We start from the raw sequence: 57671 nt of genomic DNA, 5'->3' as shown, positions 1-57671 counted from the left end.
CCACGGGTTCTTTAGGCGAGAACTCGGACGAGACGTATCAGTACACCATGAAATATAGCGGACGCCTGCTTACTCCGGAGGAATTCGGCGATATCGTGATCCGCTCCACCGAGGATGGAGAGGTATTGAAGCTAAAAGAGATAGCAGACATTGAGTTAGGAAAGGAGAGTTATGCCTATATCGGACAAACAAACGGTAAGCCGGGTATCTCCTGTATGGTTTTCCAGACAGCCGGATCGAATGCCACGGAGGTGAATAATAAGATCGACGCTTTTCTTGAGGAAGCCTCGAAAGACTTCCCGAAAGGTATCGAGGTCGTAAAATTGATGAGTACGAATGATTTCTTGTACGCCTCGATCCATGAGGTTGTAAAAACCTTGATAGAGGCCATTATCCTCGTTATCCTTGTGGTATATGTCTTCTTGCAGGATATCCGTTCTACGCTGATTCCGTTGGTAGCGATCGTAGTTTCCTTGATCGGTACGTTCGCCTTTATGACGGTCGCCGGATTTAGCATCAACTTGATCACTTTATTCGCTTTGGTATTGGTGATCGGTACGGTGGTGGATGATGCGATCGTTGTTGTAGAGGCAGTCCAAGCTCGGTTCGACGTTGGATATAAGTCCTCTTATATGGCTAGTATGGACGCGATGAAAGGATTGACATCCGCCATCGTCTCTACTTCATTGGTATTTATGGGCGTGTTTATTCCGGTATCCTTCATGAGCGGTACATCCGGTACGTTCTATACGCAGTTCGGCTTGACGATGGCAGCGGCCGTAGGTATCTCTACCGTTAACGCATTAACGTTAAGTCCGGCACTTTGCGCTATCTTATTGAAGCCTTACATCAACGAGGACGGTACCCAAAAGAATAACTTCGCCGCACGTTTCCGTAAGGCGTTCAACGCCGCATTCGATTCGGTCATCAAGAAATATAAGCACGGGGTATTGTTCTTTATCAAGCGGAAATGGCTGGCTTGGTCTTTATTGGCATGCTCCATCGTATTACTTATCGTCTTGATGAACACGACAAAATCCAGCTTGGTGCCCGATGAGGATCAAGGTACGGTCTTTGTCAACGTAAGTACGGCCTCCGGAAGCTCCTTGGCTACGACTAACAAGATCATGACGAATATCGAGCAACGGATCAACCAGATTCCACAGCTTCAATCTTATTCCAAGGTTTCCGGTTATGGTTTGCTGGCCGGACAAGGTAGCTCTTTCGGTATGTTCATCTTGAAACTAAAACATTGGGATGAGCGCCCGGACAAGGAAGATAACGTACAAGCCGTGATCGGACAGGTATATGGCCGTACGGCAGATATCAAGGACGCTACGATTTTCGCCATCGCCCCGGCCATGATCCCCGGATATGGTATGGGTAACGCATTGGAAATGCATACGCAAGACAAGGCCGGTGGAGACTTAACGACCTTCTTTAACACGACCCAGCAATATCTCGCGGCCTTGCGTGAACGGCCCGAGATCGCTACGGCTTACTCTACCTTCGATATCAAGTACCCGCAATGGCGCGTGGATGTGGACGCGGCGAAATGCAAACGGGCCGGAATCACTCCGGATGCTGTTCTATCAACCCTTTCCGGTTATTACGGAGGGCAATATGTGTCGAATATCAACCGTTTCTCGAAGGTGTATAAGGTGATGATACAGTCTGATCCTAAATATCGTCTGGATGAGGCCTCCTTGAATAATACGTTCGTACGCATGTCGAACGGCGAGATGGCACCGCTTAGTCAGTTTATCACATTGACCAAAGTCTATGGGGCTGAGTCTTTAGCTCGTTTCAATATGTATAATTCGATCGCCGTCAATGCCGTACCGGCCAATGGATATAGCTCCGGGGATGCTATCAAGGCGGTAAAAGAGACAGCGGCCACCTCACTCCCGAAAGGATACGGGTATGACTTCGGTAGTATCACCCGTGAGGAGAACCAGCAGAGTAATACGACCATTATCATCTTCGGTATCTGTATCTTGATGATTTATTTGATCCTAAGTGCCTTGTACGAGAGTTTCCTTGTTCCTTTCGCCGTGATTCTTTCCGTACCGATGGGTTTGATGGGTAGTTTCTTGTTCGCCAAGTTCATGGGATTGGAGAATAACATTTATCTGCAAACCGGTCTGATCATGTTGATCGGGTTGTTGGCGAAGACCGCCATCTTATTGACGGAGTACGCTACCCAGCGCCGCTTGTCCGGCATGAGCCTGACCTCGGCCGCTCTTAGCGCGGCGAAGGTTCGTCTGCGCCCGATCTTGATGACCGCTCTTACGATGATATTCGGTTTGCTGCCATTGATCGTTTCCAACGGCGTAGGCGCTAATGGAAACCGCTCGTTGGGAACCGGTGCCGTTGGCGGTATGTTGATCGGTACATTGGCTTTGTTATTTATCGTGCCTTGCTTATTCATCACGTTCCAATACCTGCAAGAGAAACTACGCCCGATCCAATTCGAGCGTTCCCTTGATTGGCAGGTGCAAGAAGAGGTAAAAGAGGCCGCCGAAGAAAGAAAAGAATATTTAGATAGCAAGAAATAATCTATCCAGTTGTATATATATAATGTATATGAAGAATAACATCATACTCTTTGCCGTAGCGACGCTAGCGTTGAATAGCTGCGGCATTTACAAGAAATACGAGCCTGTCGCCACCCTCCCGGAGAATCTATATCGGGAGGAGATAGCCCCGGCAGATACCTTCTCCATCGGGAATATCAGTTGGCGGGACCTATTCACCGATCCGGCCTTGCAATCCTTGATCGAACGGGGATTAGCCAATAATACAGATCTGCGGATTGCCCATCTAAAGGTGCAAGAAGCCGAGGTGGCGTTAATGACCTCCCGCCTCTCCTACCTCCCGTCGCTCTCCCTAGATCCGCAGGGCACGACAAGTAGTTTCAATAAGGCAAAAGCGTCGTGGACATACAACGTCCCGGTATCGGCCAGTTGGGAGATCGATATCTTCGGCCGGCTGACAAACGCCAAACGACAAGCAAAAGCCGCCTTGTCGCAAAGCCAAGCGTATAGCCAAGCCGTACAAACACAACTGATCGCCAACATCGCCAATTTATATTATACCCTATTGATGCTGGATCGGCAATGCGAGATCACGACGGAAACCGCCGTGAGATGGCAAGAGAGCCTTCGTGCCACCCAAGCGTTAATGGCAGCCGGCATGACTACCGAGGCGGCCGTATCGCAAACCGAGGCTACTTGCTACTCCATCGAGACCTCTGTTAAGGATCTGGAACAGACCATCCGGGAGACCGAGAATACGCTTGCCGTCTTATTAGGAGAAACACCTCAAGATATCGAGCGAGGAAGATTGGAAGAGCAGTCCTTGACCCCGGATCTGGCGATCGGCATCCCGGTGCAGCTGCTATCGAACCGTCCGGATGTACGTAGCGCCGAGTACGCATTGGCGCAAGCGTTCTACGGGACAGCCTCCGCACGCTCCAATTTTTATCCCTCGCTACGTCTTAGCGGCAGCGCAGGGTGGACAAACAGCGCAGGCAGTTACATCGTAAATCCGGGTAAACTATTACTATCGGCGGTCGGCTCCCTCACGCAACCGCTATTTAACAAAGGAGCGAATATCGCCCAATTGAAAATAGCGAAAGCGCAGCAAGAGGAGGCCAAGCTCACTTTCCAACAAACCGTGCTCAACGCCGGAAAAGAGGTGAACGACGCACTTACCCAAGCCCAGACCGCAAAGGGAAAGATCGACTTGCGTACACACCAAATCGAATCGCTTGAAGATGCCGTGCGTAGCACCCAATTGCTGATGACGCATGGAAACACTACTTATTTGGAAGTGCTCACGGCACAGCAAACCCTGCTCAGCGCCCAGCTCTCCCAAGTAACGGATCGTTTTGACGAGCTTCAAGCCACCGTAAACCTCTACCAAGCCTTAGGAGGAGGCAGACATTAAAGAGAGTCCTTTCAGACTTGTATATAATTATGATTGTAACCTCCTTTTGTGCGTGACGCATAGAAGGAGGTAAAAAAATACCCGGTTTATGGTATATGCCGTAAACAATCCATCCACTATCTTTGTCATATAAATAAAAGAATCCAGAAACAACAAAATTCATTTGTATATGGCAAGAATAGCAAGACAACTGACCGACCTTGTCGGCAACACTCCCCTGTTGGAGTTCTCTAATTTCAACGCGAGCAAGGGCCTTAAAGCCCAAGTAATCGGCAAGCTGGAATATTTCAACCCGGCTGGTAGCGTAAAAGACCGCATCGCCTTGGCGATGATCGAGGACGCCGAGGCTAAAGGCTTGTTGAGACCCGGCGCTACCATTATCGAACCGACCAGCGGTAATACCGGAGTCGGACTCGCTTTTGTCTCCGCCTCGAAAGGCTACAAATTAATCCTGACCATGCCGGATACCATGAGTGCCGAGCGTCGTAACTTATTGAAAGCGTTAGGTGCCCGGCTCGTCCTCACCCCCGGGGCAGAAGGCATGAAAGGAGCCATCGCCAAAGCGGAGGAACTGCGTGATGCGACTCCCGGTTCCATCATCCTACAACAATTCGAGAATCCCGCCAACCCGGCCATGCATATCCGCACGACCGCCGAGGAGATCTGGCGTGATACGGATGGTAAAGTAGACCTGTTTGTAGCCGGCGTAGGAACCGGAGGCACGGTCAGCGGTGTCGGTGCCGGATTGAAAGCTCACAACCCGAACGTACAAATCGTAGCGGTAGAGCCTAGCGATTCACCGGTACTTTCCGGAGGCAAGCCCGGCCCGCACAAGATACAGGGCATCGGAGCCGGCTTTATCCCCAAGACCTACAACGGGGAGGTAGTTGACAATATCCTGCAAGTAACGAACGATGACGCTATCCGTACCAGCCGCGAACTGGCCGGGAAGGAAGGGTTGCTGGTAGGAATATCTTCCGGCGCCGCTGTATACGCCGCCGTGGAACTAGCTAAACTTCCGGAGAATGAGGGAAAAACGATCGTGGCGTTGCTTCCGGACACAGGAGAAAGGTATCTCTCCACGGTTCTATATGCTTTCGAGGAATATCCTCTATAGGCTTTTATCGGTTTATCTGATGTCATAGAATCTGAGTCGAAAACACTATAGTGTTTGTGGATAAACACAATAGTATTCAGACTAAAACACTACTGTATTCGTGCACAAATACAGTAGTGTTTTTTACAGATTACAAGAGCCCTTTCGTACTCGGTAGCTCAAACCGATAAATATCTCGTCGGATCGCCATCTTGATCGAGCGGGCCAAAGCCTTGAAGATACCTTCTATCTTATGATGCTCGTTCATACCCTCGGCACGGATATTCAAATTCATGCGGGCAGCGTCGCTCAAGCTCTTGAAGAAATGGAGGAACATCTCCGTAGGCATATCTCCCACTTTCTCACGGTGGAACTCAGCGTCCCAAACCAACCAAGGACGGCCACCGAAATCCAGCGCCACACTACACAAGCAATCGTCCATCGGAAGGCAATAGCCATAACGCTCGATCCCTCGCTTATCACCCAGCGCTTTCAGCATCGCCTCGCCAAGGGCAATCGCCGTATCCTCTATCGTATGATGCTCGTCGACCTCCAGGTCGCCTTTTACCCGTACCGTCAGATCCGTACCGGAATGCTTACCGATCTGATCCAACATATGATCGAAGAAACCAAGCCCGGTAGAGATCGATGTCTTTCCGGTTCCATCCAGATTCCAGTCCACATAGATGTCCGTCTCCTTCGTGGCACGCCGTACGACCGCACGACGCTCGCCGGCAAACAGATACTCGGTGATCTTATCCCAATCATCCGTGATATAGGCGGGAGACAATGAGGTAGCGTAAGCCGCCAACTCACTCTCCGCTCCCTCCTCCGGGCGCAACCAGATACCTTTAGCGCCCAGATTATGGGCCAACTCCATATCCGTAAGGCGGTCCCCGATCACGAAACTATTCTCCAGATCGTATTCACCGGTCATATATTTCGTGAGCATTCCCGTACGAGGCTTACGATTCGGGGAATTATCCTCGGGAAAGGAAGGATCGATCAAGATATCGTCGAATACGATCCCCTCTCCTTCCAGCGTCTTTAGCATCAAGTTATGGGCAGGCCAGAAAGTCTCCTCCGGGAAAGAGGGCGTTCCCAGCCCGTCTTGGTTGGAGACCATCACGAACTCGAAATCCAACCGCTCGCGAATGAAATAGAGGTTACGCATCACCTTCGGGACAAACTCTAGTTTCTCCAAGCTATCCAATTGATAATCTACGGGCGGCTCTTTTACAAGCGTGCCGTCCCGGTCGATAAACAACGCTCTTTTCCTCGTGCTCATAATTTCATGTTTTTCATCGCGTTCAATAAGCTATCATTCTCTTTCGGCGTACCGATCGTAATACGAAGGCAACCCCGGCATTTCTGCACGTTACTACGGTTACGCACTACGATCCCTTTCTTCACGAGCCCATTATACATGGCATCCGCCTTGGCGACATTCACCAACAAGAAATTAGCGTCCGAAGGATATACTTGATAGGAGAAAGGAGGCTCGGACAGGATCTTCTCCAGCCGGTTACGCTCCGTGAGGATCTCGTTCACTTGGTGCTTCATGGTCGCCTCGTCGTTCAAGAGCTCCAAAGCTTTCTCCTGTGTAAGCTGGTTGACGTTATACGGATATTTGATCTTATTCAAGACACCGATAATCTCCGGAGAGGCGAATGCCATACCCAAACGAATACCCGCCGCTCCCCACGCTTTCGACAAGGTTTGAAGAACGATCAGATTCGGGAACCCGGATAATTCCTTCAAGAAAGAGGGATAAGCGGAGAAGTCGATATAAGCCTCATCGATCACCACGATTCCTTCATAATTCTTCAAGATCTTATAGATCGAGCCACGATCCAGACTGTTGCCACTAGGGTTATTCGGAGAACATAGGAAGATCACTTTTGTCCACTCGTCCGCCGATTCCAATACGGCTTCCGCATCCAAATCAAAGTTTTCGTCCAAAGAAACCTTACGGCATTCCACGTTATTTACATTCGCTGCCACCTCATACATGCCATACGACGGCGAGATCGTCACTACACTATCCAACCCCGGCTCGCAAAAAGCACGGATCACCAGATCGATGGCCTCGTCACTGCCATTGCCCAAGAAGATCGAGCTACGGTCCACACCTTTCAACACGGCCAGACGATCCTTCAATTTCCACTGCAAGGGATCGGGATAACGGTTATACGGCATATTCCACGGATTCTCATTCGCATCCAGAAAAACGGAGGCATCCCCATGAAACTCATCACGTGCGGATGAATACGGTTTCAAATTCCAGACATTCGGTCTTACTAAATCTTTCAGGTCTTTCATATCGTGTTCAATCTAATTGTTACTGCGTTGCGGTGAGCATCCAGCTGCTCGTTGGCCGCCATGGTTTGGATCGTACTACCCAAGGCACGGATACCATCGGAAGTGATCTCTTGGAAAGTGATCTTCTTGATGAAACTATCCAAGTTCACGCCGCTATATGCCTTGGCATAGCCGTTGGTCGGCAAGGTATGATTCGTGCCGGAAGCATAATCGCCTGCGCTTTCCGGAGTATATGGACCCATAAAGACACTGCCGGCGTTCTCGATTCGCTCCGCGATAGCGGTGTAATCCGCCGTCTGGATAATCAAGTGTTCGGGAGCGTATTGGTTCGTGAAGTCTACGACTTCCTGCGAATCTTTCAATACGATGATACGGCTGTGCGCTAATGATTTCTCGGTAATTTCCTTTCGAGGCAAACGATTGAGTTGCTCTTGGATGGCACGGGCCACGGGTTCCACGATCGTTTCCGAAGCGGTTACGAGGATCGCTTGGCTATCCACTCCATGCTCGGCCTGCGAGAGGAAATCGGCGGCGATAAAATCGGGATTCGCCGTCTCGTCCGCGATCACCTCTACCTCGGATGGTCCGGCGGGCATATCAATGGCGACCTCTTTCAGGCTTACTAATTGCTTTGCCGCCGTCACGTATTGATTACCGGGGCCAAAGATCTTATACACCTTGGGGACCGATTCCGTCCCATAGGCCATCGCCGCTATCGCTTGGATTCCTCCAGCCTTGAATATCTTACTTACACCTGCGACCTCTGCGGCGAACAGGATAGCGGGATGTACTTTCCCTTCCCGGTTCGGTGGCGTACATAATACGATCTCCTTGCAGCCGGCGATACGTGCGGGCACTGCCAACATCAATACCGTGGAAAACAAAGGCGCCGTTCCGCCCGGAATATATAAACCGACTTTCTCAATCGCTACCGCTTTCTGCCAACAAGTGACTCCCGGGGTAGTCTCCACTTTCTTTCCCTCGAAACGCTGCGAGGCATGGAACTTCTCGATATTCGCCTTTGCCGTACGGATCGCCTGTTTCAAGTCCTCAGCGACCAAGGCATCCGCTTCCCGCATCTCCTCTTCCGAGACTTGAAGGGAAGAAAGGAGCACCTTATCAAACTTTTCCTCATACGCTTTTACGGCGATGTCACCCTGCTCACGTACCTCGTCCAATACCGTACGGACCGTATCGAACAAGGTGGTTACATCCAATGCGGGACGTTTGATTAGTGAGCTCCATTCCTCACGTCCGGGATATTTTATAATCTCCATATTATACAATCATTTTCTCGATCGGAAGCACTAAGATACCTTCAGCCCCCAATGATTTTAGTTTACCAATAATTTCCCAGAAATGCTTCTCGGCGATCACGGATTGAACAGAGACCCATTCATCGTTTGCCAAAGGCGTTATGGTCGGGCTCTTCATACCGGGAAGCACCTCGATAATCTCATCCAGCTTTTCTTTCGGAGCGTTCAGCAACACGTACTTCTTGCCCTCGGCGACTTGAATCGCTTCAAAGCGGAATAGAAGCTCATCCAAGATCTCCAGTTTCTCTTTGGACAGATTATTGTTGGCGATCAATAAAGCCTCACAAGGAAGGACTACCTCCACTTCTCTCAATTGATTGCTTACCAAAGTACTACCGGAGCTTACGATATCAAAGATAGCGTCCGCCAAACCAATGCCCGGGGCGATTTCCACAGAGCCGCTGATTACATGAATATCCGCCTTCACGCCTCTCTCCTCCAAGAAAGACCGTAGGATCGCAGGATAGGAAGTAGCGATCGTTTTTCCCTCAAACCACTCAGCCCCCTTATATTCCTCATCTTTGGGGATCGCTAAGGATAGACGGCACTTACTAAAGCCCAGACGCTTGATCAATTTCGCCTCTTGCCCTTTCTCTACGTACTCGTTCTCTCCGACAATACCAATATCCGCCACACCGTTAGCTACAGACTGAGGAATATCATCATCACGAAGGAATAATACCTCTACCGGAAAACCTTTTGCCGATAATAACAGGATGCGTTTGCCCCTGTTTAGTTTAATACCTGCTTCTTCAAGCAACATCATGGTCTCGTCGTACAGACGGCCTTTCGATTGTACCGCAATTCTCAACATAACTATATCTTATTTTTATATTATAAATATCAACAAAAAAAGGCTTACCGCAAAACGGCAAGCCTTTATCTTTTTATCATGAGTACATACATACCATTCAGCCCACCGAACTATTGCCCGCTGTAATGATGATGGTGATATAATGTAGTCGTTATTTTCATTTCTTTTGTTATTTACGTCGCAAAGTTACAATAATAATTGAAAGAACAAATATTTCTGACAAAATATTATCACAATATCGATATTACTTCAATCCGTTCTTACGAAGCAACTCTTCTATCTCTTTCAAGCTTATAGATTCACGTTCTGCTTTGTCGTAGATGTTAGAGCAAGTTGATCTCTGTCTCATCGATGCTTAACAATTCTTCGACCAAATCCATCTTTAGGCATTTTAGTTCCATTGCCGTCATACAAATGCTCCTTTCTTATTAATTCGTTCTCAAGGACAAATATAATGATTTACTTTAATACAAATGACTCGCTTGCTGCTTAATCTTATTGGAAAGCATCAAGGGGAAGTCCGGATGCGCGGTAAAAAACGCATCAACTTCTTCCCGAGCTTCCTTCGATGTATGGGCGGAAAGCAAGGAGCGAACCCAAGCGGTGGGGAAAAAGATATCGCCAGTCCGCTGTACTTCCGGCATCGCTTCCAAGGCCGGACGGATATAAGCGACCGACTCTTGTTCTCGCAGGCGATGGTTCAAATGAGCGAGAGCGGAAGAGGCCCATGGCTCCACCCTACGATTCCCGGCGATCAACAAGGAAGCGAAAACACTGTCACGTTCCTCTTTACGGGGCGATACGGATGGGGAGATAAATTGATACTCCTTCTTCCGGTCCGGATTCTGTATGCGGGATAATTGCGTAGCGATAATCTTATCCGCTTTTTCCGGCAAATGTATCGCCAATATATAGGACAAGCCAATATAATCACTCTCGCTCAATGCGCAATCTTTCGGAGCTTTCCGTTCCTGCCATAACGTATACAGACGTTGTACCGCCTCCTCCGAATCCGCTATCGAACGATACAAACGAAACGCCTGCAAGCGATGTTGGGATACGGGATTCGTTGTCACGATCCTCCACAAGGCCTCTTCCAACGGACGAGAATCCGACGGGAATATCCGCTGGCAATCTCCTAAATAGCTTAAAGCCATCGAGAACAATAAAGAATTAGACTCATTCGGTAAATACGCTAACATTTCATCACGGAACCCTTGTGGAGAAATCGTTTTCCAACGAAGATTCTCATAAAGGGTAATCAGCAAAGATCCCTTCAACACCTCATCTTCCGATAAGCGAAGCACAGACCATAGACCGGAAGACTCCCCCTCTGTTATTTTAAAGAAGCCATAGCCACGCCCATTTGTATTCGGAAGAATGACACAATTTCCATTCGGAAGAAAACTTAATTTCATTCGGAAGGAATCAGAGTTTCCTTCGAGAGAAACCGGGATTTCTTCCGAATCCGTTCCACAGATCACCCGATAGGTTAATTCTTGCGGCCATTTTAAACCCCGGCCCAACGGATCACGCTGCTCTACGACCAACTCGCCGTCCTTAACCGAAGCCGTAATCTCCGGCATACCCTTCTGATTCACCCACACCTCACTCCAAGCGGCCAGATCCTCTTCCGTATATTTATTCAAGATACGGATCAAGCCCTCCCACGTAGCGTTCCCATACGCATAAGTAGTCAAGTACTCACGGATTCCCTGCTGGAAAGCCTCTTCTCCCAGAACACGTACCAACATTTCCATAACCACGGGAGATTTATCATAGATGATATTACCATATACCAAACCGGCGTTCCGCAAATTATCCAAATCTTGCTTGATCGGATTCGCACCTGACGTACGGTCTTCCGAATAAGATGCGGGAATATAATCCCGAATAAAATTCAACCGGTGATTCACGTCCGGATATAAAGGTTCTACGATACGGGAAGCAAAATAATTAGCGAAAACCTCTTTTATCCATACATCATCAAACCATTTCATCGTTACATAATCGCCAAACCACATATGAGAGGTTTCATGCGCGATCAAGGAACTCCGACTCAATCGCTCATTTAAGGTAGGATGCTCATCCAGAAACATCCGACGATCCGTATATAAAGTAGCACCCGTATGTTCCATACCCCCATATTGGAAACCGGGTAAGATAATCACGTCATATTTAGCGAAAGGATAAGGAATACCAGTAAAGTCTTCCTGCCATTCCAACGCGTCGAACACCTCATCGGCGATGGCTGGGCATTGAGCGATCTTTTTCGGATCCGTCTCCCGATGATAAATAGAGATATCCCGCCCGTTCCGGAAATAAACCTCCCGAGTCAGTTTACCGGCCACGAATGAGAACAGGTAGGTACTAAGCGGTTCCGTCTCCTTGAAAGAAATACGATTCCGACCGGAGACGCTCGTACTATCCGTTTGTGTGATAGCGCCATTCGCCACGGCCTGCCAAGTGGAAGGAACTTCCAAGGTCAAGGTAAAAAACGACTTCATATCCGGCTGGTCAAAACAAGGGAATACCGTACGTGCCCGGTCCGGAACCAATAACGTATACAGGAACTCATCCCGTCGATTCAAGGATTGATCCGCCGGAGTAAAAGTGATCGCTACCCGGTTCTCTCCCACCGCTACCCAATCTGAGGCAATCACGATATGCTCATCTTTCACTTCATAGGGAATATCTCCTCCGTTCAAGGTTACGGAGGTCACTTGCTCCGGTTCTCCGCAGAAATCAATAATAAGCGGCTGTTTCTCGTCTAATCGCAAGGATAGCTCCACTTTTCCCCGGATCGCCTCGTCACGAGATTCCGGGATCGAGAAGAAAAGATTATAACGGACATTTGAGAAATGCTCCTTCCGGAATTGAGCTAGCTCAAGGCTCACACCGGGCCGGGACAAACCGGCCTCATCTTGTTTAACAGAGCTACAAGCAACCAGACCGGACAGTACGCAAGCTCCGATAAATACCTTTAGATTCATATCTCGTAATTATTCTCTTAAGTATTCTGCTATACCCATAAAATTTCGTTCCAACAAATACATCTGGCTAGCCATAAAAGTGAAAAAATCTCCCCAATGCGCTCTCCGATGCAAATCCAATCCTTCTTTTGCTACATAGATACGGGCCACTTGTCGGCCATTCTCACGGACAAAACAAATATCCCAGATCAAACCTTCGGGAAAATCCTGTTCCAACGTCTCTTTATACCAAGTCAGGCGCTCAAACATTTCCAGACGTAAATCCTCGCTACGGTGGTTTACCTCAAGAATAACGTAAGCCCCTTGGCGGTTCGCGTCGAATTTCAACTCAACGCCCTTTACCTTCGTATCATATAATGTCCAAATTTTCTTACGCCCCCGCAAATAGGGTTGCACCTCACAAAAAGCGGCGAAGCTTTCCCAAAACTCCAATTTGAGATTCTTCAGTTCCTCCTTACTATACATTACCTATAAATGTCTTTCTTTGTTACCTTAACGATCTGTCCGAATTTAGAGAGTTTCTCCATATCCATACTCTTTGAATTACCGACTATCGCATATATCATTAAATGATCTTGTATATTCTCCCTATAAAAACGAAGGATATCCTCCATAGTCATCCGATCGATAACCTCCAGATAATCCTTGTTCGGATCGCTCTCGTACCCTTCACGCCGGAAACCGGCGATCTTCAAGGAAAGGGAGCGACTAGTAGGATATTCATTATTCACCCAATTACGAATCGTCTGCTTCACCGACTCCACCCGTTCCGGACGTTCCGGCATATCATGCACCAAATTCTCCAACACTTCCATCGCATCGATCATCTTATCCGTCTGTGTAGCCAATTTCATCACGAAACTAGCGGGCTTCTCCGATCGATTCAAAGGAGGATGTTTCAAACGGGCATTTACTTGATAAGCGAACGAACGAAACTCACGGATCTCCTGAAACATCAAGGATGACATATCCCCTCCGAAATAAGCACTAAACAACCGGGAAATAGGACGATCTTCCTTAGCCTTCAACGGATCGATATACATATAGGCATAGATTATGCTTTGCGTGACATCCTCCATGTCCATGAAAAAGACAGTCGGCTTATCATACGTCATAAGATCACGGATATAGGGAGAGTTCGATGGAATACTTACCTCCTCCAAGGGTAAATGCTGCTTGATCTGCCGGGCAGCCTCCTCCATAGACAATGTACCACAATAATGCAGGTTACAAGCGACCGAACGTACCTTACTGAAAGTGTCCAGCAACATCTTTCCTTTTAGTTTCTTGATTTCAGCGAACGATAATTTAGTCAAATAACGGGATTGCTCCCCAAATTTGACTTTCTCTAACAGCATATCGGCTACGTTCTCGCTGGAATTGAACAACGATTTCTCCGTTACCTTCGCCTCGTCCACAATCTGCCGTAACTTCTTGTCATCTGGCTTGGCGTGCCGCAAGAAATCGCCGACCAAAGCCATTGTTTGGGTAAAATGCCCATCAAAACCATTCACCACCACCAGAAACTCAGAATCCGTGGAATCAAAAGTCAATGTACTACCAAGTTCCTGCAATTTACCCCGAAAGACCTCAAAAGACATCGACTCCGTCGCTACGAAAGGTAGATAAGCGGACAATTTATCAAGATCACGAAGCTCCAACTGCCCCACTCCATAAGATAGTGTCAGCGAGAATATATCATTTACGGAATTATGAGTCTTATACAACGTGACAAGCGGACGCAAAGATACGACCTCGGCGTCTTTCTCAAAATCGAGAAAATGCGGTTTCAATTCTTGTACGGGTATCTTTTCCAAACGTTCCACATAAGCGGAGGAAGCATCGGAGTTCTTCGGTATAATCGGTGAATAATCCGGCTTGGGCAAGATCGTTTTCGGATAGCGTCCGGTCTTCTTCGTGACGTACATATAATTCTCCGTAAAATATTTCTTGGCGATCTCAATCACGTCTTCTCTCGACAAGGCATCGATACGGGTGACCTCATCCAAATAATCCTGCCAGCTTTTCCCTTGAGAGAAAATACGCATCATCACCTCGGCCCTTGAGTTTATGTCTTCCAATTTGGAGGCATATTCGCGTTTCTGTTCCAATTTCAAGCTTTGAAACATCTCATCGCTAAAATCCCCCTCCTTAATGCGGTTGATTTGTTTCCATACTAATTTCTCGGCTGCCGCATAGGTCTGGAAAAAGAACTTCGGAAATACCAACAAGCCTAATATTCCTGCCTCATTCATACTTTGGTTAACCGCCATCGCACCCATCACCTTATGATCTACCGTCAGCTTATCCAAAAATCCCGTACCATTGGAGTTATTCAATAAAGATACGGCGATATTGAGCGCAACTTGATCCGGATGATTCGCGGGAACTCCCCGGAATCCCAATGCCATAATTTTCACGAAAGGCATAGGAATACGTACGCTCACCTTCTCCCGTCCCTTGAATGGCGGTAATGTAACAATATCCCGGTGAGGCGGCTTCCCTTTTCGTATCCGTGAAAAAGTAGATTCCAAGATTGGCAAGACCTCCTCCGTATCGAAATCCCCGCTTAAGATCAATCCCATATTGGAAGCGACATAGTATTTCTCGAAGAACCGGCGCATCTCCGAAAGACGGGGATTCTTCAAGTTCTCCGCACTTCCGATAATCGGATAAGCATACGGATGCGGATAGAAATAACGCTCTGTCAATTTCTCGATGGCGACACTAGCCATCGTATCTCCATACATGTTCTTTTCCTCATAGACCGTCTCCAGCTCACTCTGGAAAAGACGAAATACGGGATTTACCAAACGCTCACTATTGATCTCGGCCCATTGGGAGATATATTGCGGAGAGAATGTATTGAAATATAATGTATAGTCGTAAGAAGTCCCGGCATTCAACTTCGTACCACCGAAACGAGAGATCAACCGGTCGAACTCATTCGGTATTACATACTCAGCGGCACGTACGCTCAGGTCGTTAATGATTTGCTGCAAATGGGCACGCATCTTGGGATCCTCGGTATCCGCCAAAGCGTCATATTTCTCGGCGATAATGTCCAGCAAGACTTTCTCGGACTCATAGTCGATCGTCCCGATCTTATCCGTTCCTTTAAACATCATATGCTCGAAATAATGCGCGATACCTGTGTTAGGGGAATCTTTAGCTCCGGCTTTTACAACTACGGCTCCGAATATCTTAGGTTGGCTATGGTCCTCATTCAACCATACCGTCAAATCATTACTTAATTTATGCTCTCGTACCTGTAGAAAATCTGAGGTTGACAACAGAGATCTCATGGAATCCATTTAAGTTTATATTATTTCACAAAGATACATTTTTCAATTGGATTAATACGCTTACATTTACAAGCAATCTTAACAAAAGGGCAAATTTAACGTAGGATTGAACCTATTTTTAAGAGTAGTGTTATATCAAAAAACGATTATTATGATAAATTTAGGTAGTTGGATGAACAAAGTCCTCACCGGATGGGGTGTAGACGAGAAAATAGCGAACACATTTGACGAGGCGATCATCGCCATCTTACTAGTGGCGGTCGCTATCGGATTAGATTATTTATGCCAAGCTATTTTTGTCGGAGGGGTACGTAGTATCGTTAAGCATACGCATTATAAATGGGATACGTTATTAATTAAACGTAAGGTCGTACATTATCTCGTACATACGATTCCCGGCATTTTAGTATATGTTTTGCTCCCGATGGCTTTTATCCGAGGAAAGGAATTATTATTCATTTCCCAGAAGATTTGCGCGATCTATATCATATTTTCCCTGCTGTTAGCGCTCAACGGTCTTCTCTTAATGATGCTGGATTTGTTTAACCAACAGGAGAAAATGAAAAACAGGCCGATGAAAGGTTTTATACAAGTATTACAAGTGCTTGTTTTCTTCGTTGGCGGCATTGTCATTATAGCGATTCTCGTCAATAAATCCCCGGCTACCCTTTTCGCCGGATTAGGTGCATCGGCAGCTATTCTTATGTTGGTCTTTAAAGATAGCATATTAGGTTTCGTGGCAGGTATACAGCTTTCGGCGAATGATATGTTGCGCCCCGGCGACTGGATCACGATGCCTTCTGCCAATGCGAACGGTATTGTTCAAGAAATAACCCTAAACACCGTGAAAGTTCAGAACTTCGATAATACGATCTCGACAATCCCGCCTTATAATCTAGTGAATAGTTCTTTCCAAAACTGGCGCGGGATGGTTGAGTCTGGAGGACGCAGGGTTATGAAGTCCATTTATCTCGATTTGAATACGATCAAGTTCTGTACGCCGGAGATGCTAGATACCTTCCGCAAGGAAATTCCTTTATTAGCGGATTACCAACCGGATAAGGATGTAGTACCTACAAACTCCCAAGTATTCCGTGTATATGTAGAGCGTTATCTGACAAGTCTTCCTGTCGTAAATCAAGATTTGGATTTAATTATCAGCCAACTTCAATCCACGGAATATGGTGTTCCCGTCCAGATTTATTTCTTCTCCCGGAATAAAATATGGAAAGAATATGAACGGATCCAGTCGGATATATTCGACCATTTCTTCGCTATGATTCCTAAATTTGAATTGAAAGTATATCAATATTCAGACTAAAGTACGTGTTCGGATTATTTTTCCTATCTTCGTCTCCGGATTGTCTACTTAAAGTTTAAAATCGTATTTATGAGCAAGATACAAGAATGGGTATATAATTTATTAGTTCAAATGGGGTTGATAAGCGAAAATTCCAGTTACCTAGACAATATAGTGATCTTATTACTTATTATAGCCGTCACCGTTGGGATCGATTATAGTTGCCGGTATATTTTCCTAGGTATGTTCAAACGATTAGCGAGGAAGACGAAAAATCAACTGGATGATTTAATCGTGGATCGTAAGATCATCAATAAGATGATGCATATGATCCCGGCCATATTGATTTATATATTGTTACCATTCGCCTTCTCAGCCGAAGAGACACCGAAGATTTTAATAGTACTCCAAAAACTTTGTCAGATTTATATCATAGCGGTTTCTTTAAGGTTTATAAACGCTTCCTTAAATCTGATCCACGAGATCTATAATAAAAAAGATTCCTTTAAGAACAAGCCGTTAAAAGGCTTCATACAGATCTTGCAGGTTACGGTTTTCTTTATTGGGGTGATATTGATTATCAGTATTCTTATCAATAAATCCCCGGTTTCTTTACTGGCCGGATTGGGTGCGTCTGCCGCTATCTTGATGTTGGTCTTTAAGGATACGATCTTAGGTTTCGTTGCCGGCATCCAATTATCCGCCAATGATATGCTCCGGGCCGGAGACTGGATCACGATGAGTAAATATGGTGCGGACGGCACGGTTATCGAGGTGACATTGAACGCCGTGAAAGTAAGAAACTTTGACAATACCATTACGACCATCCCTCCTTACGCCTTAGTAAGCGACGCTTTCCAAAACTGGAGAGGTATGAGCGAATCCCCGGGCCGCCGTATCAAGCGCTCTATCAATATCGATATGAACAGCGTACATTTTTGTACCCCGGAAATGCTAGAGAAATTTCGTAAGATCTCTCTTATCACGGATTACATCGATGGAAAAGAACAGGAATTAGATGAATATAATGAAGAACATCATATCGATAGTTCCATTTGGGTGAACGGACGTAGACAAACAAATCTGGGTGTCTTCCGTGCTTATCTCGTACGTTACCTAAGAAGCCTCCCGGAAGTAAGTAAGGAATTAGTCTGCATGGTAAGGCATCTACAACCGACTGATACAGGTATTCCCATCGAACTTTATTGCTTCTCATCCAATAAGGTATGGGTCGAATATGAAGGAATTCAAGCGGATATATTCGACCATGTACTTGCAGTAATACCGGAGTTTGGGCTAAGCGTATTCCAAAATGTATCCGGGGCGGATTTGAAGAATATCATCATCAAACTTCCCGCCGGCTCACAACCCTCAGAGTGTTTCTAGAAACTCATGTACATGTTTTTCCGGAAATGATAGGAACACTCTAAGATGTCAAAAAAATATCTTAGGTGCATCGGCCGACGATCCTAAGATACTTCGCCAGTGAACCTAAGATACTTCAGTAATGAACCTAAGATACTTTGCCTATGAAATCAGTATCGGCGTAGCCTTACGGCACTAGTGGTGTAGGGTTGTGCCTATACTGGCGTGAGGCTATGCCGATATATGTATTTGTCCCCTTAGAATTGGAAATAAATAAACGGCTGCACTCCCGCACTCTTAAACTGAACAACAATGAAAATCGCTATCGCCAATATAGCGGCCTGTATCAATAAAGGGGAACGAGTCACGATTTCCCTCAAGACATCCTCAGAGCGTTTAGGCATAAAATGCAGCACATAACCGATCACCATCAACGCAAACACCCCTTTATATCCTGAGACGAATTGCATGAACACCTCCGGATGAAAATTCGTGAAGATCTGGCTCAGCATCTCTCCCACGGCTTTCATCGAGGTAGCTCGGAACAAGATCCATCCGAAACAAACCACATGGAAAGTAATCAGGACACCTAATACCCGTCGCCAAGGTTTCATCTCACATCCTAAGGCCTTAAAGCTACTGAAATGCCCCATAATGAACTTATGCGCAGCCAAAGCTATACCATGTAAGGCTCCCCATAAGATGAAACTAATGGAAGCCCCATGCCATAACCCGCCTAGCAACATCGTTATCATCAGATTCATATAGGTACGAATCTTCCCCTTCCGGTTCCCCCCTAAGGATATATACAGATAATCTTTTAACCAAGAGGAAAGGGAGATATGCCAACGACGCCAAAACTCGGTAATCGTAGCCGATTGATAGGGAGAGTCGAAGTTTATATTAAAGCGGAATCCCAACAACAGAGCGATACCGATCGCCATATCCGAATAACCCGAGAAGTCACAATAAATCTGTAGCGCATACCCATAGACACCCAATAAATTCTCCACACCCGTATAAAGCAACGGAGCGTCAAAAATACGATCCACGAAATTCATACTGATATAATCCGAGATAACCGTTTTCTTGAAAAGACCACATAAGATAAGGAACAATCCCTCACCAAACTCAGATCGCGTCACCGTAGGATTCTTATACATTTGAGGGATAAAATCCCGGGCACGAACGATTGGCCCGGCAACCAGTTGAGGAAAGAACGATACATAGAAAACATAATCGATCCAACGGCCGAGAGGTTGGATTCGTCCCCGATAAACATCTATCACATAGCTTATACTCTGGAAGGTAAAGAAAGAGATTCCTACCGGAAGGAAGATGTTCATCTTAAGCCATTCTCCCCCGGCGGCCATAGTAAACAGTTCGCCTAGGAAATTGAAATACTTGAAATACCCCAGCATACCTAGGTTTATGCAGAGACTAAGCGTAACGAATAATTTACGTTTTAATACCGATGTCGTATGCGAGATACATTGCGCTATCAAGAAATCGGAAGTAGCCGTAAATACCAGCAGCCCGAACCAAAGTCCACTACTTTTATAATAGAAATAAAGGGAAAACAATGTCACATAAATAATACGAGCCAACGTATGTTTCCTTAGCGACATATAAATCATCAGGAAACCGATAAACAAGAAGAAGAACAACCCGCTACTAAACAAGATCGGGGCATTATGATGATACGTCAGGATATCTCCCAGTTTCTCCCACGTGAATTGATGATTACTAAGCCAATCTCTAAGTATATTATATTCCATATAAAATTCTTATCGGTTATTATATGATTCCATGAACGCCCTAAACAAAAGCGTTCCTTGTTCTTGATACCCTTCTTTCGTAAAGTGAATCCGATCCCGTCCCATCAAACGAGAACTATGCCATTTGCGGCACGAGTTTTTCCCTCCTGTCGTAGTGAATAAATCCCAGCAAGCGACCTCTTCTTTCTTCGCTACATTCCGGATAGCACGGGCAGCCCGCTCGGTATTATCATTACGCACATACGTTCGCTGTTTACCCGACCGGACTCTCCTATAACATTCCGGAGGAGTTGTCAGTAAGATTGCCGTATTCGGTAACTCCTTCTTGACTAACGCCAAGAAAGCCTCCATCTGACCGGAAAACTCATCGGTATTAAAACGTCTGCCAAACGTCTCGTTGGTTCCCATAGAGATGATTAATAAGGACGGTTTTAATAAAGCCAACTGACGTACATAAGCCTCGTCAGTATAATTCACATACATCGCCCCATTCACTCCGATGGAATGGTATAAGATACCCCTGCCTCCATTCTTCAGTGTCAGGCCATAATATAAATTCGTAAAGGATGAGGCCGGACGCAATGTATTCGTGCCCTCTTTCCGTCTCGTACTCTGCAATTGTAGAGTATCGGTCAAGCAGGAGATCCGGAAAGTGTCGGCTAATACACCGGGAACACATACGGTATCCGCACGGAATGTTTGGACCGAGTCTTTCAAAGCCCCGGCAGGAAGCATGGGCATCGACTTCTCCCCTCTATATAAGATCGCCTCATTAAACTCGTATCCGGCACCATTATTCGGGGTTATCACGACATCCAGATTAATCGAGGGGGAAACAGACTTAATCCCGATCCCACCGATCCCTATCGGGGTTTTCCGGACATGCTGAATACAACGTCCGGCAATCCAATCCTTAGCGACGGATTTGATAAAATAATCATCCGGCTCGTTGGTCTTGCTCAACTTAAAAGGAGCGATCCAGCCTCGTCCGGCATTCCCGAACGCCTGTTGGAAAAGGCGCATGACACGACCGCTTAAATGTCCGGCTTGGATATGCGAATCCCCCAACTGGACGATCGTGATAGCCGTATCTTTCCCTGCACGCAACGAATCCAGTTCATTGAAAAAATTATTCCACGCCTTACTAGAATCCGGTAAGATCAACGTATCTTTTCCCACTTTCATAGAATAAGATAAAGGAGGCAACGCTACAGTATCCCGAACCGCCAAACTATCAAGAGATACATCCCCGTTTATTCCGGCTTTAGGTTTCGGAACAGAGAAGCCCATGATCACTCCTAAAACAACCAGACTAATTAACCACTTTCTCCGCTTCATCATAAAAATCTTTTTCTGATAATAACGCTTTCAGCAAGGCATCGGCAATCTCCCGTCCACCCCTGAAGCTTAAATGCGTATAATCCTTACTAGCCCAGTTTAATTCTACGAAACGGACCATACTATTCTCTCCTCCCATGGCACCGAATACATTCCAGAAAGGAACCCCTGCCTTTTTAGCAGCTTGCCTTTGCGCATGCAGCAAGGCTAACACGGCTGGCATCGTCTCGAATTCGCCATCGTCTTGACGGCTTCTGTCCGACACCCCCAACATCAATATATCAGCTTCCGGAAAACAAAGTTGTATATGGTTAATGACCTTTACCATCCGGCTACTATACCATCCATAATTCATCACGCTATCGCTCACGACATTCAACCCATACTGCAAGACAATCAAGTCATACGGACGGATCTTATTCAATGCTTGGCAACGGGAGACATCCAATCGCTCCAATATCATACCCGAGTTTCCCCGAAGAGAGAAATTATCGACCACGACACCTGAATGATCCTCCATAGCGACCCCTAATGCCCGGAACTCCGGAGTATTCTTAAAAGTGAAATCCGCTTCGGTGAACATCCCTTCCAACTCGTATTGGGTTACGATCGATGTGGCGGGAAGCATCTCTTGTAGGGTATCGGCGGAAGCGTTGCAAACCAAGCGCATCTCCGTATTCTTATTCTGCTCATAAATCAGTTTCAAAGAAGAGAACGTCTGGAGCTCCGGATAACGCTTAGTCGTCTTCACATGGATAGAGGCGTTCTCCTCGTTTGCCTCGAACATCATCCCGGATAAAGTATATCCATGCTCATGATCTGTCAGCATAGACCAAGTAGTCCATCCGGAGGCACGTTGCTCCACGGTTGGACGGAACTGTGCCGCTACGGATGTGACCGGTACAAAACCAACACCCCGCCCCCCAAATTCCTTTTGCATCCCGGAACGGAAATCGGCCACCATAATATCTCCTTCGATAAAAGAATCTCCAAGGAAGGCCACACGTACCGGACGATTCAATTCCCGCCTGTTTTTTAAGGCGGCGAAAAATCGTTGCAAACCGATATGTCCAAGAGAATAGTCCTCGATATGAGCCCCCAGCGAATCCGCCCCTTGAACAGCATAGACCGCTTTGTATAACGAATCACGAAGGGCCAAAGCCGCAGAATCTATTCCGGCGGAACGCATGATAGAATCCCTTAATGCTACCGAATCTACTTGAAGGGTGTCCGCTTGTTCCAATTGTTGTTTCAAAGAATCCAAGGAGAGCTTTTCCTCTTTCACCTTGAAATCCGATAAAAGATCTACCTTTTTGATCTTATACCCGAACAATGTATCCGGAAGGCTATATAAACCAAAGCTCATCAACAACGTCAGCGACAGTAACGCTAACACTCTACCCAAATTATTATCTTTGTTCATCTAACTTTTGCTTATAAGGGGACAAAGATAGACAAGTTTACCTACCCGGAAATAATCTTCGGACAAAAAATAACCTTAAATTATCCGTTCAGGGTGGATCATCCCTTAAACGTAAGTTGAGACAAAAAGAGATGCAATAACGAAGGCTCCAGCAGCATTGGGAAAATCAATCCATAAATAGCCCCGTAGAAATGGGCATTATGATTTATGTTATCTCCTGTTTGTTTCGCCATATACTGGCAATAGGCCAGATATAGCAAGCCGAATACGATTCCGGGGACAGGCAGCACGGCGAAAAACAAGATCTTTCCCCAAGGATCAAGGAATATAGAGGTAAATAGAACCGCCGATACCGCTCCAGACGCACCGATAGAGACATAATACGGATCATTACGTCGTTTTATCAAATCATAAAGCGAAGCCACGATCATTCCCCCGAAATAAAAAGCCAGATAAGCCCCACTGCCGAATCCCATATATCGAAACGTTCGTTCAATATAGAGACCAAATGACCAGAACGTGAACATATTCACTAGCAAATGTGTCATATCCGCATGGATAAATCCATGTGTCACGATACGATAATATTCATGATTCCGGATCGTACGATATGGGATAAACGCTAATTTCATAAATAACTCCCTATTACTAAAACAGATAAAAGAGAGAACCACTGTTATTCCAATAATCAAATAAGTAATCATATATTCTATTATTTTTCTGATGAGCCACAAAGCAAAGCATAAATTCCGGTTTATACAAATATCAGGTATATATTATCTAAGCCAAAGGAAAAACAAGAATCCCCAAAGAAAAACAGATAACAGTAAAACCAAAGGCTTCAAAACTTTATCGCAAAAATAGCTCCTTACTTTCTTTCGATAAGGAATATTTTCCACTGCGATAACACGATTCACCTTATTCGTCCTATCAAAATAGGAAGAATATAGAATCAATATATAAAAACCGAATATTTGCAAAAGAAATAGGATGGAGACTAATGGCTTTTCATATCTTTTCTGTTTCTCTTCTATTTTAAATTGCTTTAAGTCAATCTCTTTTATAACCCGAATCAATGTTTTCTTTTCTTCCAATATTAAAGAATCTAGATTCTCTGAAAAAGAAGAATCTAGACTTTTTAAATTCTCATAGTACCGGACCATACTATCAATTCTATTTCTTTCTGTATTCAAAGAACTCAATTTCATACTTTCAGCAGTCATATCTATATATGATATAGAAAAAGGGAAAAGTAAGAAAGCTAAAGACAACACATTACCACTAATAACAACAAATGTTTTATTCAAGCCTCTGTTTAGTTCCTTCCAAAAAATATTTGTCAAAAAGAACACACTAAGCTGTATAATACAAGCAATACATAAAGTACGTATGGTATACCCCACTAATTGCAGCCAATTCTCCATCGCTTCTACATCTACAGTAATACCAAAGAGGGTCACCGCATAAATCAATGTTATAACTATCATTAATCTATGTTCTTTCTTTAATCCAAGTACCAGATCAAACATTCTTTCCCACATACTATCCTTATATTTTTTCGCCAAAGATACAAAGATTGCTTTAAGCACATGGTATATAATAAAAAAGTGGATAAGCCTTTTCTCATATCCACTTTTTATTTGTTACTTGAATAAGAAGCTATTTCTTGCTATCGATTACCAATAACGGAGTATCGGTGTGGAATAACATCTTTCTCGCGATCGAAGGATTGAACATCCGGGCTAGGATATTACGGCGATATGTGCTTAGGGCTATAACATCAATTTGTTTATCACGAACAAATTTCTCGATGGCTAACAGCAAGTCACCATCGGCTAGAACCGTATGGGAAATATGGGCATGTGGATATTGTTTTTTGAAATATTCACGAACGCCCGTTAAACGAATCTCATTCCATTCATCATTACTGGTAGAGATATTGAATAGATGGATATTAAGATCAAAGCCTTTGATGATTTCCATAAACTCGTCAAACGCAACCAAATCTCTCTGGTTAAACGATGTAGCGAAAGCGATATTCTTAGCGTCTCTCAAATCCGTGAAAGGAACATTCTCCGGTATCGCCAATACAGGAACCCGGTTTACCTCGATTACCTCTCCGGTCACGCTACCGATCAGATCCATATCTTTTTGGCTCTTACCTCTCGTTCCCATCACGATCAATGTCGGATGATACTCCTTGCTATAGGCGATGATCTCCTCTTCCGGCAAGCCTTCACGTAATACATAATCGTATTTTACCTTTGGTAATTCACCAGAGGACATCTTCCGGTTGATATGCGTACAAATATTCTCCATATCGATACGGACACGTTGTAAGATATGCTGTACGGATTCCTCCTCGTTTACTTGGTAAGCCAAAGTATCTCCCATCGGGATAGCGGATGGAAAATAGGGGCTGAAATAGGCGTGCATGATCACCACCTCCGCACCTACCGCATGAGCGTAATTAATTCCCAACTCACAAGCCTTGGCGGAATAATCCGAGAAATCAATCGGGATCAGAACTTTCTTGACCGCATTAACCTTCGCCTCTTCCTCCTTTGGTTCCTCAAACCACTTATTGTCTTCAATAATGCGTAAAGCATGCGGTAAATCACTCTCCTTAATACGCACACGCACTCCTGCCGAAACGACCGGCTGAATCTGGTTTACATTATGTATATAGACCTCTATGCCTTCTGTTTCGAGGATTGTCTTGAGAATCTGGGCTTTCTCGAACGTGTGGATAGCCAATGTCACTAATTTATCTTCCATACTCAATACATTTTTATAGATGAAACAATCGGGATTTATGAATTGTTGAATATAAAAAAATCCCAAAGCGTTCTTTCATTTAGCTATGGGATTTTTTATACGAATGAATTTCTCTTACGCTTTTTGTGCTTCGGCATCCTGACTCTCGGCCAGTATCTGCAAAGCACGCTCGAAAATAGTCGTGTCATCTAAAACAACCAACCCTCCGTCCGGACCGGGCTCGATATGGAAACCACAACTCCGTCCATCTTGAAAATTATGTCCACCGAAATAGTTACGAACTGTCTCTACCTTTAATCCCAGCTCATCGGCGATGCGTTGTGTACTTCCGTCAGGTAACGAATCTTTAATTCTTCTCAGTTCGTTAAATGTAATCGTCTTTGTCATGGCTTTCTTATTTTGAAGGTTAATACTTTTGTTTAATATTATGGCACTAACTTAGTCATTTAATAGCATTGAAACAAATTATTATTGAGAAAATGAGCTGAAAACAAATATGCTTTACGACATACTTAACGAAAATCTCTTATATTAAGCACGATACCAATTGCTCATTAAATAGGGCTATTAAAAGGATGGTCAACCAAATCGCATAGGTGATCCAGCGTTTCCGGATATCCGAGTAAATGGCCTCCGGACATACCCAAGAATCTGCCGGAATCAATTTAGGCCTTATATAGTGGTATAACAGATATACAAGATACCCGAATAGCAGACCGGATAAAGCTCCCGGAATAATATCCGTGATAAAATGCACTCCTAAATAAATACGAGTATAGGAAGTCAAAATCGCCCAAAAGAAAATAGTCCATCCGAATAGTTTATTCCTGAAGATCAGCGCCATCAAGGTCGCAAAGCCGAAAGCATTCGCCGCATGGCTGGAGATAAATCCATACATACCGCCCCGATAACCGAACACCACCCTTACCTGATCCATAAAGTCAGGGTGATGAGTCGGACGGAAACGGGTGAAGATGGGTTTACAAACATGCGAAGCGAACTGGTCGCATAACGTGATCGTCAAGACAATGGCCAATAAGATCAACAACCACTCCTTCCAGTTCTTCTTATAGCACAATACCACCAATATAAAAAAGGCTAACGGTAGCCAAACCGCCTTGCCTGAATAGATCCACATAAAGCGATCTAAAAAAGCGGAGTCGCTACCGTTAAGCATAAAGAACGCATCACGTTCCCAAACCAATAATTGTTCTAGCATGTATCAGATTTTTTCTATGTCTTTACTAGGCATCCATCCTACGTTCCCGTCCTCAAGCTCGATCTCGCTCCATTCGCCGAGCGTGCTCTTCACGGTCACGTTCGTTCCCTCGTGTAATACGAAAAGATCCGTACCGCTAGCGTCAGGCGAGCTTTTCACCGTAACGGTCGGGGCGAATACGATAGCGTGTTTACGGTTTATCATCTCAGCCTTCTGGTCGCTGGCGAATATATTGGCAAAAACAACCATGATAATAAATAGGACACCCAAATAGAAACCGATCTTCTTCAAGCGTACCCAACGAGAGAAAAAGAACAAGATCAAGCAACCGATAAACAACAGGAAGCACACGATACCTGTCTTCGCCCAAGAGTCTGCGGAACCGAGGTTCTCCACGCTCTTAAACCATTTGACCAAGAAGAAATCACCAACCGGCTCAATCTTATCGATGGTCTTCTGACGGGCCATCTGTAAATTGAAGCGAGCATCGCTATCACCCGGATCCAGCAGAAGACAACGTTCGTAGTTCAATATAGCCGGAGCGATCTTACCCGCCTTATAATAGGTATTTCCCAAATTATAATAAACGGCGGCAGACTCGCCATTGCTCTTCAAGATTCCCTCATATAGCTCGATCGCCTTTGCGTAATCTTCTTTCGTGTAAGCGACCTCGGCCTCCTTCAAGGCGGTATCTTGCGCATAAGCAGATCCTATCAGACATAGAGTCAATAAGAAAAACAATACCTTTCTTAAATTTATAGTCATCTTCATCTTCTTACTTTTTAATTGTATTCTCCATTTTACCAATAGCGTCTACCGTCAGCTCATACAACTTATCCATAGCGTCCGACGCTTGGGACGGAGCGTAACGAGCGAACTCACAAGTATTCAAGATATCCATGAACTCATTCGTCAAGGATTCGTCTACACCGTATTTAGCCAATTCTATCTCTACGTTATCCTTGGTCAGATCGGATTGCGGGATACTCAGCTTATCGCTCAAATAGCCCCACAACGCACGCAGCACCTCGTCGTAGAATTCTTCCTTCTTATTCTCTTTCATCAGCTTGCCAGCGTTCTTCAGACGTCTAACCGCCATCTTGTTCGCCTTCTTGGTACGAACCAAGGCGATGTCGGCGTTTTCCTTCACCTGCTTACGATAAATAAAGAAGAATACGATAAACAAGATAGCTGGTACGATATAGCAAAGATAATACATAAAGGAACCGAAGAAAATACCATCACCTCCCTCGATAAAGGAGAAATCTTTCGTCTTCAAGTAACGGATATCCTTGCCTAAGTATTTCACGCTCTCTTTATTACTAAAGTTCGATACGACCGGGGAAGAACCGCTACCGCCCTTACCTTGCTCCACATGCAACTTATAAGGCTCGGACTTGATGGTCTTGTACGAACCGGACTTGATATCGAAATAGGAGAAAGCGATCGCCGGGATCTCGAAATCACCTGCGTAACGGGGTATCGCCATATATTCGATCGTCTTGCTTCCACTGACACCGGCGGTCGTGGTCTTGATGTCCATCTCTACTTTCGGATCGTAGACATCGAAATCGTTCGGGAAAACCACTTCCGGATTCTTCACCAACTTCACGTTTCCGTTACCCGTGATTTTCACCTTTATGGTTACAGCCTCGTCTGTCTTGACGTTGTTCGAGCTGATATCAGCCGTCATGGAGAACGTACCTACGGCACCGGAGAAAGAAGCGGGCTTACCGGAGGGCAAAGGCTTCACGTCGATAGTAACCGGAGAAGTGGTCAACACCTTGCTCACATCCCGATACGAGTCGAAAAAACTATCGAAGATGCTACCGCCGCCCGCTTGTTGCATACGGACACGCACCACGGCATCATACTTTCCACCTTCGATCGTGATCTTACCGGAACGTTGGGGATACAGGATCACTTGACGCATTACGGCCGACTGGTAGTTACGCCCGTTGTAGTTTTCCAAGGTCAGTTGTTTCTCTTGCGGCAACTCAACCTCTTGTACCAAGAAACCCTCGAACTCCGGATATTTCAATCCCGTAATCGAGAAATTTTCCAAGGAATAGACCTTGAAAGTCACCAAGAAACCTTCTTGCTCGAACACGCTTCGTTTGGATACGTCCATCTTCACGAACAGCCGATCGTTAGAGATCGCCCCGCTCGCCGTCGTTGTCTCCGCCTCTTGCTTACCCGCCTTATCAGCAGGAAGCACCTTGATGGCCAAGCCATTCGATGTATAATTAGAGCCGTTCACCTTGATCGTTGCCGGAGCGATATTAAACGTACCTTCCTTCTTCGGCATCAAGACATACGTATACGTAACGGTTGTCTCGCTGGTACTCTTCCCGTTCACCCAGCTACTGCTATAGGAGGTGGATTGGGAGGGACCCATTAATACGTCAAAGTCTGGCATCTCCTGTACTCTCAAATCCCTGCCTTCGGCATTGACGGTGAAAGTCAAGCGAAACTGCTCTCCCATTACCACCGCTTGGGGCGCCGAGGCCTTGAAGGTCACATCCGCGGCCTTTGTCGCCACCCCTACCGTTAACATCAGGATGAATAAGAAAATTAATTTCCTCATTGTGTATCTCATTTTTTCGTTAATTATCCAGTTTACCACTCCTTCTCGGTCTTCCGGCGTTGTTGCTGCTGCATCTGCGCCTTCTTCACCTTCTCTTGGGTGTCTTTCTCGTCTTGCAGGAAGGCGTCCAACATCTGCTGGGCATTGTCCTTGCTCATTTGCTCGTTGGATTGCTGTTGCTCTTGGGTCTTATCCTGCTTCTGGTCGTCTTGCGGCTGTTGTTGTTGCTGTTGCTGCTGATCGTCCTTCTGATCCTTGTTCTCCTGCTTGTCGTCGTTCTGTTGATCTTGGCTCTGATCCTGATTCTGCTGATCCGACAGCAGTTTCTGGGCCAAGGCCAAGTTATAACGGGTCTCGTCATCTTTCGGGTTCAAGCGAAGCGATTGCTTATACACCTCCACGGCCTTGCCGTAATCCTTGTTCTGCATGAAGATATTCCCCATATTATGATACACCTCCGACAAGCGTGCCTTCCCTTCCGGCGTAGCCACCATCTTCTCCCCTTGCCCGGCGATCAATTGATATTGCTCGGCGGCCTCGGGGAACTTGCCTTGCTTGTATAGGGAATTCCCCAGATTATAGGTTCCTTCCGTAGAGCGGGGATTCACCTCCAAGCTCTTGCGATAAGCGATCTCGGACTCGGTGTATTTCTCGCTCTCATAAAGCTTATTCCCCTCACGCACGTTCTTCCGTTCCGCTTTCTGGGCAGAGACCGCCCCAGCGCTGAGCGCCAAGACCGATACCCATATCATAGATTTATATATACGTCTCATCACTTCGTCGAATTAAGAGAATAATTTTACTTTCCTAAATATATGGTTCTTACGATCCAAGGTCATGAAATCGGCGATCAAGAGGAACAAAGCTATCCAAGCGAAAATCTGGAACTGCTCGTCATACTCGGAATAGACCTTGCTATCCAGCTCCGTCTTGTTCATTTTCTCGATTTCTTTCTGAAGGGCTTTCAAGGCGGAGTTCGTATTGTCCGCACGTACGTACATACCGTTTCCGGCGGCGGCGATCTCTTGACCCATCTGCTCGTTCAGCTTCGTGATCACCACGTTTCCGTCCTTATCCTTCATATAATTATTGCTTCCTTGGATGGGGATCGGAGAACCTTTCGGATCACCCATTCCCACGATGTTCACGTGGATGCCCTTCTCGGCGGCGGCTTTGGCGGCACCGATAGCGTCGTCCTCATGGTTCTCGCCGTCGGTGATCAAGATGATCGCCTTATCGGTCGTCTCGTCCGGGGTAAAGGAACGGGCGGCCAAGTTGATGGCGGCACCGATCGCCGTACCTTGCGTAGAGACCATCGACGGGTTGATAGAGGACAAGAACATCTTGGCGGAGATATAATCCGAGGTGATCGGCAACTGCGTGAAAGCGTCGCCGGCGAACACGATCAAGCCTACCTTATCATTCGTAAAGCCGTCCGTCAATCGGGATAGCATCTGTTTGGCCTTATCCAAACGGTTGGGCGACACGTCCTCGGCCAACATGGAGTTGGATACGTCCAGACACACCATGATCTCTACTCCCTGACGCTTCACCGTCTCCAGTTTCGAGCCGAATTGAGGCCCCGCTATAATAAAGATAACCATGGTAATGGCTCCGAACAACAGCCAAAACTTCAGATGCTGGCGCTTGGTCGATACCTCGGGCATCAACTCGGCCAACAACGTAGGGTTACCGTATTTCTTTATCGCTTTCTTCTTCACGATCATGGCGTACACGTAGAACGCCACCAACGCGGGAAGGAGAAAAAGCAAATATAAAAAGTCCGGATGCGCAAATCGAAACATAAGCCTTTTATCTTTATGGTATATTTCTCAACAATGTATTTCTCAATAAGATCTCCACCAGCAACAGGGCGAACACCAGCAAGGCCCAGTTCTTATACTCCTCCTGCTTCTTGCTGTACTCTTGTACGCTGATCTTGGTCTTCTCCATCTGGTCGATCTCGGAATAGATCTCCTTCAGGCTGGCGTTGTCCGTAGCACGGAAATATTGCCCTCCCGTGGTAGAGGCGATCTGCTTCAACGTAGCCTCGTCGATCTCCACCGGGATATTCTGGTACTGCACGCCGAATGCGGTCTGGAACGGATACGGCGCCATGCCTTTCGTTCCGACTCCGATCGTATAGACACGCACGCCGAACGTCTTGGCGATCTCGGCAGCGGTAACCGGAGCGATCTCGCCGGCGTTGTTCGAACCATCGGTCAGAAGGATAATCACCTTCGACTTAGCGTGGCTGTCCTTAATACGGCTCACGGCATTCGCCAAGCCCAACCCAATTGCCGTTCCGTCTTGGATCATACCGCTTTGGATATCCTTGAAGAGGTTCAGCAAGACCGTATGATCGGTTGTCAACGGGCATTGCGTAAAGCTCTCAGCAGAAAAGACCACGAGACCGATGTTATCGTTCGGACGGCCGTTGATGAACGACGCAGCCACATCCTTCGCCGCCTCCAAGCGGTTCGGTTTCAAGTCTTGCGCCAGCATACTCCCCGAGATATCCATCGCCAACATGATATCGATACCTTCCGTGGAAGAATTGGACCAACTATTCGTGGATTGCGGACGGGCCAAGATCACGATCAGCAGCGCTACCGCTACCATACGCAACACGAAAGGCACGTGACGCAAGTACACGATCCATGATACCGCTCCCGGCGCCTCGAACGCCTCCGACGAGGAGACCTGCAAGCTGGCCTGACTCTTGCTCAGCTTGTAGACATACCATCCGATCATCGGGATGAGCAACAACAATAAATATAAATAATTAGGATTCGCAAATACCATCTCTTAATCCTTTAAATTAGTTGTATCGTTCGTAGACTTGGGCTGATAGCGTGTCAAGTCGTCTTGACACGGGGCTACCGGCTCATTTGACAGAGGGCTGTCAACGGCTTTGACAGCAGGCTGTCGCTCCTCTTGACCCGAGGCTGTCAGCTCATCTGACAGGGGACTGTCAACCAGCTCCACCATCTCCTCCTCCTTCGTCTGGTTCACGAACAAATACGCGTTCATCATACTCAAATCATTCTCATCCGGCAGCGGGTTCATCTTGGCGAATTTCACGAAGTCGGCCAATTGCAGAATCTGCCTCAAGTTTTCGTACACGCTCTGCGCCTCGGAGTTCTTGCGGATCAGGTCCAAGATCTCACCGGAAGTCATCTCCATGGCATTGATACCGAAACGTTCCTCGATATACTTACGCAGCGTATCCGTGATCAAGGTGTAATACTCCTTGCTTCGTCCTTGCTGCCAGAGTTTCTGTTGCTTGATCTCGTCCAGTTCCTTGATGGCCTGCTCGTGAGGCGGGAGCTTCGGCTCCTCTTTCTTGAATGGTATCAACGACTTCTTCGCACGGATCCGTTTCACGATATAGGCGATCACGCAAATCAAGAACAGGGCCAGCAAGATCCCGTAAATGATCGGATAATAATCGGCCCATACGAAAGGCGGCTTCCATACGGTCTTGATGTCGTTGAACTCCTCCGGCTTGTCTGCGTTCACGGGAATCGTGGAGACCTTCAAGGCGACTTGGTTGGAATATACGGTATCCACCCCGTCTATCACCTTCAACGGAGGTAACAGATAGAGTGACGAATCAAACGAGGTAATCAATACATCCTGCTTGATAACGAGCCGGTCGTTCTCGATCTCCGTAGAGTCCGCCTTGGAGAGATTCAGTACCTCCACACCCGTCATCAAGGTATCGTTCGGGATCACGATCTGCACGGGGCGATCCTTATCCGCCGTTACCGTAAGGTGCAAGGTAGTCTGCTCTCCGATCAATATGGCGGCCGAGTCTATAGCGACATCGATCAACGGCCTTTGCGCATATGCCCTTCCCCCCGCAAGGGAAGCGGCGGCGACCAGAAACAGGATACTTTTCTTTATCAATTTCATCTGCTTGCTTTAATTACGTTTGTCAAAAAGAGCAATCAATGCTTTCACATAATCATCCTCGGTACGGACAGATACGGAGTCTACACGGCATTTCTTGAACGTATCGCTCATCTTCGCCTGCCGTTTCTCCCACCATTCCTTATAGGCCGCACGCACACGGGCGGAGGAACTGTCTATCCATTGCTCCTTCCCGGTCTCGGCGTCCTTGATCTTCATAAGGCCTACGGCGGGAAGCTCGGTCTCACGACGGTCGTACACCTGAATGGCTACCATGTCATGCTTGCGGTTGGCCACCGTCAGGGCGTCCTTGAAACCCTCCTTATCGATAAAATCGGAAATGAGGAAAGCCGTGCAACGCTTCTTGATGGCGTTGGTCAAGTATTTCAACACTTGGCTGATATCCGTTCTCGTCTCCTCGGGATGGAAATCGATCAGCTCCCGGATGATATATAAGATATGTTTCTTTCCTTTCTGGGGCGGGATAAACTTCTCGATCTTGTCCGAGAAGAACACCACGCCGATCTTATCGTTGTTCTGTATCGCCGAGAAAGCCAAGGTAGCGGCGATCTCGGTGATCACCTCCTTCTTCATGACGTTGACGGAGCCAAAGTCACGGCTACCGGACACGTCGATCAGCAGCATCACCGTCAGCTCACGCTCCTCCTCGAACACCTTGACATAAGGGCGGACGTAGCGGGCGGTCACGTTCCAGTCGATATCCCGGATATCATCGCCGTACTGATATTCCCTCACCTCGCTGAACGCCATACCACGGCCCTTGAAAGCCGAATGGTACTGGCCGGCGAAGATGTTACGGGAAAGACCACGGGTCTTTATCTCGATACGGCGTACCTTCTTTAATAATTCGCTTGTCTCCATTTAAGGAACTTCTACTTTATTCAAGATCTCGCTAATTACCTCCTCAGAAGTCAAGTTGTTCGCCTCGGCCTCATAACTCAAGCCGATACGATGGCGCATCACGTCGTGGCATACCGCACGGATATCCTCCGGGATCACATAGCCCCTGCGCTTGATGAAAGCGTACGCACGGGCGGCCAACGCCAAGTTGATAGACGCACGAGGGGAAGCGCCGAAAGAGATCATGCTCGCCAAGTTCGGCAAACCAGCCTCAGCCGGGAAACGGGTAGCGAAGACGATATCCACGATGTAACGCTCGATCTTCTCGTCCAAATAAACCTCACGAACCACGTTACGGGCGTCGAGGATCTCCTCTTTCGTTAAGATCGGCTTGATCTCCGGACGTTCTCCGGATATATTCTGGCGTATGATCAGTTTCTCCTCCTCCTTCTTCGGGTAATTGATGATCACCTTCAACATGAAACGGTCTACCTGCGCCTCAGGCAACGGGTACGTACCCTCCTGCTCGATCGGGTTCTGGGTAGCCATTACCAAGAAAGGCTTCGGCAACTTGTAGGTATGCTCGCTGATCGTGACCTGACGCTCCTGCATGGCCTCCAACAAGGCACTCTGTACTTTCGCCGGGGCACGGTTGATCTCGTCCGCTAACACAAAATTAGCGAAGATCGGGCCTTGCTTTACCTGGAACTCTTCGCTTTTCTGACTGTAAATCATCGTACCGATCACATCGGCCGGAAGTAAGTCCGGGGTGAACTGGATTCGGCTGTATTTAGCGTCGATCAACGACGACAATGTTTTAATGGCAAGTGTCTTAGCCAAACCCGGCACACCTTCCAACAGGATATGTCCGTCCGAAAGCAAACCGATCAACAAGGATTCAACCAAATGCTTTTGTCCGACGATTACTTTGTCCATACCCATCGTAATCATGTTCACAAACGAGCTTTTACTTTCAATTCGCTCATTCAACTCACGAATGTCTACTGTCTGACTCATAAGATTTATTCTATTATATTGTTATTATATTGTCCCAATTTTACGTTGATTTTTTAGGATGCACAAAATTAGAAATGTTAAATTCGTATCCTTCACTTTTGCAGTTAAATAATACTAACCAACACTTCCTCGTTTTGTTTTATTTTACTTAAAAAAGGGGGATTTCTCTTACTCCCCGGCAAGTATCTCTGTTTGTAGGGCGGCGGCTTTCTCCCGCGACTCACGGCTCTTGGCATCGATGCCATACGATTCCGGTGCGGGTATCTCGATCACGGTACCGATCGGGACGTTGTTCGGGTCTTTTATAACAGCCTTATTATGTTGGTAAATATACACCCAGAATAATTTATTGCCATAATATTCCAAGGCGATCACGGTGAGGCGGTCGCCATGCTTGATCTTCACCTGCCCCAATGGTTTTGGCGCCGGTTCCACATAAGGCTCCGGTTCCGTATGCGGGGTCTTCTCCGCTACCGAGTCCGGATGAAGCATCCAAGCTGATTCTTGAACCGTGTCCTTGGCCGTATTCTTGGCTTCCGTTATCACCTCTTCTTGGGCAGGCGCCGGTTTCCAATTATTTCTTCCCAGATAGAAGAATACAGAGATTACGATTATCAAAAAGGCGACGATCATTAATACCCCCTTTTCCTCCGGTTTCCTACGGGCTTGCTCTTCCGGTCTCTCTGGTATGGGAGATGGCTCCGCGGGCAGTTCCGGTTCCAATCCACGTTCCGGTTCAGATACCGATGACGGCTCCGGATCAAACGCTTGCTCTGGCTCAGGCAATGGTTCAGGTTCAGGTTCTAGTATCGGTTCGGGCTTCTCTTTGGGCTGAGTATTTGCCAAAGGGATTTCCTTATCCGGCATTACCTCCTCCACGGACTCGTCTTCCGTTTCCTTCTCCTCTACGGACTCATCCATGTCCGAGAAATCCACGTTCTCGTTGATCTCTGTCGTCTCAAAGATAGAGAAAGGCTTGTTTACCTGTTCCCGCAGGTCTTTATCCGGCAGGAAAGAGAATTTATAATGTTCGGGGATCAAGAAACGTTCACCGGTATTCACGTGGATACTCTCCCGCTTCTCCACAGAGATAATCTTGAAAGTACCCAAGCCCTTTACTTTTACGATCTTATCCGTATAGACCCCTTCGGATACCACCGAGATAAAATCTCTCAAGAAGCGCTCTACCTCTCCTCTGTCCTTGCCGGTACGCTCCGATAATAAACCGGCTAAATCTTGTATATTCAGCCGGTTATTCATGATCACCCAATTCCTTTAAACGATTCTTCACGGTCGTTCCGGGCTTGAACACGGGAACTAATTTAGGGGGAACCAGATATCGCTTCCCGTTCGCCGGATTCACGGAAATACGTTCCGCTTTCTTTTTCACCTCGAACTGGCCGAAGCCTTGCAGATAGATCGTATCGTTATCCACTAATTTCGAACTTACGACGGAACTGAGCGCAGAAAGCATGTCGGATACCTCCTTCGAGGTCCAATCCATGCGATTCGCCAATTCCGTTATAAGTTCCTTGTTTTTCATATCTAATTCCATAACAGTTCGTGCTGCTATATTAGTTATTTTTTCGTTAACCGACAAATATATTGACAGTTTTTACATCAATTCAACACTTTACCATACAGATCAAACGCTTGTGCGTCAATCACCTTTACTTGGTAAAAGCTACCCGGACTCAAGGGAGTATCCTTGGAAATCAATATTTCCGGATCTACCTCGGGCGAGTCGTATTGCGTACGTCCCACGTAGAAATCCTCCTCCTCCCGGTCTACGATCACCCGAAAGGTCTGCCCTACTTTCGAGGCGTTCACGTCGGCGGAGATGCCTTCTTGCACACGCATCAAGTAATCCAGCCGGTCTTGCTTCACCTCCTGTGGGATCTCGTCTTTATAATGCTGATAGGCGTAGGTACCCTCCTCGTGGCTATAGGCGAAAGCGCCCATGCGCTCGAAACGGATATCTTTCACGAAGCGGATCAACTCCTCGAAATCCTGTTCCGTCTCGCCGGGATGACCCACCATCAAGGTGGTGCGTAGATGAATGCCCGGCACTTCCCGGCGCATACGCTCCAACAGCTCATAGGTCTCGGCCTTCGTGATATTGCGGCGCATCATCTTCAACATCGGGTCGCTGATATGCTGGAGGGCGATGTCCATATACTTGCAAACGTTATCACGCTCACGCATCACCGGCAACAGGTCATAGGGGAAATGAGACGGATACCCGTAATGCAAACGAATCCACTCCACGCCCGGGATGTCGGATACCCGCTCCACCAGTTCCGGCAAGGCCATTCGCTTATAGCGATCGAGGCCATAAAACGTAAGATCTTGGGCGATCATTTGGAATTCTTTCACGCCTTGCGCCACCAAGCCACGAACCTCGTCTACAATCTCGTCCATCGGACGGGATTGATAAGCCCCGGTTATGATCGGGATCGAGCAGTAAGAACAAGTACGGTTGCATCCCTCCCCAATCTTCACGTAAGCGTAGTGCCTCGGGGTGGTGAGCACACGCTCGGTAGCCAGCTCTTGATGGTACGACTTGCCCAGATCGGAGATCAACTCCTTCCAATTGAATTTCCCGTAGAAACGATCTACCTCGGGAAGTTCCTTCTCCAGATCTTTCAAGAAACGCTCCGACAAGCACCCCATCACGAAGAGCTTCCCGATCCGTCCTTTCTGCTTTTGCTCGCCCAGCTCGAGGATCATATTGATCGATTCCTCTTGAGCGTCGCCGATGAAACCGCAGGTATTCACCACCACGATCTCGCCATTGATCTTATGGGGATCATGCTCTACCGTATAGCCATTGGCAACGAATTGGCGCATAAGTTGCTCCGAGTCCACTAGGTTTTTCGAACACCCCAGCGTAATAATATCTACTTTATTTTTTCTCATTCTCCAAATAACGAATTGACAAACTCACGTTTGCGGAATACTTGCAAATCCTCCATCCCCTCGCCGAGTCCGATATATTTCACGGGGATACGGAAATGGTCGGAGATACCGATCACGACACCCCCCTTGGCGGTACCGTCCAACTTGGTCACGGCCAAGGCGTTCACCTCGGTGGCGGCGGTAAATTGTTTCGCTTGCTCGAAAGCGTTCTGCCCGGTAGAGCCGTCCAATACCAACAAGATCTCGTGGGGGGCGTCCGGAATCACCTTTTTCATCACGTTCTTGATCTTGGTAAGCTCGTTCATCAAGTTGATCTTGTTATGCAGACGTCCGGCAGTATCGATAATCACCACGTCGGCATCGTTCGCCTTGGCGGAGCTCAGCGTATCGAAAGCCACGGAAGCGGGGTCCGAGCCCATGTTCTGCTTCACGATAGGTACGCCTACCCGCTCGCTCCAGATCACTAGTTGCTCCACGGCGGCGGCACGGAACGTATCGGCGGCGCCCAGATAGACCTTCTTGCCGGCTTTCTTGAACTGGTAAGCCAGCTTACCGATCGTGGTCGTCTTACCCACCCCGTTCACGCCTACAACCATGATCACGTAGGGTTTCTTGCCCTCCGGAAGCGCGAATCCCTCGGCATCCTCCGTATTGTTCTCTGTCAGCAAGCTAGCGATCTCGTCACGCAGCAGGGTGGTCAATTCTTGGGTGGTGACATACTTGTCACGGGCCACACGCTTCTCGATACGGTCGATGATTTTCAACGTGGTATCTACACCGACATCCGAGGTAATCAGTACTTCCTCCAAATTATCCAACACATCGTCGTCCACCTTACTCTTACCGGCGATCGCCTTGGTAATCTTGGAAAAAACACTCTCCTTCGTCTTCGACAGACCTTTATCCAAGGTTTCCTTCTTGTCCTTACTGAAAAAGCTAAAAATACCCATATTTATTTTGTTTCTGTTTTTATTTACTTCAAATCACACTTATCAAGTAGTTTCCGGATCTCCTTAACGGACATAGACTCAATCTCGCTCTTATCATACATCGTCACAAGATAAATTGTTCCTTCATCAACGCTGACAAGTACCGTAAAAGTTATCACCCGAGCTCCCCCTCTCTTGCCCTGTGATTTCGAACGGATGGACATCCGGACCTTACGGAGGCCACCTCCCAAATCCGTTCCCGACAAAGGGTTCTCCAGCAGTTCGTCCCTCAACCTTAGGATATCTTCTTTCAACGACTTATATCGTTTCGCCAAATATTTCACCTCCTTAGCGAAGGGCGGTAATGCCTCAATCTTATAACTCATTCAATATATCCTCCAATGGGCGAGAGGTTATTTTTCCCGCCTTCAAGTCTTTTACGCTCTGGAAAGCCTCTTCCAGCACCTCCCGCTCGCTTCGCTTGGCAGGCGAGAAGGTCTTCTCTTTTAAGTTCCGCAAGAGCGATAAAGCCTTACGCATAAGCTCCTCATTATCCAAGATACTCATGGCTTCCTCCATGTATGTATATTTCAACTCATTCGCTGTCATGGTCATATTCCTCCCTTTGCTTGTTTTTAATCCATCCTGTTCTTATAATCCTCATAGCCGAACGTACGGTACATCACCAGCTGGTCGTCCTTGCTCCAAAGGGCTAAGGAAGGATGCGGGATGCCGTTGAACATATTCGTTTTCACGATCGTGTAGTGGATCATATCCTCGAAAATCAGCTTGTCGCCGATCTCCAAAGGCTTGTCGAACGACCAATCCCCCATATAATCACCGCTTAAACAGCTATTCCCCCCGATCCGGTACGTAGGTTTCCCCTCCACGGCATCCGTGGCGAAACGGATAGCCGGCTTGTAGGGCATCTCCAGGCAATCCGGCATATGGCAGGTGAACGAGGCGTCGATAATCGCCGTCTTGATACCGTGGTTCTCCACGATGTCCACCACGGTTGTCAGCAAGAACCCGGTCTGCCAAGCGAAGGCGCTACCCGGCTCCATGATCAACTCCAAGTTCGGATATCTTTCCTTAAAGCCTTTCAGCAAAGCGATTAAATGCTCCACGTCGTAGCCCTTACGGGTCATCAGATGGCCGCCTCCCATATTCAGCCACTTGACGTGAGGCAGGAAACGGCCGAAACGCCTCTCCACCTCGGCCAGTGTCCGCTCCAGATCATAGGAGGTAGACTCACACAAGGTATGGAAATGCAGCCCCTCGATACCCTCCGGCAGCTTATCTCCCAGCAAGTCGCCGGTCACCCCCATCCGGGAACCCGGGGCGCAAGGATTATACAGGTCCGTCTCCACGTCCGAGTATTCCGGATTGATCCGCAATCCACAAGACACCCGGTTACCATCCGCCCGCACCATCGGATAAAAACGATGGAACTGAGAGAGCGAGTTGAACGTGACATGACTACTGTATCTCAAGATCAACGGGAAATCAGCCTCCGTATAAGCCGGGGAATAGGTATGCGCCGGACTTCCCATCTCCTCGAAGGCCAACTGGGCCTCGAATTTAGAGCTCGCTGTCGAAAAAGGAATGTACTCACGTACGATCGGGAACGCTTTCCATAAAGCGAAAGCCTTAAAAGCCAATATGATATTCACTCCCGCACGTTCTTTTACGCTCTTGATCAAGGACAGGTTGTTTCTCAGTAATTTCTCCTCCATCACATAGCAAGGCGAGGGTATCTTGTTGATGTCTATCATGCTGTATCTCAATATTTCATAATAAATATGCAAATATAGCGAAAACATTCGGAGAAAGCAAGGTTTCCGCTCCGAAAAAGCAATAAAAATACAACTATATTTTTCATTTAAAGACTATTGTGTTTAGCCACGAACACTATTGTGTTTGGCGGCGAACATTATTGTATTCAACCGTGAACACTATTGTGTGTTTTAAAGGGAAAAAACGGCGACGTGACGTCGCCTCTTCTTTTTTTCTTATCTTTCCTAATATACTTATATATAGTAGTGCGAAACGCAGTGCGAAAAAGCGATACCTTTTTCATTCAATCAACTAAAAACCAACACCTTGGTCATTCGAAACGTAGTGCGAAATGCGGTGCGAAATACGATGCGGCTCGTAGCATGCCCAGACATGCCATAAGCTAACCGTCAATCATTCAACATAGTAAGTTTAGCGAACTTCAAAAGTAACTGCTTTTGTCCGAAATGATCGAAGGCCACTGTAGCCTTCGCGTTACCACCCTCTCCTTCTATCGAGACAATCTCACCTTCCCCAAAACGATCATGGCGAACCTTGGAACCCACATGTAACCCCGATAGATCCGTGGCTGGAGCCGCCGAAAAGGACGATTCCATCGTGTTTTTTAGCTTCGTAAGATGCCCTTGACGCTGTGCCGCTTGCTTCACCGGCGACACGAAATCATCCTCAACCGCCCTTGGTTGCCGGAATGGAGAGGCAAAAGCCGGGCGCCCGTAGCGTTCACGGGCCGAGGCGAATGCATCTGAAGCGCCGGCATCCGAAGGCATATCCAGATACTTAGCGTCTATATCCTTCAAGAAACGGCTGGGCGTACACATATCCGTCTTCCCATTACGATAGCGGCTCTTCGCATAGCTCAATACGCAATTTTGCTCCGCACGGGTAATCGCCACGTAGAACAAACGACGCTCCTCCTCTACCGCTCTCGGGTTATCTTTCGACAGGGACGAGGGGAATAGGTCTTCCTCCAAGCCTACCACGAAAACATTCGTGAATTCCAATCCCTTGGCGGCATGTACGGTCATCATCGTGACCTTATCGGAGTTTTCCTCTTTATCGTTATCTTGATCGGTGAGCAAGGATACCTCCGCCAAGAAGTCGGACATGGCGACTTGCTCCATGCCCTCCTCACGCCGGATCTCGCAAAACTCAGCGATACCTTTCAGCAACTCCTGCAAGTTCTCTTGCTTGCTCACGCCCTCTACGGAACGGTCTTGAAACAGGTCGGAAACGATGCCGCTACGCTTCACCACCAAAGTAGCCAATTCCTCTGCGGAGAGTTTTTTATTCTCTTCAATGAAAACTTCAATCAAACTACGGAAATCGCTCAGTTTCTTAGCTGTACCGTTATTTATCGGTAGCGAATATTCCAAGGGGGCTTGAAGCACGGTCCACAGGCTTACCCCGTATTCGGTAGCGGCGCCGACAAGCTTACCTACCGTCGTATCCCCGATTCCCCGGGTGGGATAATTGATGATTCGCTTCAAGGCCTCCTCGTCGTGCGGGTTCACGATCATGCGGAAGTAAGAGATCACGTCCTTGATCTCTTTCCGCTGGTAAAAAGACAAACCGCCGTAAATCTTGTAAGGGATGCCCCGCTTTCGCAACGCCTCTTCCAAGATACGGGACTGGGCGTTGGTACGATACAAGATAGCGAAATCAGCATACGAGAATTTCCCTAATATCCCGTGCATCTCGTTGATTCGGGCGGCTACGGTGTAGCCCTCCTCATAATCGGAGTACGAGGTGAAAACACTCACCTTGTTGCCCGCCTCCTTCTCGGAATAGACCGTTTTGGGTATCTGACGTGTATTCTTGTCGATCAAGCTATTGGCAGCGTTCACGATATTCTGGGTGGAACGGTAATTCCGTTCCAGCTTGAAGATACGGCAACCGGTATAAAGATTCTTGAATTGCAGGATATTATCTATATTAGCGCCTCGGAAGGAATAGATGCTCTGGGCGTCATCCCCTACCACGCAGATATGGCCGTGTCTCTCGCAAAGCCGTTGCACGATCAAGTGTTGGGCGAAGTTCGTATCTTGATACTCATCCACCAATACATACCGGAAGAAGTTCCGGTATTTCTCCAAGACGGCCGGATGATCCCGGAACAGGATATTGGTTTGCAGCAACAAGTCGTCGAAATCCATCGCTCCCGCTTGCAGGCAACGGCTCTGGTAACGTTTGTAGATTTCCCGAAGCAAGGGGACCTTGGCATTCATATCGCTTTCCACGAGCTCTTTATTTTGCTCGTAGGCCGTATAAGTTATCAAGGAGTTCTTCGCGTTGGAGATCCGGCTCTGCACCATTCCTAGGCGGTACACCTTATCGTCCAATTGCATTTCCTTGATGATGGATTTCAGTAAGCTCTTGGAATCAGTGGCGTCATAAATCGTGAAATTGGAAGGATAACCGATATGCTCCGCCTCGTTCCGTAAAATACGGGAGAAGATGGAATGGAACGTTCCCATCCATAGCCGACGGGCCGTTTGGTCACCGGTGATGGCCGCAATACGCTCTTTCATCTCCCGGGCCGCCTTATTGGTAAAGGTCAGCGCCAAGATACTATAGGGAGGCAATCCCAATTGCAATAAATAAGCGATCTTATAGGTCAGTACCCTTGTCTTACCGGAGCCAGCCCCGGCCACGACCAAGGATGGCCCCTCATTGTAAACCACCGCTTCCCGCTGGCTCTCATTCAGTTGATTCAAATACTCTTCCACATTCATCCGTTTTAGGGATACAAAATTAGGGAAAATAAGCGATTCTACATAAAAAAGTTGGGCAGGTCGCCGATAATATATACATTTGCCTACATATAATCAGTAGTATTAACCAAAACAAGAGACTATGGGGAAATGGGAAATTTTGAGAAAATAATTATTAAGAAAGAGCGGGACAAGATCAGGAGGGAGACTTTAGGGAAGTTCTTTTTTGATTTGGCTAAGTTGGTTTTCGCCGCTATAGTATTGGGAGAAATACTCCTTTTGCAAGAGAATGTTTTTGATAAGAGTTGTTGGGTCATGATAATGACAGGTCTTAGTGTCACCTATTCATTAGCTTGGTTAGGAAATAAAATTTTAAAATAAAAGAATATGATATTAAATCCATTAAGTGCCCTATTCTTAGTAGTAGGAGTTATTACAGGTTTATTTATCGCTTGGCTTTACACGAAACCCGGCAAGAAATGGCTGGACGAGTTATGATACCGTAGGGAGCGGGCCTGTGCCCGCCCTACTTATCTAGGGCGTCCAACAGATCATCATTCCTTATGCTTCTCCCCGCCTTCTTCACGCTCGCTTTTAAATCACCGATCCGGTAGTTAATGGCGATGCCGAAACCACGACTAAACATACGCTCGGTCTGCCGGATATGAAAGTCCGGATATCGCTCGTTAATCTGTATCGTCTTATGATCTCCCAGAAAATCTTGCGCCCGCAGCGTACAAGTCAATTTATCCTTCAAGAAGCTCTTTACCACACTCAAGCCGTAAAAATAAAAGCCGTACGAGTCCATCCCCACATTCGGCTCGGAACGCACGTACCCACCCGACAGGACAAAACGCCACCCGTACTTAAACTTCTGCGAGAAATCGACAAAAGCAGAGCCACAAAAGCCGGAATTACGCACATCCGTATCGTAAACCTCATTCCCCTCCTGCGCCCGTAAATCCAGATAATGCAACATGCTGTTCAGCGACACGCTTGTCCGGGGCGAAGGATTATAGCTTAGATAAAGGTTTCCTCCCGCTGCTTTCACGTCCACGAGATTATCATACGTACTATTCACCACATTCGCCGAATCAATGAACAGATACTCATCAATCACCCCTTTTCCCAAGGTGCAGAGCACGGAAGCTTGCACATTCAATTTCGTTCCGTAATAACTGTATGACGCCGAAAGACGATGATGTTTCTCCGATACCAATCCCGGATTTCCATACGAGATAGAGGTCCCAGACACGAACACCGTAGGATTCAAATAGCTGATATTCGGGCGACGTAAACGTAAGTTGTAAGCCAAGCGAAACAAACTCCGGTCATCCAAGCGGAAAGCGGAGGTCCAAGAAGGAACCCAATCCGTTACACGATAATTAAAATCCTTGCCTTCGCCTTGTTTATAAGTCACGTCCTGCCAAGTATGTTCCATACGAATGCCGGGGTTCAAGCTCCATTTTCCATACTTAAATCCATATCCCGCATAGGCGGAGCATATATTCTGCACATGCCGATATTCCACCAAAGGCTGTAAATCAGCGGGTAACCAGACACCCTCACCCAACTCCTTTACCTCCGAAGTAGCGTGGCTCGTACTGTTACGCCGAATCAGCTTCAAACCGCCCTCGATGGAATGCGTACTTGTAAAAGGATTCACGTAATCAAGCTGGGCCGTATGCTCATGGGTGCGGGCATGACTGATTTGCCGGGTATAATCGGCCTCCAGTTGGGGTAACGAGACATTACCCATCTTGTCCTTATCATGAAACACGCTATAAATATCGTTCGGGATATAATCGTACTGATAGGAAAGCGTTAGCATCTCTTCCTTATTTCGTTTGAATAAACGCTGATAATCCGCTTTTAAGGAGGCACTACCCCATTCGTTCTTCTTACTCATATCCTCGTTATAAGCATAGATTTCTTCCCCCTCTTTATCAAACCTGCTATAATGGCTATTCCAAATAGAGTTGCTGTTTCCGATATTCAAGTTTCCGGACAAGGAGATCAAATTCAATGTATCGATCTCGAAACTGCCTTCCAGACTTCCATAATGGGCCGGATATTTCACGTCTACGTCCGAGAGCATCCGGAGCTTCGCACCGTCTCCCGACTGGGTACGGAGATAATCCGACTCGCTCTCGGACGATTGTTGGCTAAACGTATAATTTCCGGAAAGCGATAATCGGCCATATTTCAGCGTAGCGAAACCACCGGCACTCTTAAATAAGTTCATCACCGTAGTGTTTATACTCGCGTTATATCCCTCGAACTCCGCTCCTTTCGTCACGATATTCAAGATTCCGCTGACACCCTCCGCATCGTAACGGGCACCGGGATCTGTTATCACCTCCACTTTCTTGATCATGCTGGCGGGGATACTACGCAAGACCTCCTTGGGATTATTGGAGAACATATTCGAGGGACGCCCATTCATATAAATCTTAAAACTGGATTGTCCGTTTACCTTCACGTTATCCTCGCCATCCACGGTCACTAGAGGGACTTTCCGCAACATCTCCAGCAGGGTATAGGTTCTGGAATCCGGGTCCTCGGCGATACTGTAAGTAGTCTTATCCGCCTCCGCCTTTATCAAGGGTTTCACGGCAACAATGTTTATCTCGGGTAAGTCCTCGTTCAAATACAATGAATCGGGAGAGACGAGTTGGGCGGTCAACGTCGAGTTCCAGTTTCCCACAAGCCCTATCAAGGTCATCATCATCAGAAATCTTTTCATATCTGTATCTTATTTGATTTGTTTTCGGGCAAAAGTAGAGGCAACAGACAACGACAACGTAAATAATCGCCGGATAAGTAGCTGACATTTCCATGACATTTCCATGACATCCGGTCATTTAGCTGGATTTATGTCTATTTCATCCCGAATCCTATCGAAAAGGATACTTTCCTTCTACAATATTTAGTACCTTCGAACGTTCTTTTTATGTTAATTCTAATCTAGCGAATAATGAATACACGACTATCGGCCAATCTATCTGTTTTGGGTACCTCCTTAATGCTGATTCTCTCGTTCAGCTTCGGTTTCCATAGTTATACGGAAGCTAAGAAAACGATCGTGACAGACTTGAACCAAGCGTTGCAACAAACGATCCTGCAAAATTCCCACCAATGGATGAGCCAAGATTCCATACGCACCTATGACAATCTATCCAAGCATTTCGGCAATCCGGTATCCATAGAAAGTTATAACAAGGACTTTTCCGACGCATTGAGTTATACGCCCGACAAGAAGAAAACGGGAATCGTGATCCACGTACTCAATAAAGATCCTCAAACCGAAAACGCTCCCGCTAATGCCAACAAGAAACTCAACGAATATTATATCGCCAGCGATACGATTATCTGGGCATCATCCATAGCGAACAGCCCCAATGCTACCACGGATCATATCGGGATCTCATTCCAAGGGTACGCCAATTGCTCCACCTTTGCGGTTATCGGGCTATCGGACAAATCTTTGCCCGGCCTATTCCTCGGGCTTGCCTTTTTATCCGCTACCCTGCCCTTATTGCTTAAACGTTATAGAAAGGAGCTGATAATGCCCCAATCTATCCATCCGGAAAAGACCATCTCTTTCGGTAATTTGAACCTTTCTTGCGAGACCGCCTCCTTCTATAAGGAGAATGAGGAGAAACTAAAACTCACCCCTCAGCAATATGCCTTGATGGAGATGTTTTTCCTATCGCCTACGCATATCTTGAACCGCTCGGATATCTGCGAAAGTTTATGGCCGGGAAAGATCAACGCCGACGAGACCTTGAACACCTTGATCCGAAGGCTACGGCCTTTAGTGGAGGAAAACAGTAACCTAAAGATCACGACAGACCGTGGACGAGCCTATGTGCTTGAAATAAAAAAGAGCGACCATCTCTGATCGCTCTTCCATTTTTATCTAGATAGAATTAATATCTTCCACCGTCCCGGTTAGAACCATAACCGCCACCTCTGTTAGAGCCATAGCCACCGCCTCTGTTGGAACCGTAGCCGCCACCTCTGTTGTTATTGAAACGACCACCTCTGTCGCCTCTATCCTCTCTAGGTCTGGCTTCTGTTATATTGATGACTTTGCCGTCATAACTTGCTTGGTTTAACTCCTCGATAGCCTTTTTAGCTAGCTCATCGTCGCTCAGCTCAACGAAACCGAAGCCTCTTGAACGGCCAGTTTCTCTATCCATAATAACTTTTGCTGAAGTAATCTCACCGTAATCAGCAAATAACAGTCTTAAGTCCTCATCAGAGATGTTGTAACTTAGATTTGAAATGTAAAGATTCATTTTGTAAACTTTAATTAAATGGTTAATTGAGCTGAGTATGTCGACTAAAAAAGTTTACCTAACAAATCAAGTTGTGAGCAAATACTTTCTAATACTAACTTAAATCAATCTCAAATATGCTGCGAATGTAATGGTTTTATTCGAGCATACAACTATAAATCCAATAAATTTCGAAAAAATATAAGGGCGGGGTCTGCCCGCCCCCCACGAAATTAGAATACGGTAACTTCTTGTCCTGCGGTATTCGCACGGATTAAATAATCGTACATCGCCTCGCAATACACCGGAGGCAGGTAGAAACGGCCCGGGTAGACTGCGCAAAGATTGATCTTCACGGTCACTTGACTGCCTGCCGGCAGACGGTCTATATAACTATAAACACGGTCGTCACGAATATCCTGATAATTCACTCCGGCGCTCAAGCTGTCCGTAGCGGACTCATTCAAGAAACGGGTATTCAGTATTTCCCATCCAGCAGGGAAGATCTCCGATAATACCAAATTATTATATCCCCGGGCCGAAGGGTTCTTTACCGTAACCACGGCGGAGAAATTCGTACCTTGCTCCAATTGGGCGACATTGACCGGACTTCCGTTCAAGTCCACATAGCTAACCGCCAATGAGACACCGTTCGCATACGCTTTTTCCTCTCCCTGCTCCGGTATTCCCTCGGTTATGATACGGGCGAAGAGCGTAGATTTACCCGTGTTCTTCAACTCGACGCTCGCCGAGGTCCCCGCCTTATCCAATAAGGTCTCAGACCATATATTCTTATCCGTTTTCACCTGTCCATCCTTTCCGCCACAAGCGTACGTGAAATCCATGGCCCCGTCTACCCGATATTTAGCTAGGTAGTCCGACAAGGCAACTAAAGCGAATGCCGTAGATTGTGTGCTCAACCAATCATCCGAAGAAAGTTGTTTGGACAATTCTTCCACCAAGGTAGCGGCCTCCTTGCCTTTATCCAACAAGCAAAGCGTCATTAACTGGATGGATTGATCCCGGACATCACTGCCGAACGTCTCGTCATACTCGGAATAACCGGAAGGAAGAGCCGTCGTCTTGCTGATCAGGTCTTGAGCGACATCCTCACGGCCGACCAAGGCATAGGCGGAAGCTAGCGACCAGCGACTCATGGAGGTCAAATCTTTCATCTCTTTCAAGCGGTTCATGGCACCCATCTCCGGCGACCCGGCCAAAGCCAATACATACAGGCGATAGGCTTGGGTAGCCTCTTCCGAATCTTTATAATAAGAGGTAACCGGCTTCCAATTACGGGCTACCCGGCGTAGATTATTCAATACGCTTTGTTTCATGGCCTCGGGAACCAAGTAACCTTTCTTCGAGGCTTCCAGCAAGAAATGAGTAGCATAAACCGTACCCCAGCCATTGCTGCTCGTTCCACCCGGCCAATAGGCGAAAGCCCCATCTACGGTCTGGTAAGAGCGCAGACGGCGGATCACCTCTTTCACGGCCTCCTCCGTGGATTTCGCCTGTTGCAGGGTCAAATCCGTAAACGAGGAGATATAAAGCTGTGGGAATCCTTTCGAGGTGATCTGTTCCAGACATCCGTGCGGATAACCCAACAAATAAGATAGACGTGAGGATACGTTCACGGGGGCGATATCCGACACTTCTAAGGTCAACTGGTTCGTACCCGTGGCACCCGGCATCGCAACCGTCTCTTTCCAAGACTTGCCGACCTCCAAGGTAGCGGCGGTAACTTTCACTTGCGGGCGGCGTACCGTACGGATCTCCAGCTCCGTCTCATAAACGGATTTATCCCCCTTGCCCGCAGCGGTTATCGTTACCTTCCCGATACCCGGGTTCTTCTTCACCCGGATACGGAACAAGGCTTGCTGATCCCCTTTTCGCTCGAAGCTCAAGCTCCTCGTCGTCTCGCCGACCACTTCCATATTCGAACTGCAAGCGATAGATACATTCACGGCTCCTACGCCATCCTCGGTAGCGAATACCGTAGCGGGTACTACCATCTCCTCGCCCACGCCAATCACCCGGGGCAAGGTTCCTAGCAGCATTACGGGCTTACGTACCATCACGCTCTTATCGGCATGTCCATAAGCCTCCCCGTTTCCGGCTACCACCATGATCTTGACACGCCCGTTATAATTCGGCATCTGATAGGTATGACGGGCGGTCTTCCCCTTCTTCAGCAAGAATGGGCCGTCAAATCGCACCACGGGCTTGAAACGGTTCACGATCGCTTTCGGGCCTTTGTTCAGCGCATCGTCGCCGCCGATACTGAACAATTGCTCGATACGGCCGCCATAAGCGCCAACCACGTAGTTATACAAATCCCATGTATTCACGCCCAACGCTTCCCGGGCGTTAAACGCCTTCCAAGGCTCCGGCGTACGGAAACGGGTCAGGTCCAGCAAGCCCTCATCCACGATCGCCAGCGTGTAAGCCATCTCCTTTCCATTCTTCTCGGAGACGGATATGGTATAAGAGGCATCCGGTTTCAACTCGGCGGGAGATTGGATAACCGGGGTCAGATGGCTCTCCGGAGAAGTTACCGTGAACGGGACCACGCCATACAAGCGGATCGGCAAATCGTTCTTCGTAATGCCATGAGGCTGCAATAAGGTGATATAGACGTAAGCGTTCGGCTGCATATCTTTCGTCACATCCAGCCTCACGGTCGTTTGTTTATCCTCGCACGTATGTTCCGTCAAGGAAAGGACACGCACGCCGTTCTCTATACTGATAATCGCACGGCTTCCTTTCGTAGAGGGGAAGGTGACTACCATCTTCTCGCCGGGCGTATAACTATCCTTATCGGTCTTGAAACTAAGCATCGTGGCGGACTCGCTGCCATCGGTGTTACGTCGGCCCTCGTTATAAGGCCAGTCGAAATAACTCATCACTCCCGTAGAGTGCTTGCTCTCCTTATCTTTCACGGAGATGAAATACGTTCCCCACTCCTTATCCGGAAAAGAGAGCTGGAACGTACCCCGGCCGTCCCCATCCGTACGGACGGTAAATGTCTTTACCGGCTTATTGTAGGAATCCGATACGTAATTGGCCAGACCGCTACTGTTGGAGTCCCACCACCAATACCAGTAGACCTTATATACTTTCACGTCTAATTCCGTATTCGCTTGCGGTTTCCCTAAATAATCAACAGAAGCGACCTCGTAGGTGTAATTGGTTCCGGTATTTAGTTGTTCCTTATCTTTCTGCGGAGACTTGATACCGGCATACCGGCGATAAGGCGAGTAAAGCATCCGATCCGCGTCGATACTGAAATCGCCGGATTCCTCATATACCCGGGTCACTAGGTTTGCCAGCAACATTCCGGGAGCGGTAGAACCCAGCTCGAAGCGGGCTTGTACCGTGGCATCGCCCCGCTCATTGGTAACGCCGGAGATCAGCTTGCTCTCTTCCGTATTAAATACACGGGAAGGATCGTCGAAATAGAACCCCTTATACCCCTCGAAAGTAGTCGGGGTGGCGATAAAGGTACCTTGTATATCATATTTCAAGTTACGGGCAATAGCTCCTTGCAGCCATTCCACATGCAGGCGGGCATCCATAGGTTCACCACGCAACAAGGTCTTCTCCGGCATGGATAAGGCGATCTTCAGGCGGTTCGGCTTGATGGACTCGATGCGTAAGCGCTTCGAGAAAGAGACCCCACCCACTTGTGCCTTCACATTCCACGCACCCGTGGGGGCATCCGCCTCGGTAACGAAATCGAAGGCGTAAAGCCCCAGCTCGCCACGGGTCTGCGTCTTACGAGCATACATTTGCCCTAACGGGTTGTACAGCTCCATCACCACCGGATGCTCTGCCGGCAATTGCTTCGCCCGGTCGTTCAGCATAAAGCCCAGATGCAACGTATCACCCGGACGCCATACGCCTCGCTCACCATAGATAAAGCCCTTGATCCCTTTCTGGACGACCTCGCCCGATACATCGAACGAGCTGAGCGAGAGAGCCGATCCGTTATCCACCCGCAGATAGGAACGTTGGGTTCCCTGTGAGGCGATCAGGTAGAACGGACGTCCCGAGGAGATATCCAGCCGTACCTGTCCCTTGTCATCGGTCGTGCCCGAGGCCAACGCTTGGTGTTGGTAATTATAGGCGGTAACCGTAACTCCTCGCTCCGGCTCCGTACTCTGTATGTTATGCACCAACACGGTCATATCATTATCCTGCCCCATCAAGGCGACCAGTCCTAAATTAGTAGCCAAGACATTCTTTCCCTCCACCTTATTAAAATAATAACTGTCCGAGCAAGGATCATCCCGTTTCTCCCAATTATAATCAGACCAATCATACTGGCGATAATAGTAATACCCTCCCTCGTCAAAACGGGCGGACTCTTCCTTGAAACGGATCTCATCCGAGGCCAAGATCTGTTCCTTCGAGAGGACCACCGTATCATTCCCGCAAGGATAAACAGACAAAGAACGGTCAAACGAAAGCTCCAGACGGTAGATAGCGCCCGGTTCCGGCTCGATCAATCGTTTCAAATCGATCGCGAAGGTATTCCACCGGGATAAATCAAGACCCTCTTCATCCAAGAAGATCGTCTTACGGGCGATCAAGCGCCCGACACGCATTAACTCCCCGGACTCATCCAAGTTGTTCGATTGCAGGAACTGACCGATATTCTGCTCCAATATCTTGATAACGCTCACCGTAACCCCTCGCAAATAAATCGCTTGGAAAGGAACGGATAATTGCGTGGATTGCGGGATGATCACTCCTTTCCCGATAAAACGGACGTTAGGTTTCTGCTCGTTGGCTACCACTTGACGCACGACGGCCTCTTTTAGGTTCAAGCCGCTCTTACTGCGGATGCCTTGGTTCAGATGGATGTTCATCGCACCCTTCTCCCGCAAGTCGGCGTCCGGATATAGGCGTAGCTTGTTGCCATCCACGTTTACGGTCTCCGAGGTATTTCCGGCGATAAAAGCCAAGCCTCTCATATCTTGGGCCGAGTCCAATAATTTCGAGAAAGCGACCTCCACGTAGCATTCCGGCTCAGATACATATACCACGTCGTATACAGAGAAATCATTCTGATCCGGAATGTTCACCGTCACTACATCGGCCTTTTCCACGCCTAGTTTATTCGAAGAGACGGAAAGCCTAAGTGTCCGTTCCCCCTCCATCCCTGCGGGAACATTGGTCAAGGTTACCTCATGTTTCTTCCCATCCGGGCTGTGTTGCCAAGTAGCGTCTACCTTCTCCGAGAAATCCACCAACGACTCCACGGTCCCCGGAGATTCCTTATCCGGCGTGAAAAGCACGGCTGTCAGATCGTACCCATTCTCGTTTTTCTTATTGATATCCATCGACTCCAGATTCCCCCGAAGAGCTAAAGGGAGCGTGGTAAAACCGAAAGCGAACCGCTTATCCTTACCTTCCGCCTCAAACCATTCGGACAAATCGGCGTTCACCTGATAAGAGGTGTTTCGCTCAAAGCCTTTCTCCGGCTTGAATACCAACGTCCGGTTATTCTCGAAAGCCCATCGTCCCGGCACATCGGGCTTGAGGCGCACGAGTTTCCCCAATCGGTCCGCCTTTAACCGCTCCGCCGGGATCTCTTGATTAAAGATCAAGTAAACGGGAGAATACCGGGAAATCTTCCCGGTAGTGAACGCCTCCACGTTCGGATTATAAGGAGGAAGATCTTGATCCGTGGAGCTTGTCGTATGACAACTTGTCAAGATAGACAAGAGACAAAGTACGCAGAATAAACCGATAGACCGTATCATACACATGAATGTTTAAATGGTTAATCCACAAATGTACATAAATAGAAGGATTTCTCTCCTATACTTTCAGACAAACTGATATTTTTCGTACATTTGTCTTAAATATGGAGCGACCTGTATGCCACCAAAGAAGTACAGGAGTCGCTAAACAAGAGGAAAGAATAGTATATGGCGAAGAAATTCGAAATTCGAAATAGCACGGCGGAATTCCTTATTTTCATGCTAGAAGGCAAGGAAGATGGCATACAGGTAATGTATCATGACGAAACCATCTGGTGCACGCAGAAAGCGATGTCTACCCTGTTTGACTGCTCTACAGACAATATCGGATTACACCTAAAGAACATCTTTACATCCGGTGAATTACGGAAAGATTCAACTACCGAGTTTTTCTCGGTTGTTCAAACCGAGGGCGGACGGCAAGTATCCCGAAAAACATTGTTTTATAACCTTGATGCGATCATTTCTGTCGGTTATCGTGTAAACAGCGTTCGTGCTACACAATTTCGCCAATGGTGCACATCGGTCATCCGGCAATTCGCTATCCGTGGTTATGTGATAGACAAGAAGCGTATGGAGAACGGCTCTTTCATCGGTGAAGATTATTTTGAACATCTACTAGCCGAGATACGGGAGATACGGTTAAGCGAACGTCGCTTTTACCAAAAGTTGACCGATATCTATGCTACCGCTATTGACTATAATCGTGACGCACCAACTACCCGCCTCTTTTTCCAAAAGGTACAAAATAAGATACATTATGCCGTACACGGTCATACCGCCGCCGAGTTAATCGTGAACCGAGCCAACTCGGAAAAAGAACATATGGGACTGACCACATGGGAAAATGCGCCTAAAGGGAAGATCGTAAAAACAGATGTGGCCATTGCCAAGAACTACCTTAACGAGATGGAGTTGGACGACATGGGACATTTAGTCAACGCAGTTCTGGATATGGCAGAGCGGATGGCTAAACGACATATACCCATGACCATGGAAGACTGGGCAAAACGTATCGACCTGATACTCGAAGCCGGAGGTAATGACTTATTGACCAACGCCGGCAAGGTGACAACCGAATTAGCCAAAGCTTTCGCAGAAGCCGAGTTCGAGAAGTATCGGGTCATTCAAGACCGTCTCTTCCAATCGGATTTTGACCGTTTCGATAGCGAGACCTTGTTCCCGACAGATTTCAATCCCGATAATACATAAATAGCAACATCATGCCCAAGAAACTACACAAGGAAATCCCCATCGACTACGCCGTCTGCCAGCAACAAGATTGCCCTCGGGCCGAGAAGTGTCTGCACCAGATCGCCTACCGGCCGCTCATCGAACAACCGGCAACCGTATTACGGCTGCTGAACCCCACCCTCTGTACCCGGGATGGGGCTTGCCCCTACTTCCGAGACTCCGCTCCCGTCACCTACGCACGGGGTTTCACCGGAATGCAGAGCCGGATGTTCCCGGCGCAATACCAGCAATTCATGTCGATACTCATGTCCCATTTCGGACGTAACCCCTACTTCGAGCGGCGAAGGGGCGAATTTCCACTCTCACCTAAAGAGCAAAGGATCGTGCTAAACGCCTTGCGAAGGGTCGGAGTGACGGAAGAGCTAAGGTTCGATCATTATGAGGAGAGTGTCAATTGGTATGATTGAGGCAGTACTCCTTATAAAGTACCGCAATACTCAGCCGGACAGTACCGCAGTACTTCGTAAGGAGTACCGCAGTACTTTGCGCACAGTACTACAGTACTTCCTACGGAGTACTGGCAGATGCCTCAGCCATCTATCCAAGTCGCTATTACCGAGGCCGGGACGAGTGCCATGGCGCCTCCTCGCATCCCTCTTGGGGATCGGCGTGGCGGCGTGGTGTGTCATGTATGGCATCGTGCCCCGGCAATTATTTCCCGCCCCCTGCTCTACCTTATTATATTCGGCCGAGGGCGAGCTTTTAGGCGCACGTATCGCACCGGACGGGCAATGGCGTTTCCCGGCGGCGGATAGCTTGCCTGATAAATTCGTGGATTGCTTGCTCACGTATGAGGATAAACGGTTCTTTTACCATCCCGGTATAGACCCCGCCGCCATCTTCCGGGCGATCCGCTTGAACGGGAAAGCGGGGCGTGTGGTGAGCGGAGGAAGTACCTTGACCATGCAATTGGCACGCATAGCGAGAGGAAACCAAGACCGTACCTTCTACGAGAAAACGATCGAGATGTGCTGGGCGCTCTTTCTGGAAACCACCCATAGCAAACAAGAGATACTGAACCTCTATGCCTCGCACGCTCCCTTCGGGGGAAACGTAATCGGGCTGGAGACCGCCGCATGGCGTTATTTCGGGCGAAGCGCCTCCGAGCTATCGTGGGCCGAGAGCGCCACGCTCGCGGTTCTTCCCAACTCCCCCGCCTTGATCCACCCCGGGAGAAACCGGAAACAATTGAAGGAGAAGCGGGATCGCTTATTGGCTTCCCTTCAAAAGAAAGGTGTATTGGAGGAAACCGAATACGAGCTGGCCTGCATGGAGCCACTTCCCGAAGCCCCTCTCCCTTTACCTAATGATGCCCCTCACCTGTTAGAAAGACTGGCCGCGGAACAACCGGGGCAACGCATCCAAACCTCCGTCCGCCAAGCCCTGCAACGGCAGACACAGGCCCTCGTAAACCGTTATGCCCGTGAATACAGTTCCAACCATATCCATAATCTGGCGGCGATCGTAGCGGACGTGGAGACCGGGGAGGTATTGGCCTACGCCGGAAACGCTACCTATCCGGCCGACGAGCGGCGGGGGAACCAAGTGGACATCATCACCTCGCCCCGCAGCACGGGAAGTATTCTCAAGCCCTTCCTGTATGCCGGTATGCTGCACGACGGGCTGTTGCTCCCCTCCATGCTGGTATCGGACGTGCCCTTGAATATAAATGGCTTCTCCCCCCATAATTACAACAAGACATTCTACGGGGCGGTACCGGCCCATGTAGCCATAGAGCGCTCCTTGAACGTTCCCTTGGTACGTATGCTCTCCCAGTATAATACCGGACGCTTTATGTCTTTACTGAAATCGTGGGGAATGACTACCTTACGTTTCTCCGAGGAACATTACGGGGCCTCCTTGATCTTGGGAGGGGCCGAGGGAACCTTATGGGATCTTTCCGGTATGTATGCCTCCATGTCTCGTGTGCTTAAACATTACCGTACTTACAACGGACGCTATAATCCGGCGGATATCCATCCGCTGACTCCCTTTCCGGCGGAGAGGAAGGAACCTATCCGTTCCCTTACCGATAGCCGGCTCACCGATAAGGCGCTCCTTTCCTCCGCGGCCCTGTGGTACACGTTCGAGGCGATGTCCGCCCTGAACCGTCCCGAGGAAGAGGCCGACTGGCAACAATTCGAGTCGATGAAACGGATAGCGTGGAAGACCGGGACGAGTTACGGGGGACGAGACGCTTGGGCGATCGGCACGACTCCCCGCTACGTCGTCGGCGTATGGGCCGGTAACGCTTCCGGCGAGGGCCGTCCGGGACTTACGGGTGTCGGCAACGCCGCCCCGGTCCTTTTCGATCTCTTTTCCCTATTGCCCGGTGGCGAATGGTTCGACCTGCCCTACGATGAGACGCTTCCCATGGCGATCTGCCGGAACAGCGGACATAAAGCCTCGCCCTACTGCGAGCAAACGGACACCTTATACATGCCGCTGTCCGGCAATAACACGGGGATTTGCCCCTACCATAAGCTCGTGCATCTATCGGCGGACAGACGGTACAGGGTCAATAGTTCCTGCGAGTCTGTCGACCGGATGATCAGCCGCCCGTGGTTCGTGCTTCCTCCCGCGCAGGAGTATTACTACCGCAACTATCACATCGATTATATCCCGCTCC

General features: G+C 47.7%; 44 protein-coding genes (2 of these 44 running past the window's edge). 10 read left to right on the top strand and 34 right to left on the bottom strand.

What is annotated here, in order from left to right; genetic code table 11:
• From HMPREF0999_RS02965 to cysK, 3 genes are all read left to right on the top strand, one after another.
• A protein-coding gene (locus HMPREF0999_RS02965) for an efflux RND transporter permease subunit (RefSeq protein ID WP_005862602.1) crosses the window boundary here: on the top strand, positions 1 to 2558 show its 3' portion. 646 nt of this gene lie to the left of the window's left edge; 2558 of the gene's 3204 nt are visible here — the last part of the coding sequence; the start codon falls outside the window, past its left edge; it ends in the stop codon at positions 2556 to 2558.
• Positions 2559 to 2586: 28 nt separating this feature from the next.
• Complete coding sequence (locus HMPREF0999_RS02960) at positions 2587 to 3951, top strand: efflux transporter outer membrane subunit (RefSeq protein ID WP_005857187.1); 1365 nt, start codon at positions 2587 to 2589, stop codon at positions 3949 to 3951.
• 169 nt (positions 3952 to 4120) lie between these two features.
• Positions 4121 to 5068: a cysteine synthase A gene (gene cysK, locus HMPREF0999_RS02955; protein ID WP_005857189.1), complete on the top strand. Its 948-nt coding sequence runs from the start codon at positions 4121 to 4123 to the stop codon at positions 5066 to 5068.
• A gap of 130 nt (positions 5069 to 5198) precedes the next feature.
• Here the strand turns inward: cysK and hisB are convergent, their stop codons facing one another.
• The 7 genes from hisB to HMPREF0999_RS02920 form a co-directional block, all read right to left on the bottom strand.
• Positions 5199 to 6335, bottom strand: coding sequence for a bifunctional histidinol-phosphatase/imidazoleglycerol-phosphate dehydratase HisB (hisB, locus tag HMPREF0999_RS02950; protein WP_005857191.1), 1137 nt, complete (start codon positions 6333 to 6335; stop codon positions 5199 to 5201).
• On the bottom strand, positions 6332 to 7369 hold the full coding sequence (gene hisC / locus HMPREF0999_RS02945; protein ID WP_005857193.1) for a histidinol-phosphate transaminase: 1038 nt from the start codon (positions 7367 to 7369) through the stop codon (positions 6332 to 6334). The genes hisB and hisC overlap by 4 nt, the downstream gene beginning before the upstream one ends.
• Positions 7366 to 8646: a histidinol dehydrogenase gene (hisD, locus tag HMPREF0999_RS02940; RefSeq protein WP_009275129.1), complete on the bottom strand. Its 1281-nt coding sequence runs from the start codon at positions 8644 to 8646 to the stop codon at positions 7366 to 7368. Before hisD ends, hisC begins: the two co-directional genes overlap by 4 nt.
• A gap of 1 nt (position 8647) precedes the next feature.
• Complete coding sequence (gene hisG / locus HMPREF0999_RS02935) at positions 8648 to 9499, bottom strand: ATP phosphoribosyltransferase (RefSeq protein ID WP_008779818.1); 852 nt, start codon at positions 9497 to 9499, stop codon at positions 8648 to 8650.
• 464 nt (positions 9500 to 9963) lie between these two features.
• Positions 9964 to 12492, bottom strand: a complete 2529-nt coding sequence (locus HMPREF0999_RS02930; protein WP_009275128.1) for a M1 family aminopeptidase — start codon at positions 12490 to 12492, stop codon at positions 9964 to 9966.
• 9 nt (positions 12493 to 12501) lie between these two features.
• Positions 12502 to 12957, bottom strand: a complete 456-nt coding sequence (locus tag HMPREF0999_RS02925) for a DUF4268 domain-containing protein (RefSeq protein WP_005857205.1) — start codon at positions 12955 to 12957, stop codon at positions 12502 to 12504.
• Positions 12957 to 15806, bottom strand: a complete 2850-nt coding sequence (locus HMPREF0999_RS02920; RefSeq protein WP_008779816.1) for a M16 family metallopeptidase — start codon at positions 15804 to 15806, stop codon at positions 12957 to 12959. Before HMPREF0999_RS02920 ends, HMPREF0999_RS02925 begins: the two co-directional genes overlap by 1 nt.
• Before the next feature lie 142 nt (positions 15807 to 15948).
• Here HMPREF0999_RS02920 and HMPREF0999_RS02915 point away from each other — a divergent pair, with 142 nt between their 5' ends.
• Both HMPREF0999_RS02915 and HMPREF0999_RS02910 read left to right on the top strand, forming a co-directional pair.
• Positions 15949 to 17118 carry a mechanosensitive ion channel family protein gene (locus HMPREF0999_RS02915; RefSeq protein WP_008779815.1) on the top strand — a complete coding sequence of 390 codons (1170 nt, stop codon included), beginning with the start codon at positions 15949 to 15951 and terminating at the stop codon, positions 17116 to 17118.
• A 69-nt stretch (positions 17119 to 17187) separates the two neighbouring features.
• Positions 17188 to 18483 (top strand): mechanosensitive ion channel family protein, encoded by a 1296-nt coding sequence (locus HMPREF0999_RS02910; protein ID WP_009275127.1) that lies wholly within the window; start codon positions 17188 to 17190, stop codon positions 18481 to 18483.
• A 236-nt stretch (positions 18484 to 18719) separates the two neighbouring features.
• On the opposite strand, the gene HMPREF0999_RS02905 is transcribed toward HMPREF0999_RS02910, so the two are convergent.
• The 24 genes from HMPREF0999_RS02905 to HMPREF0999_RS02790 form a co-directional block, all read right to left on the bottom strand.
• On the bottom strand, positions 18720 to 20240 hold the full coding sequence (locus HMPREF0999_RS02905; RefSeq protein ID WP_005857213.1) for an MBOAT family O-acyltransferase: 1521 nt from the start codon (positions 20238 to 20240) through the stop codon (positions 18720 to 18722).
• A gap of 9 nt (positions 20241 to 20249) precedes the next feature.
• A complete protein-coding gene (locus HMPREF0999_RS02900; protein ID WP_029257191.1) occupies positions 20250 to 21581 on the bottom strand; it encodes a GDSL-type esterase/lipase family protein in 1332 nt (443 codons plus the stop codon).
• Positions 21553 to 23001: a hypothetical protein gene (locus tag HMPREF0999_RS02895; protein WP_005857217.1), complete on the bottom strand. Its 1449-nt coding sequence runs from the start codon at positions 22999 to 23001 to the stop codon at positions 21553 to 21555. Before HMPREF0999_RS02895 ends, HMPREF0999_RS02900 begins: the two co-directional genes overlap by 29 nt.
• Positions 23002 to 23099: 98 nt before the next feature.
• The gene (locus tag HMPREF0999_RS02890; protein WP_009275125.1) at positions 23100 to 23705 is read right to left on the bottom strand and encodes a rhomboid family intramembrane serine protease; all 606 of its coding nucleotides are present in this window, start codon (positions 23703 to 23705) and stop codon (positions 23100 to 23102) included.
• A gap of 72 nt (positions 23706 to 23777) precedes the next feature.
• Positions 23778 to 24542: a hypothetical protein gene (locus tag HMPREF0999_RS02885; protein WP_009275124.1), complete on the bottom strand. Its 765-nt coding sequence runs from the start codon at positions 24540 to 24542 to the stop codon at positions 23778 to 23780.
• 118 nt (positions 24543 to 24660) lie between these two features.
• Positions 24661 to 25779: a universal stress protein gene (locus HMPREF0999_RS02880; protein WP_009275123.1), complete on the bottom strand. Its 1119-nt coding sequence runs from the start codon at positions 25777 to 25779 to the stop codon at positions 24661 to 24663.
• 114 nt (positions 25780 to 25893) lie between these two features.
• Complete coding sequence (locus tag HMPREF0999_RS02875; protein WP_005857225.1) at positions 25894 to 26166, bottom strand: hypothetical protein; 273 nt, start codon at positions 26164 to 26166, stop codon at positions 25894 to 25896.
• 139 nt (positions 26167 to 26305) lie between these two features.
• The gene (locus HMPREF0999_RS02870) at positions 26306 to 26998 is read right to left on the bottom strand and encodes a phosphatase PAP2 family protein (protein WP_005857227.1); all 693 of its coding nucleotides are present in this window, start codon (positions 26996 to 26998) and stop codon (positions 26306 to 26308) included.
• Between the two features lie 3 nt (positions 26999 to 27001).
• Positions 27002 to 27769 carry a tetratricopeptide repeat protein gene (locus tag HMPREF0999_RS02865; RefSeq protein WP_009275122.1) on the bottom strand — a complete coding sequence of 256 codons (768 nt, stop codon included), beginning with the start codon at positions 27767 to 27769 and terminating at the stop codon, positions 27002 to 27004.
• 4 nt (positions 27770 to 27773) lie between these two features.
• A complete protein-coding gene (locus HMPREF0999_RS02860) occupies positions 27774 to 29585 on the bottom strand; it encodes a BatD family protein (protein WP_005857231.1) in 1812 nt (603 codons plus the stop codon).
• Positions 29586 to 29617: 32 nt separating this feature from the next.
• A complete protein-coding gene (locus tag HMPREF0999_RS02855) occupies positions 29618 to 30358 on the bottom strand; it encodes a tetratricopeptide repeat protein (RefSeq protein WP_005862642.1) in 741 nt (246 codons plus the stop codon).
• A gap of 12 nt (positions 30359 to 30370) precedes the next feature.
• Positions 30371 to 31390, bottom strand: a complete 1020-nt coding sequence (locus tag HMPREF0999_RS02850; protein ID WP_009275121.1) for a VWA domain-containing protein — start codon at positions 31388 to 31390, stop codon at positions 30371 to 30373.
• 13 nt (positions 31391 to 31403) lie between these two features.
• Entirely contained in the window at positions 31404 to 32390 is a 987-nt protein-coding gene (locus HMPREF0999_RS02845) for a vWA domain-containing protein (protein ID WP_005857237.1), read from the bottom strand.
• A 3-nt stretch (positions 32391 to 32393) separates the two neighbouring features.
• Complete coding sequence (locus HMPREF0999_RS02840; protein WP_008779809.1) at positions 32394 to 33503, bottom strand: hypothetical protein; 1110 nt, start codon at positions 33501 to 33503, stop codon at positions 32394 to 32396.
• A 9-nt stretch (positions 33504 to 33512) separates the two neighbouring features.
• Positions 33513 to 34382: a DUF58 domain-containing protein gene (locus HMPREF0999_RS02835; protein WP_005857241.1), complete on the bottom strand. Its 870-nt coding sequence runs from the start codon at positions 34380 to 34382 to the stop codon at positions 33513 to 33515.
• Positions 34383 to 35378: an AAA family ATPase gene (locus HMPREF0999_RS02830; RefSeq protein ID WP_005857243.1), complete on the bottom strand. Its 996-nt coding sequence runs from the start codon at positions 35376 to 35378 to the stop codon at positions 34383 to 34385.
• Positions 35379 to 35546: 168 nt separating this feature from the next.
• Positions 35547 to 36638, bottom strand: a complete 1092-nt coding sequence (locus HMPREF0999_RS02825; RefSeq protein WP_009275120.1) for an HU family DNA-binding protein — start codon at positions 36636 to 36638, stop codon at positions 35547 to 35549.
• Positions 36631 to 36921 (bottom strand): HU family DNA-binding protein, encoded by a 291-nt coding sequence (locus tag HMPREF0999_RS02820; protein ID WP_008778384.1) that lies wholly within the window; start codon positions 36919 to 36921, stop codon positions 36631 to 36633. The genes HMPREF0999_RS02825 and HMPREF0999_RS02820 overlap by 8 nt, the downstream gene beginning before the upstream one ends.
• A gap of 77 nt (positions 36922 to 36998) precedes the next feature.
• Positions 36999 to 38297, bottom strand: coding sequence for a 30S ribosomal protein S12 methylthiotransferase RimO (gene rimO / locus HMPREF0999_RS02815; RefSeq protein ID WP_005862651.1), 1299 nt, complete (start codon positions 38295 to 38297; stop codon positions 36999 to 37001).
• Positions 38294 to 39247 (bottom strand): signal recognition particle-docking protein FtsY, encoded by a 954-nt coding sequence (gene ftsY / locus HMPREF0999_RS02810; protein ID WP_005857252.1) that lies wholly within the window; start codon positions 39245 to 39247, stop codon positions 38294 to 38296. The genes rimO and ftsY overlap by 4 nt, the downstream gene beginning before the upstream one ends.
• A 23-nt stretch (positions 39248 to 39270) precedes the next feature.
• Positions 39271 to 39612, bottom strand: coding sequence for a toxin RelE (locus tag HMPREF0999_RS02805; RefSeq protein ID WP_005857254.1), 342 nt, complete (start codon positions 39610 to 39612; stop codon positions 39271 to 39273).
• Positions 39602 to 39841, bottom strand: coding sequence for a hypothetical protein (locus HMPREF0999_RS02800; protein ID WP_009275119.1), 240 nt, complete (start codon positions 39839 to 39841; stop codon positions 39602 to 39604). The genes HMPREF0999_RS02805 and HMPREF0999_RS02800 overlap by 11 nt, the downstream gene beginning before the upstream one ends.
• A 20-nt stretch (positions 39842 to 39861) precedes the next feature.
• Positions 39862 to 41001 carry a carboxynorspermidine decarboxylase gene (gene nspC, locus HMPREF0999_RS02795; RefSeq protein WP_005857258.1) on the bottom strand — a complete coding sequence of 380 codons (1140 nt, stop codon included), beginning with the start codon at positions 40999 to 41001 and terminating at the stop codon, positions 39862 to 39864.
• Positions 41002 to 41412: 411 nt separating this feature from the next.
• Positions 41413 to 43755, bottom strand: coding sequence for an ATP-dependent helicase (locus HMPREF0999_RS02790; RefSeq protein WP_009275118.1), 2343 nt, complete (start codon positions 43753 to 43755; stop codon positions 41413 to 41415).
• Positions 43756 to 43884: 129 nt separating this feature from the next.
• Here HMPREF0999_RS02790 and HMPREF0999_RS02785 point away from each other — a divergent pair, with 129 nt between their 5' ends.
• Positions 43885 to 44115, top strand: coding sequence for a DUF6722 family protein (locus tag HMPREF0999_RS02785; protein ID WP_005857263.1), 231 nt, complete (start codon positions 43885 to 43887; stop codon positions 44113 to 44115).
• 145 nt (positions 44116 to 44260) lie between these two features.
• On the opposite strand, the gene HMPREF0999_RS02780 is transcribed toward HMPREF0999_RS02785, so the two are convergent.
• A complete protein-coding gene (locus HMPREF0999_RS02780) occupies positions 44261 to 46480 on the bottom strand; it encodes an outer membrane beta-barrel family protein (protein WP_009275117.1) in 2220 nt (739 codons plus the stop codon).
• A gap of 231 nt (positions 46481 to 46711) precedes the next feature.
• Here HMPREF0999_RS02780 and HMPREF0999_RS02775 point away from each other — a divergent pair, with 231 nt between their 5' ends.
• Positions 46712 to 47638 (top strand): helix-turn-helix domain-containing protein, encoded by a 927-nt coding sequence (locus HMPREF0999_RS02775; RefSeq protein ID WP_009275116.1) that lies wholly within the window; start codon positions 46712 to 46714, stop codon positions 47636 to 47638.
• Between the two features lie 28 nt (positions 47639 to 47666).
• On the opposite strand, the gene HMPREF0999_RS02770 is transcribed toward HMPREF0999_RS02775, so the two are convergent.
• Both HMPREF0999_RS02770 and HMPREF0999_RS02765 read right to left on the bottom strand, forming a co-directional pair.
• Positions 47667 to 48038 (bottom strand): RNA recognition motif domain-containing protein, encoded by a 372-nt coding sequence (locus HMPREF0999_RS02770; protein ID WP_005857269.1) that lies wholly within the window; start codon positions 48036 to 48038, stop codon positions 47667 to 47669.
• A 212-nt stretch (positions 48039 to 48250) separates the two neighbouring features.
• Positions 48251 to 53788 (bottom strand): alpha-2-macroglobulin family protein, encoded by a 5538-nt coding sequence (locus HMPREF0999_RS02765; RefSeq protein WP_009275115.1) that lies wholly within the window; start codon positions 53786 to 53788, stop codon positions 48251 to 48253.
• Positions 53789 to 53956: 168 nt separating this feature from the next.
• Between HMPREF0999_RS02765 and HMPREF0999_RS02760 the strand changes: the two genes are divergently transcribed.
• The 3 genes in view from HMPREF0999_RS02760 to pbpC are tightly spaced (at most 11 nt apart) and all read left to right on the top strand, a layout consistent with a single transcriptional unit that may run on beyond the window.
• Complete coding sequence (locus tag HMPREF0999_RS02760; protein ID WP_009275114.1) at positions 53957 to 55000, top strand: virulence RhuM family protein; 1044 nt, start codon at positions 53957 to 53959, stop codon at positions 54998 to 55000.
• Between the two features lie 11 nt (positions 55001 to 55011).
• On the top strand, positions 55012 to 55449 hold the full coding sequence (locus tag HMPREF0999_RS02755) for a DUF6078 family protein (RefSeq protein ID WP_005857273.1): 438 nt from the start codon (positions 55012 to 55014) through the stop codon (positions 55447 to 55449).
• Positions 55421 to 57671, top strand: the 5' portion of a protein-coding gene (gene pbpC, locus HMPREF0999_RS02750) for a penicillin-binding protein 1C (RefSeq protein WP_009275113.1). 296 nt of this gene lie beyond the right edge of the window; the window shows 2251 of its 2547 coding nt (coding positions 1-2251); its start codon is at positions 55421 to 55423; the stop codon falls past the right edge of the window. Before HMPREF0999_RS02755 ends, pbpC begins: the two co-directional genes overlap by 29 nt.

Source organism: Parabacteroides sp. D25 (assembly GCF_000307475.1).
Lineage (GTDB): Bacteria > Bacteroidota > Bacteroidia > Bacteroidales > Tannerellaceae > Parabacteroides > Parabacteroides distasonis.
The sequence above is the reverse complement of the archived record's forward strand: the minus strand, read 5'-3'. Positions and strand labels throughout refer to the sequence as shown.

Coding starts and splice junctions, on each gene's coding strand:
- HMPREF0999_RS02960 (WP_005857187.1), top strand. CDS start 2,587: ATGAAGAATAACATCATACTCTTTGCCGTAGCGACGCTAGCGTTGAAT.
- cysK (WP_005857189.1), top strand. CDS start 4,121: ATGGCAAGAATAGCAAGACAACTGACCGACCTTGTCGGCAACACTCCC.
- hisB (WP_005857191.1), bottom strand. CDS start 6,335: ATGAGCACGAGGAAAAGAGCGTTGTTTATCGACCGGGACGGCACGCTT.
- hisC (WP_005857193.1), bottom strand. CDS start 7,369: ATGAAAGACCTGAAAGATTTAGTAAGACCGAATGTCTGGAATTTGAAA.
- hisD (WP_009275129.1), bottom strand. CDS start 8,646: ATGGAGATTATAAAATATCCCGGACGTGAGGAATGGAGCTCACTAATC.
- hisG (WP_008779818.1), bottom strand. CDS start 9,499: ATGTTGAGAATTGCGGTACAATCGAAAGGCCGTCTGTACGACGAGACC.
- HMPREF0999_RS02930 (WP_009275128.1), bottom strand. CDS start 12,492: ATGAATCTAAAGGTATTTATCGGAGCTTGCGTACTGTCCGGTCTGGTT.
- HMPREF0999_RS02925 (WP_005857205.1), bottom strand. CDS start 12,957: ATGTATAGTAAGGAGGAACTGAAGAATCTCAAATTGGAGTTTTGGGAA.
- HMPREF0999_RS02920 (WP_008779816.1), bottom strand. CDS start 15,806: ATGGATTCCATGAGATCTCTGTTGTCAACCTCAGATTTTCTACAGGTA.
- HMPREF0999_RS02915 (WP_008779815.1), top strand. CDS start 15,949: ATGATAAATTTAGGTAGTTGGATGAACAAAGTCCTCACCGGATGGGGT.
- HMPREF0999_RS02910 (WP_009275127.1), top strand. CDS start 17,188: ATGAGCAAGATACAAGAATGGGTATATAATTTATTAGTTCAAATGGGG.
- HMPREF0999_RS02905 (WP_005857213.1), bottom strand. CDS start 20,240: ATGGAATATAATATACTTAGAGATTGGCTTAGTAATCATCAATTCACG.
- HMPREF0999_RS02900 (WP_029257191.1), bottom strand. CDS start 21,581: ATGATGAAGCGGAGAAAGTGGTTAATTAGTCTGGTTGTTTTAGGAGTG.
- HMPREF0999_RS02895 (WP_005857217.1), bottom strand. CDS start 23,001: ATGAACAAAGATAATAATTTGGGTAGAGTGTTAGCGTTACTGTCGCTG.
- HMPREF0999_RS02890 (WP_009275125.1), bottom strand. CDS start 23,705: ATGATTACTTATTTGATTATTGGAATAACAGTGGTTCTCTCTTTTATC.
- HMPREF0999_RS02885 (WP_009275124.1), bottom strand. CDS start 24,542: ATGTGGGAAAGAATGTTTGATCTGGTACTTGGATTAAAGAAAGAACAT.
- HMPREF0999_RS02880 (WP_009275123.1), bottom strand. CDS start 25,779: ATGGAAGATAAATTAGTGACATTGGCTATCCACACGTTCGAGAAAGCC.
- HMPREF0999_RS02875 (WP_005857225.1), bottom strand. CDS start 26,166: ATGACAAAGACGATTACATTTAACGAACTGAGAAGAATTAAAGATTCG.
- HMPREF0999_RS02870 (WP_005857227.1), bottom strand. CDS start 26,998: ATGCTAGAACAATTATTGGTTTGGGAACGTGATGCGTTCTTTATGCTT.
- HMPREF0999_RS02865 (WP_009275122.1), bottom strand. CDS start 27,769: ATGAAGATGACTATAAATTTAAGAAAGGTATTGTTTTTCTTATTGACT.
- HMPREF0999_RS02860 (WP_005857231.1), bottom strand. CDS start 29,585: ATGAGGAAATTAATTTTCTTATTCATCCTGATGTTAACGGTAGGGGTG.
- HMPREF0999_RS02855 (WP_005862642.1), bottom strand. CDS start 30,358: ATGAGACGTATATATAAATCTATGATATGGGTATCGGTCTTGGCGCTC.
- HMPREF0999_RS02850 (WP_009275121.1), bottom strand. CDS start 31,390: ATGTTTCGATTTGCGCATCCGGACTTTTTATATTTGCTTTTTCTCCTT.
- HMPREF0999_RS02845 (WP_005857237.1), bottom strand. CDS start 32,390: ATGGTATTTGCGAATCCTAATTATTTATATTTATTGTTGTTGCTCATC.
- HMPREF0999_RS02840 (WP_008779809.1), bottom strand. CDS start 33,503: ATGAAATTGATAAAGAAAAGTATCCTGTTTCTGGTCGCCGCCGCTTCC.
- HMPREF0999_RS02835 (WP_005857241.1), bottom strand. CDS start 34,382: ATGGAGACAAGCGAATTATTAAAGAAGGTACGCCGTATCGAGATAAAG.
- HMPREF0999_RS02830 (WP_005857243.1), bottom strand. CDS start 35,378: ATGAGTCAGACAGTAGACATTCGTGAGTTGAATGAGCGAATTGAAAGT.
- HMPREF0999_RS02825 (WP_009275120.1), bottom strand. CDS start 36,638: ATGAATAACCGGCTGAATATACAAGATTTAGCCGGTTTATTATCGGAG.
- HMPREF0999_RS02820 (WP_008778384.1), bottom strand. CDS start 36,921: ATGAAAAACAAGGAACTTATAACGGAATTGGCGAATCGCATGGATTGG.
- rimO (WP_005862651.1), bottom strand. CDS start 38,297: ATGAGAAAAAATAAAGTAGATATTATTACGCTGGGGTGTTCGAAAAAC.
- ftsY (WP_005857252.1), bottom strand. CDS start 39,247: ATGGGTATTTTTAGCTTTTTCAGTAAGGACAAGAAGGAAACCTTGGAT.
- HMPREF0999_RS02805 (WP_005857254.1), bottom strand. CDS start 39,612: ATGAGTTATAAGATTGAGGCATTACCGCCCTTCGCTAAGGAGGTGAAA.
- HMPREF0999_RS02800 (WP_009275119.1), bottom strand. CDS start 39,841: ATGACCATGACAGCGAATGAGTTGAAATATACATACATGGAGGAAGCC.
- nspC (WP_005857258.1), bottom strand. CDS start 41,001: ATGATAGACATCAACAAGATACCCTCGCCTTGCTATGTGATGGAGGAG.
- HMPREF0999_RS02790 (WP_009275118.1), bottom strand. CDS start 43,755: ATGAATGTGGAAGAGTATTTGAATCAACTGAATGAGAGCCAGCGGGAA.
- HMPREF0999_RS02785 (WP_005857263.1), top strand. CDS start 43,885: ATGGGAAATTTTGAGAAAATAATTATTAAGAAAGAGCGGGACAAGATC.
- HMPREF0999_RS02780 (WP_009275117.1), bottom strand. CDS start 46,480: ATGAAAAGATTTCTGATGATGATGACCTTGATAGGGCTTGTGGGAAAC.
- HMPREF0999_RS02775 (WP_009275116.1), top strand. CDS start 46,712: ATGAATACACGACTATCGGCCAATCTATCTGTTTTGGGTACCTCCTTA.
- HMPREF0999_RS02770 (WP_005857269.1), bottom strand. CDS start 48,038: ATGAATCTTTACATTTCAAATCTAAGTTACAACATCTCTGATGAGGAC.
- HMPREF0999_RS02765 (WP_009275115.1), bottom strand. CDS start 53,788: ATGATACGGTCTATCGGTTTATTCTGCGTACTTTGTCTCTTGTCTATC.
- HMPREF0999_RS02760 (WP_009275114.1), top strand. CDS start 53,957: ATGGCGAAGAAATTCGAAATTCGAAATAGCACGGCGGAATTCCTTATT.
- HMPREF0999_RS02755 (WP_005857273.1), top strand. CDS start 55,012: ATGCCCAAGAAACTACACAAGGAAATCCCCATCGACTACGCCGTCTGC.